Raw genomic sequence first — 57,042 nt, forward strand, 5'->3', positions numbered from 1 at the left:
GGCGGAGTCGTACACGTCGCCGAGCTTTTCGAGCTGGCCGCCGGTCTGGGTCAGGGCGTAGCCGATGATGGGGGAGTCGGCTGCCATGGCGTCGATGCTGCCGTTGACCAGCCGGGTGGTGACGTCCGTCTGCGTCTTGAGCGTGATGATGTCGATGGGCTGCTTGCCGTCCGCGGCACACTTCTTGTTGCGTCCCGACAGGTCCGGATCTTCCTGGACGGTGCCGGTCTGGACGCCGATGGACTTGCCGCAGACGTCATCCAGGGAGAACTTCTTCGGGTTGCCCTTCTTCACGGCCCAGACGGTGCCTGCATTGAAGTAGCTGACCATGTTCACGGCGCCGAGTCGCTCGGGGTTGATCGTGAAGGAGGAGATGCCGAGGTCGTACTTCGGACCCAGGGCGGGCAGGATGCCGGTGAATTCGGCCGTCTGCACCTGGACCTTCAGGCCCAGGGTGGCGCCGATCGCCTTGGCAATGTCGACGTCGTAACCCACCGGGGTCTGGCCGTCCGGACCGAGGAATTCCGCGGGGGCGTAGCTGGTGTCCGATCCAACGGCCAGCGTGCCTTTTGACTTGATAGCCGCGGGAACCAGGGCCGCCAGGGCATCGTCCTTCTGGACCGTGGAGGGGTCAAAGCTGGCACTGGCGCTGCCGGACGGCGAGGCCGCGCCGGGGGTGCCGGACTGGGAGGCATTGGTGCAGGCCGAGAGTGCCAGTGCCCCGATGGCGAGGACGGTGGCGGTCTTGAGCCTGGAGTTGCTCAGCAGCGAGCGGGAAATCTGCATTTTCTTACCTTTTGTTGCAGGAGGGATGCGTAACTAAGTCGGTTTATAGTGTATCGCCGAACAAGAGATGTACGTCACAGAAAACTAAGTTTCACTATTGGATAACAAATGCGGGGTCAAATGCAAGGGCCTTGCGCCCCGCAGTGTCTCTAATCCCGGATGCTAGCTGCTGATGCCGAGGGATTCCAGCATCGGCCGGAACTTCGCCCAGGTCTCCGCGAGCTCGGCTTCGGGCAGGGAACCCTCCACGATGCCGCAGCCGGCGTACAGCCGGGCGGTCTCCGGTGATTCGATGACCGCACCGCGCAGCGCGATGCCCCATTCGCCGTTGCCGGCCGCGTCGAGCCAGCCGACGGGGCCGGCGTAGGGGCCGCGGTCCAGGTGCTCGAGTTTGCGGATGAGGGCGCCGGCCACCGTGGTGGGGGTTCCGCAGACGGCCGCGGTGGGGTGGAGTGCGTTGATCAGGGCGAGGCAGGTGGGCACGTGGCCTTCGACCTCGGTCAGCTCGGCCTTCACATCCGAGGCCAGGTGCCAGACGTTCGGAAGCTCCAGGATGAAGGGCTCGCTGTGCGCGTTCATGGCCTCGGAGAAGGGGGCCAGCGCGGTGGTGAGCGATTCGATGGCGATGTCGTGCTCGTGCCGCTGCTTTTCGGAACCGGCCAGCACGCGCTCCGCGAACTCCAGGGGTGAGCCGGCCATCCCCTCGGCATCGCGGCGGTCCAGGGTCCCGGCCAGGACGCGGGCCTGCGCCGTGCGGCCCTCCACCTGGATCAGCATCTCGGGGGTGGAACCGACCAGGCCGTCCACCCCGTAGGTCCAGCATTCGCGGTAACGGACGGCGAGCTCCCGGAGCACATCAGCCGCGTTGACACCGTCCGGCACGGTGGCCACGATGTCCCGCGCCAGCACCAGCTTTTCCAGCTTTCCGGCCCGGATCTCTTCGACGCCGGCCGCCACGGCGGCCATCCAGTCCGTTTCACTGAGGGAGCCGGTGTGAAGCGTCGCTTCGGCTGCCGGCGCCAATGAATGCCCGACGGCGGTGCTCGCCTCAGCGGGCACGCCGGGTTCGTGGGCATCACCGGAGGGTGCGTCTTGCCAGCGTGCCAGGGCGGCGAGGGCGCCCGCTTCGGTCAGGTCGCCGTCGTCGAACGTTAATTGGGTGAGCCAGGCGCAGCCGTCACGGAGCCCCACCACGATTTCGGGGACGATCAGCCGCGACGCGTGCGCGGAAGCCTTGGAAAAGGCGAAGGAGCCGAAGGCCACGGGTCCGGTGCCGGGGCGTTCCACGGAGTCCGTGATTTCCGCTTCCAGGACCAGGTGGCGCCACCAGATGTCCGCCTCGAGGAAGCGCTCGGGGCCGGTGGCGGTGAACCGTGCGATCTCGCCGAAGCCCACCAGGCCGGCTTCGCGCCGGGTCCAGCAGAGGACGTCGTCTCTGACCAGAAACGACGGCAGCCCCCCGGGAGTAGATTCTCCGTTCAGAGGGACTGTCAAGGTGCGGAACGTGCTGGTCATGATTGGACAACCATACTCCGGTGTGGGGACACTTCCGTTCCCCGCGGGGCAGGGCCGCAGCACCTATGCCCGGGCTGGCCGGCGCGTCCTCCGTTCCGGCTGCGCCGGTGCGGCGAAGAGCTCCGGGCGGGACTCGCGGATGCTGTTGACGTCCTCCAGGATAAAACGCAGGTGGCGGCGCAGGCAGTCCTCGGCAGCACCGAGGTCCCCGTCGACCAGGGCGTCCAGCACCTCGCGGTGGTCTCCGGCATAAGCCGGGATTCCGCGGAATCCGCTCAGGCCAAGGTAGCGTGCCCGGTCCAGATGCCCTTTCGCGTTTGCCACGGTTGCCCAGGCCGTCTCGTGTCCGGCGATGGCCAGCAGCGCCCGGTGGAACTCTTCATCCAGAGGGTAGAACTCATCCCGGGAAGTGCACCGGTCCTGCCGGTCCAGGAGCTCCCGCAGTGCCTCGACGTGATCTGGCGTAAGGTTCTGCGCGCATTCCTTCAGGGACGCTACCTCGACGGCTTCACGGATAAATTGCGCCTGAGCCACGATCTGGGGATCTATATAGGTCACGTAGGTGCCGCTTTGCGGGCGGATCTCCACCAGCCCTTCTTGCGCGATCAGTAACAGTGCCTCGCGGATGGGCTGCCTGCTGGTGCCCAGGATGAGGGCGAGTTCGTTTTCCGAAAGGAGGGCCCCGGGGGCGTCAAGTCCCGTGATGATCCGGTCCCGGATCTGCGCGTACGCCATCATTCGGGCGGACGTGCGGGGGAGGGCAGGGGTGGCGGGCATGCCTCAACCCTAGTGGCGCGTCTTAAAAATTCAATCCGGGAAAACTGTTGACTAACTTGTATGGCAGTGCTTGAATGGCAGTAATTGCCCCAGCGTGTCCGATGATGGATGCGCTGGACACGCCCAATGACGGGCCTAACGAACAGAGGGGTTCATGACGGCAGCAATCCAGATCGGCGCAACGCAGCGCTCGTCCAAAGACCTGATCAGAACAGCAGTATCCGGCTGGCTCGGCACAGCCATGGAGTACATGGACTTCCAGCTCTATTCGCTGGCCGCAGCCATCATCTTCCCCAAAATCTTCTTCCCCAACTTCGACCCCGTAGTCGGCCTGCTGGTCGCGTTCATCACCTACGGCGTCGGCTTCCTGGCCCGCCCCGTGGGTGCCTGGTTCTTCGGACGCATGGGTGACCGCGTGGGCCGCAAGAAGGTCCTGGTCATCACCATCATGATGATGGGCGTGTCCACCATGCTGATCGGGTTCCTCCCCGGTTACGCCCAGATCGGGATCGCGGCGCCGATCCTGCTGGTGGTCCTCCGCCTCGCGCAGGGCTTCGGCGCCGGTGCCGAGCTCTCCGGCGCCTCGGTCATGCTGGCCGAGTACGCCCCGCCCAAGAAGCGCGGCCTGATCGCCTCTTTCGTCTGCCTGGGCACCAACTCCGGCACCCTGCTGGCTTCCGGCCTGTGGGTCCTGCTGACCCTCCTGCCCGAGGAAGCCCTCATGAGCTGGGGCTGGCGCCTGCCGTTCATCGCCAGCATCGGCATCACTCTCTACGCCCTGTGGATGCGCCGGAACCTCAAGGAAAGCCCGGTCTTCGAGGAGACGCGTCAGCAGATGGCCGAGGAAGCCGCTGAAGCCAAGCTCGCCTCCGCAGCATCCGGCCAGCCCGCGATCAAGGCTTCCGTGGCCCGCAAGGGCAAGGCTTTCTTCCTGGCCATGGCCCTGCGGATCGGCGAATCCGGCAACTCGGCCATGATCCAGACCTTCCTCATCGGCTACATCGTCACCGGCCTGAAAATGGACAAGGGCGTGGGTACCTTCGCGCTGCTCATCGGCTCGATCCTCGGCTTCGCCACGGTCCCGCTGGCTGGCTGGCTGTCCGACAAGTTCGGCCGCCGCATTATGTACCGTGCCCTGTCCGGCTTCCAGATGCTCTTCGCTATCCCGACCCTCCTGATGATGCAGTCCCGCGACCCGTTCCTGGTCTCGCTTGCCCTGATCATCGGCCTGTCCGTTTCCGTGCTGGGCATGTTCTCGGTGCAGTCGGCCTACGTCAACGAGCTCTTCGGCTCCCGCAACCGCTACACCCAGCTGGCCATGGCCAAGGAAATCGGCGGCGTGCTCTCCGGCGGACTGGCCCCCATCATCGCCGCAGGCCTGCTGGCACTGTTCACCAACTCCTGGTGGCCGGTTGCCGGAATGATGGTCCTCTACTCCGCCATCGCCTTCGTGGCCACCTTCTTCGCACCCGAAACCAAGGGACGCGACCTGACCCTCGTGGAGGACGCAGTTTGAAAGCCGTAGTTGTCCATTCCGCCGGAGACCTGCGCCTCGAGGACCGTCCGGACCCGGCCTGCCCGGCCGGCTCGGTGATCGTCGACGTCGAATACGGCGGAATCTGCGGCTCGGACCTGCACTACGTCAGCCACGGCGCCTCCGGGCTCAGCATCCTGGCCGACCCCATGGTGCTGGGGCATGAGGTTGCGGGCAGGGTCTCCGTGCTCGGCGAGGGGGTGGAGGGCTTCGCGGTGGGCGACGCCGTGACGGTCCACCCGGCCGTGTACTGCGGCGACTGCGCCGACTGCCTGGCCGGGCGCACCAACCTGTGCCCGCAGGTCACCTACTACGGCAGCGCTGCGCACCGCCCGCACACCGACGGCGCTTTCGCCTCCCGCAAGGCTGTTCCGGCCGGTCAACTGCGGCTTTTGCCTGCCGGGGTCACCACCCGGCAGGCAGCGGTGGCCGAACCGCTCGCCGTCGCGATCCATGCGGTGAACCGCGCGGGCGGGCTGGACGGCAAGACCGTTCTGGTCAACGGTGCCGGGCCGATCGGCGCGCTGCTGGTGGCCGCCGCGCGCCGTGCCGGAGCCCGCTTTATTTATGCCAGCGATCTCTCCGAAACCTCTCTTCAGATCGCGAAGCAGATGGGAGCAGACGAGGTGGTGCTCGTTGGATCCGCACCGCTGCCCGAGGTGGACGTCGCGTTTGAAGCGTCGGGGGCATCCCGGGCTCTGGGCGGCGTGCTTGCCGCTGTGCGCCGCGGCGGGACGGTGGTCCAGGTGGGCAACCTGGCCGCGGGACCCGTCACTGCCGAGCTTGCGGCACTGGTGTTCCGTGAGATCGATTACCGCGGCACCTTCCGCTTCGCCGGGGAGATGACAACGGCGCTGGAGTACCTGGCCGACGGCCTTGATGTGGAACCGCTGCTGACCCACACCTTCGATGCGGGCGACGTTGCGGAGGCGTTTGCTGTGGCGGCGGACCGCAGCACCGGCTCATCGAAAGTGCTTCTCAAATTTGTCTGAGACAATGTCATGGTGAACCGAGCATCCTTGGATAAGCGTCCGGACGAAGTAGCCACGATGTTTGACGACGTCGCGCCTAAATACGACGTCGTCAACGATGTCCTGTCCATGGGACAGACGCGCCGCTGGCGCAGGGTTGTGGTCGATGCCATGGACGTGAAGCCGGGCCAGCGTGTACTCGACCTCGCGGCCGGCACCGGAACCTCCAGCGAACCGTATGCCGACGCCGGCATCGACGTGATCGCCTGCGATTTCTCCCTCGGCATGCTCAAGGTGGGCAAGCGCCGCCGCCCGGACATCGACTTCATCGCCGGCGACGCCACCCGCCTGCCCTTCGCCGATAACACCTTTGACGCGAGCACCATCTCCTTCGGACTGCGCAACGTCAACGAACCGAAGAAGGCCCTGGCCGAGATGCTGCGGGTCACCAAGCCCGGCGGCAAGCTGGTCATCGCCGAATTCTCCCAGCCCGTCGTTCCGCTGTGGCGCACCATGTACACCGAGTACCTCATGCGCGCGCTGCCCGCCATTGCCGTCAAGGTCTCCTCCAACCCGGACGCCTACGTCTACCTCGCCGAGTCCATCCGCGCCTGGCCGGACCAGGACCACCTGGCCGCCTGGCTGCAGGAAGCCGGCTGGGACAACGTCACGTACCGGAACCTCAGCGGCGGCATCGTGGCTGTGCACCGCGCGCAGAAGCCGGCGGGACCGGCAACTGACCCCGCCGCGGCCGCGACTGCACTGGCCGCCCACACCGGCCCCGTGGCGAAGCTGCGCCGCAACGTCACCCGGCCCGCGCGTTAGCTTGCTGCCGCTGTGAATGTACTGATCGTCGGCGCAGGGCCCGCCGGGTCCACCGCCGCCTACTACCTCGCGCAGGCGGGCATTAACGTCACGGTGCTGGAGAAAACCAGCTTCCCCCGCGAAAAGGTCTGCGGCGACGGCCTCACCCCGCGCGCCGTCCGCGAGATCCAGAAACTCGGCCTGCCGCATCCCGAAACCGAGGGCTGGCGCCACAACAAGGGCCTGCGCCTTCGGGCCGGCGGCCGGAGCATCGAACTGCCCTGGCCGGAGGTCTCCGACTTCCCGCAGTACGGCCTGATCCGCACCCGGCTCGGCTTCGACGAGGAACTGGCCCGGCACGCCCAGTCCGCGGGCGCCGTGGTACTGGAACGGCACAGCGTCACCGAGGCGCTGAGCTCCGAAGACGGCCGCGTCACCGGCGTCCGCGCCGCCCTGCTGGATGACACCGGCCGCAAGACCGGCGAAACCCGCGATTTCACCGCCGACGTCGTCCTCGCCGCGGACGGCAACTCCAGCCGCACCGCGGTCTCGCTGGGCATCCGGAAGCGCGACGACCGGCCGCTGGGCGTCGCCGTCCGCACCTACTTCACCAGCCCGCGGCACGACGACGACTGGATGGAAGGCTGGCTGGAACTTCCCGGCCGCGACGGCAAACTGTTGCCCGGCTACGGCTGGGTGTTCGGCGTCGGCGACGGCACCTCCAACGTGGGCCTGGGCATTCTGAACTCCTCGAAGGAATTCGGCAAGCTGGACTACAAGCAGGTGCTCCGCGAATGGACCGCCGGCATGCCCGCCGAGTGGGGCTTCACGCCGGAGAACCAGGTGGGCGAGATCCGCGGCGCCGCGCTGCCGATGGGCTTCAACCGCACCCCGCACTACTCGCCCGGGCTGCTGCTGCTCGGCGATGCGGGCGGCATGGTCTCCCCGTTCAACGGCGAGGGCATCTCCTACGCCATGGAGTCCGCCCGCTTTGCGGCCGAGTTCATCATCGACGCCGCCGCCCGGCAACGCGCCGGCGCCTGGGGCGCCAGTGGTTCCGGCTCGGCCGACGCCGACGCGCACCTCGCCCGGTACGCGGACTATGTCCGGGACCAGTGGGGCTCGCACTTCACGCTGGGCCGGGCCTTCGCCGCCCTGATCGGCAAGCCCGCCGTGATGAAACTCGCCCTCCGGACGGGCATGCCCATTCCTGTGCTGATGCGGTTCGTGGTCCGGTTGCTGGCCAATCTGACGGATCCCGCGGCCAAGGGCTTCGAGGACCGCGCCATCCGTGTGCTGGAATCGCTGGTCCCGGCGACGTCCAACCAGGCTCCGTCCAGCCAAGCTCCGTCCAGCGCGGACGGCTCTTCGCATCCCGGCGCCAACTCCGCGGTTTCCGCAACAAAAGTTAGGGTTAACCCGTGACCAACTCCGCAGACCAAAGCTGGACGCACGCCGGGCACGGCCTGCCGAGCTCTGAACCCGACCTCAACACCACCGCCATCGCCACCGGATTGCAGCTGCCGGCCGGCTTCGCGGCGATTGCGGGGGACCCGGAACTGGGCCCCGCGATCACCACGAACCTGGCGCGCGTGGAGAAGAAACTCCGGGAAGCCATCGCCAACTCGGATCCGCTGGCCGACGCAACGTCGCGTCACCTCGTGGAGGCCGGCGGCAAGCGCATCCGGCCGCTGCTGACGCTGCTCTGCGCCCACCTGGGCGACGCCTCGCGTCCCGCCGTAGTGCAGGCCGCCGTCGTCGTCGAACTGACGCACCTGGCGACCCTCTACCACGACGACGTGATGGACTCCGCGCCGTTCCGCCGCGGAGCACCCACGGCCCACGAGGTCTGGGGCAACTCCGTCGCGGTCCTCACCGGCGACCTGATCTTCGCCCGGGCATCCATCCTGGTCTCCGAGCTCGGCTCCCGCGCACTCGGCATCCAGGCCCGCACATTCGAACGGCTCTGCCTGGGCCAGCTGCACGAGACGGTGGGCCCGCGCCCCGACGAGGACCCGGTGCAGCACTACCTCTCCGTCATTGCGGACAAGACCGGATCGCTCGTGGCCGCCTCCGGCCAGCTCGGCGCGATCTTCGCCGGCGCCGACGAGGCCTACGAGTCCCTGCTGGTGGAATACGGCGAAAAAGTTGGAGTGGCCTTCCAGCTCGCCGACGACGTCATCGATGTCACCGGCATCAAGGTCAAGTCCGGCAAGTCCCCGGGCACCGACCTCCGCGAAGGCGTGCCGACCCTGCCGGTGCTGCTGCTGCGCAAGGCGGCCGAAAACGGCGACCAGTCCGCCGTCGAACTGCTGAAACTGATCGACGGCGACCTCAGCTCGGATGAGGCACTGGCCGCGGCCGTCGCGGGCCTGCGTGAGCACCCGGTCACCGCGGAATCCTGGGTGGTGGCGCGCGCCTGGGCCGATGAGGCCATCGCCGCCCTGGTTCCGCTGCCCGAAGGCGTGGTGAAGGCCTCGCTGACGAGCTTCGCGCGCGCCGTAGTGGACCGCAGCAGCTAACCGCCGGTCGAAACCCGGAGGTCGAAGCCCCGCCGGACCAACTCGCCTGGTCGAATCCGCCGGTCGAATCCCGCAGGGCCGGTTCTGCTTAAACGGAATGGCCCCGGTTCCTCACAACGTCCCAGTCGTCCGTTGTGCCGAGCCGGGGCCATTTCTCCGTTCGCATCAGGTTCTCCGAAGGTCATTCGTGAACCCATGAATGAGCTTATGACGGAAATGTCATATTGTCCACCGACTCTGTAAATCAATGTGTCACAAGGTTTCCTTACCATCCGGGGCCACTTCGAGGCTCGCCAGGACCGCCAACCGTCCGGACGGCGGCGTGTCCGTGTCCAAGTGCCCCTGATAGGGCGAAGCCGGGTGCGGATTGTCCACATGGCTCGGATACGCCCCGCCGATAGCGCCGGATGGCAGGCAGTTTTGGAGGATGAACCTTTCGATCTTCCTGGCCTCGCGGGGCGGTACAGCCTCTGCAGCCGAGCTTGGGCGGGCGGGATTCGGCCGCAAAGCGATCAATGTGGCCCTCGCCGACGGCAGCGTCGCGAGAATCCACCGCCGGCACTACGGATTCCCACAGGACACCGGCGATTACCGCGCGGCCCGCGAGCTACGCGGACTGTTGACCTGTCTTTCGGCCGCGCCAAGCTACGGCCTGTGGACCCTTGCGCCCGCGCGAACCCTGCACCTCTGCGTTGGGCACCGGGCTGCGCCGCGCAGTTCCGTCGCACATGGCCGGTGCCGGTACCCGCGGCATCCCTGGCTGCCCGTGGCCGGGTTGGCGGACGTGCTGGTCCACGCCCTGCATTGCCTTCCCGAAACCGAGGCTCTTGTGATGGTCCAGTGCGCAGTCGGCCGGGGAGAAATCAGCCTCAATTTTCTGCGCGGAAGGCTTCGTGGAAACCGGAACGCCCGCGCCAGATCAGTCTTGGACCTGGTCATTCCGCGGGCTGATTCCTTGCTGGAAGTCCTGGCCAACGTTGCTTTCGTCCGGGCGGGTCTGCACGTCCGAAGGCACGTGGAGATTCCGGGCGTGGGGGAGGTCGACTTCCTGATTGAGGATTGCCTCGTGGTGGAGACCGACGGCGGCACACATTTGGAGCCGCTGCAGGTCAAGAAGGACCGGAGGCGGAACTATGCGAGCGTCGTGGGTGGATACCTTGTGCTCAGATACGGCTACGACGACGTCGTCAATCACCCCTGGCGGATGGTCGCCGAGGTCGTCGCGGTGCTTGAGTTGTGGCGTCGGGGTCACTTCCAGCCGTGATGAGCAGGTTGCGGCCGCCGTCGGGGGGCTACTTTGAAGCCCTGAATCCGGGCATCCAGGCCTGGTGACGGCGTGTCCGTGTCAATGTGCCCCCGGACCGCCCCCGGACCGCCCCCGGACCGCCCCCGGACGGCCGAGGCCCGATTCCGGACGGCGGCCGGGGTGAACCCGCCAAGCGCGGAGGCTCAGTCCTCGTCTTCGTCGTTGAAGGCCCACTCGAACATGTCGAAGACGAATTCGGAAAAGGTTCCTTCTTCGCTCTTCCACTGGCCGCGGGCGTTGTTGCGGCGGTACACAATCGGATCGGGGACGCTGAGGTCACCGACCCGGAAGCCCCAGGTGAACTGCTCCTCCTCGTCCTCGAGGAACATCAGGAAGCCTTCGTCATCGACTTCGAGTTCTTCGGGGTCCCAGAAGTAGTGGTACGCCTCCATGATGTCTTCGCAGCCGCCGACTGCCTGGTAAAACTCCCTCAGGACCATCGGCACCTGGAACTGGTGCTCTGCGAGGGCCGAGTCGAGTTCGTCAGGGGCCAGGCCATCCTCTTCCTGCCATTCGTCTTCGAGATACTTCGGGACAAGCGCGCGGAATTTCTCGAGGAACATGTCAGTCATGCACTTATCCTAGCTAATCCTCAGTGCCGCTCTTCGCCGCGTCCGTGCGGAGGCGGTGCCAGCCGCGGACCGCCAGCGGAACGTACCAGTGGCGCCGCCAGGCCGTGACCCGGAAGGCGAAAACGACGGCGGCCACAGCACTCCCGGTGACTGCGTTGAAGGTGCCGGTGATGGACAGGACCACGGTCATCGCCGCTCCCGCGAACGCCGGCAGCGCGTACAAATCCTTCGGGTCGAAGAGCCGCGGGACCTCGTTGGCGGTGATGTCCCGCAGGAGGCCGCCGCCCACCGCCGTCGTCACCCCGAGGAGGGCCGCCGCCATCGGGTGCATCCCGGCCGAGAGGGCCAGGAGCGTGCCGGTGATGCAGAACAGGGCCAGCCCGACGGCGTCGAACAGAACCAGCAGCGAGGTGAAGCGCTGGACGCTGGAAAACAGGAAGTACACCAGCGCCGCGGCCAGCAGCGGCGGTGCCAGATAGGCCGGGTTGGTGAAGGCCACGGGCGGGCCCGCGTTGATGATGATGTCGCGGATGACGCCGCCGCCCAGGCCGACCACCGAAGCCAGCAGCAGGGAGCCGATGATGTCGAACTGCTTCCGCGCCGCGAGCAGGGACCCGGAGACCGCGAAGAAGAAGACGCCGGCCAGGTCCAGCCAGACCAGGACAATGCTGAAGGAAAAAGTCATGGGGCGTCCCGGGTCGATAGTTAGGGGGGCGGTAGGGCGGTAGGGCGGTTCCAAGGTTACGCTAACGGCTATGAATAGCCCCATCCTGATCGCCTGCGCCCACGGAACCTCCAGCGCCCTGGGTGCTGCCGAGGTCAACGCACTGCGGGACGGGATCGCCGCCCTGCGGTCCGGACTGGACGTCCGTGAAGCCTACGTCGATGTGCAGGCCCCCGGGTTGCCGGCCGTGGTGGCCGGGCTCCCCGCGGGGGAGACCGCCGTCGTCGTCCCCCTGCTGCTGAGCGTCGGCTACCACGTCAAAGTGGATATCGCCCGGGCGGTGAAGAGCCGGCCGGAGACCTTCGCGGCTGCCCCGCTGGGGCCCGATGCGCGGCTGGTGGCCCTGCTGGACCAGCGGCTCAGGGCAGCCGGGGTCACGGACGACGACGCCGTGATCCTCGCCGCCGCCGGTTCCTCCGATGCCACCGCCGCGCAGAACGTCGAGGAGATTGCCGGGCAGTTGCGCGCGCTGCGGCCCAACGAGATCGTTGCCGCCTACGGCGCCTCGGCCAAGCCCTCAGTTCCCGACGCTGTGGCGGCTTTCCGGGAGGCTGTGCATGGCCCACGCAGGGTGGTCATCGCCTCCTATCTCCTCGCCCCGGGCTTCTTCCACGACCAGCTGGCCAAGGCCGGCGCGGACCTCGTCACGGCACCCCTGCTGCCGTCCCCTGTGCTCGCCGAAATCGCCCTGGAGCGCTTCGACGCAGCGCTCGCGGCGCTGGGCTGAGCAGCGTCAGAGAGGTCCCTGTGCGCGGGAAATCATGCACACGTGCCACGCTACTTCAAGGCTCGCCGGGGCTTCGTGACGAAATGTTGCCCTAGGTGACCTCGCGTTTCTGACCCTTTGTGACGGGATTACGGCCGGCCCTACAGTCGATCCATGACTGATACAGCTCTAGCCGGAGCGTCCCCGGACCAGGCTGCCGAAGCCCGCACCAAACGACCCTCCCGTCCCGCCGCCAAGCCGCACGGGCAGTGGAAGGTGGACGGCACGGCGCCGCTGAACGCCAACGAAACCTGGAAGCAGGAAGACAACGGCCTGAACGTGCGCGAGCGGATCGAGTCCGTCTACTCCAAGCACGGCTTCGACTCGATCGACGGCACGGACCTGCATGGCCGCTTCCGCTGGTGGGGGCTTTACACCCAGCGCAAGCCCGGGATCGACGGCGGCAAGACCGCCACGCTCGAGCCGCATGAGCTCGAGGACAAGTACTTCATGCTGCGCGTCAGGATCGACGGCGGCGCCCTCACCACCGAACAGCTGCGCGTCATCGGCCAGATCTCCGTGGACTTCGCCCGCGACTCGGCCGACCTCACCGACCGCCAGAACATCCAGCTGCACTGGATCCGGGTCGAGGACGTGCCGGAAATCTGGCGCCGTCTCGAATCCGTGGACCTGTCCACCACGGAAGCCTGCGGCGACGTTCCGCGCGTCATCCTGGGCTCCCCGGTCGCCGGTATCGCCAAGGACGAGATCATCGACCCCACGCCGCTGATCCGTGAGCTCGCCGAACGCTTCATCGGCGACCCGGAACTGGCCAACCTGCCGCGCAAATTCAAGACCGCCATCACGGGCCACCCCAGCCAGGACGTGGTCCACGAAATCAACGACGTCGCCCTGGTGGGCCTGGTCCACCCGGAACTCGGGATCGGCTACGACCTCTGGGTGGGCGGCGCGCTCTCCACGAACCCGATGCTGGGCAAGCGTCTGGGCGCCTTCGTCCGGCCGGACCAGGCCGCCGACGTCTGGCTGGGCGTGACCAGCATCTTCCGCGACTACGGCTACCGGCGGATGCGCACCAAGGCCCGGCTGAAGTTCCTGCTGGCCGACTGGGGACCGGTGAAGTTCCGCCAGGTCCTCGAGGACGAATACCTCGGATACAAGCTCGCCGACGGCCCGGCGGCCCCGAAGCCCTCTTCCCCGGGCGACCACATCGGCGTGCACGAACAGAAGGACGGCAAGTTCTTCATCGGCGCCACCCCGCTGGCCGGCCGCCTCTCCGGCAGCCAGCTCGTCAAGCTGGCGGCCACGCTGGAAGCCCGCGGCTCGCAGCGGCTGCGCACCACCCCGCACCAGAAGCTCGTGGTCCTCGACGTGCCCCAGGAACAGGTGGAACCGCTCGTTGCAGAGCTCGACGCCCTGGGCCTGTCGGCCAAGCCGTCAGTGTTCCGCCGCGGCACCATCGCCTGCACCGGCATCGAATACTGCAAGCTCGCCATCGTGGAAACCAAGCTCACGGCGGCCACCGCCGTCGCCGAACTGGAACGCCGCCTGGCCGACCTCGCCGAGAGCAAACAGCTCCCGCAGGCACTCTCGCTGCACATCAACGGCTGCCCCAACTCCTGCGCCCGGATCCAGACGGCGGACATCGGCCTCAAGGGCATGATGCTGCCAACGCCCGACGGCGACCCCACCCCCGGCTTCCAGGTCCACCTCGGCGGCGGGCTGGCGTCCACCGACCGTGAAGAAGCGGGCCTGGGACGCACCGTCCGCGGCCTCAAGGTCACCGCCGATGAGCTGCCCGACTACGTCGAACGCGTGGTCCGGAAATTCGTGGCCGACCGGTCCGGGGACCAGACCTTCGCCGAATGGGCCTTCGCCGCCGACGAGGGGGACCTGCAATGAGCACTGACCTCCGCACCCACGAGGAGCTCAAGGTTCTCGCCGAGGCCGGCGCCGCCGAGCTCGGCTGGGATGCCCCGGCCCGCGAGGTCATCGCCTGGGTGGCACGCAACTTCGAGCTGCCCGCGGTGGCCGTCGCCTGCTCCATGGCCGACGCCGTCCTGCCGGCACTCGTCGCGGACCAGCTTCCCGGCGTCGACGTGCTGTTCCTGGAGACCGGCTACCACTTCCCGGAAACCTACGCGACGCGTGACGAAGTCGCCGCGAACCTGCGCGTCAACGTCGTCGACGTGCTGCCGGAGAACACGGTGGAGCAGCAGGACCGGCTCCTCGGCAAGGACCTCTTCGCCCGCGACGCCGCCCAGTGCTGTGCCCTCCGGAAGGTGGCGCCGCTGCGCCGCACCCTCGCCGGCTACGAGCTCTGGTTCACCGGCGTCCGCCGCGACGAGGCCCCCACCCGCACCAACACCCCGCTGGTCACCTGGGACGACACCAACGGCCTGGTCAAGGTCAACCCGGTGGCGGCCTGGAGCTTCGACCAGCTGGTGCAGTACTCCGATGACAACCTCCTTCCCGTCAACCCGCTGCTTTCACAGGGCTACCCGTCCATTGGCTGCCAGCCCTGCACCCGCAAGGTGGCGCCCGGCGACGACCCCCGCGCCGGCCGCTGGGCAGGAACCGACAAGACAGAATGCGGACTTCACGTATGAGCAACTTGAGCACGACGACGACGACGGATGGCTACGCCTCCACAGCAGATGCCGCCCCCTTCACCAACGAGGACCTAGAGCTGTCTGTGCTGGACAACGACGCTGCTGAGACGCCGATTGCCGCCCAGGGAGTGGCATCGGGCCTGTTGGAGCCGCGCGCTGGGCTGATCGGAGATCAGCCGCGCGGCGCAGGGGCGGGGGCGGCAATCGGCGTCTCAGCGCCGGCCCGCCTCTCCAGCCTGGACACCCTCGAGTCCGAGGCGATTCATATCATCCGCGAGGTCGTGGCCGAGTTCGAGAAGCCTGCGCTGCTGTTCTCCGGCGGCAAGGATTCTGTGGTGATGCTGCACCTCGCCACGAAGGCCTTCTGGCCCGGCAAGGTGCCGTTCCCCGTGCTGCACGTGGACACCGGGCACAACTTCCCCGAGGTCATCGAGTTCCGCGACCGGACCGTGGAGCGGCTGGGGCTCAGGCTCGTCGTCGGAAGCGTGCAGGAGTTCATCGACAGCGGCGAGCTGGCCGAGCGTGCCGACGGCACCCGCAACCCGCTGCAGACCGTCCCGCTGCTGGACGCGATCCAGCGCAACAAGTTCGACGCCGTCTTCGGCGGCGGCCGCCGGGACGAGGACAAGGCCCGCGCCAAGGAGCGGATCCTGAGCCTGCGCGACGAATTCGGCCAATGGGACCCGCGCAACCAGCGCCCCGAGCTCTGGAACCTCTACAACGGCCGCCACACCGTGGGCCAGCATGTCCGTGCGTTCCCGATCAGCAACTGGACCGAACTCGACGTCTGGCGCTACATCGAACGCGAAGGCATCGACCTCCCGGGCCTCTACTACGCCCACGACCGCGAGGTCTTTGCCCGGGACGGCATGTGGCGGGCAGTCGGCGAGGTCTCGCTGCCGCGCGAGGACGAACAGGTCATCACCAAGACCGTCCGCTACCGGACGGTCGGTGACATGTCCTGCACCGGCGCCGTCGAATCGGCCGCCGCTACCGTGCGCGACGTCGTCATTGAAGTTGCCGCCTCCACCATCACCGAACGTGGCGCCACCCGGGCAGATGACCGGATCTCCGAGGCCGCCATGGAAGACCGCAAGAAGGACGGCTATTTCTAATGAGCACCGGTATCGACACAGCCCGCGCGGCTGCGCTTCTTGACGAGGCCCCCCTGAAGGACGCCACCCTGTTCCGCTTCGCCACCGCCGGCTCGGTCGACGACGGCAAGTCCACCCTCGTGGGCCGGCTCCTGCATGACTCCAAGGCGATCCTCGCCGACCAGCTCGACGCCGTGGCCCGCACCTCCGCGGACCGCGGCTTCGGCGGAGCCGGCGCAGCCGGTGTCCAGGCGATTGACCTTGCGCTGCTGACCGACGGCCTGCGTGCCGAGCGGGAACAAGGCATCACCATCGACGTCGCGTACCGCTATTTCGCCACGGACCGCCGCAGCTTCATCCTCGCGGATTGCCCCGGCCACGTGCAGTACACCAAGAACACGGTGACCGGCGCGTCCACCGCGGATGCCGTCGTCGTGCTCATCGATGCACGCAAGGGTGTCCTGGAACAGACCCGCCGCCACCTGTCCGTGCTGCAGCTGCTGCGGGTGGCGCACGTGATCGTGGCCGTGAACAAGATCGACCTTGTGGACTTCCGTGAGGACGTGTTCCGCGAGATCGAGGCCGACGTCCAGCAGGTAGGGCGCGAGCTCGGGCTCGGCCGTGATGAATCAAATACGGGTGGCGACGCCGATCTTTTCGTCATCCCGGTGTCCGCGCTCGACGGCGACAACGTCGTGGACCGCTCGGACCGCACTCCCTGGTACGACGGCCCGGCACTGCTCGAAGTCCTGGAGACACTGCCGGCCGCGGACGAACTCGAAAGCCACCTGGAAAGCTTCCGCTTCCCCGTCCAGCTGGTGGTCCGGCCGCAGGGGGCGCTCGCTCCCGACGCCGTCGCCGCCGGACTGGACGAGGAAAAGTACCGGGACTACCGCGCCTACGCCGGCCAGATCACTGAAGGGTCGGTGAAGCTGGGGGACAAGGTCAGCGTCCTCACGCCCGGCCAGGCCCCGCGCACCACCACGGTGACCGGCATCGACTTTGCCGGGCGCGAGCTCACCGAGGCCGTGGCCCCGCAATCGGTGGCCCTGCGCCTCGCGGACGAGTTCGACGTGGCACGTGGGGACACGATCGCGGCCACAGGAACCATCCGGGAGGCGTCGGCCGATCTGTATGCGGCGCTCTGCTGGCTCTCGCCGAAACCGCTCCGCGAGGGCGCCAAGGTGCTGGTCAAGCATGGCACCCGGACTGTCCAGGCCCTGGTCCGGAACGTGACGGGAAAGTTGGACCTCGCCAACTTCCAGCTGGAACCCACCTCCACCCTGGAGCTCAACGACATCGGCCACGCCCAGCTGCGGCTCGCCGCGCCGCTGCCGCTGGAGAACTACCTGCACCACCGCCGCACCGGCGCGTTCCTCGTGATCGACCCGCTGGACGGCAACACCCTCGCCGCAGGCCTGGTCAAGGACCACCCGGGCGACCATGAGGACGAGCGCTACTCGATCTGAGCGCTCAGCCGAACCTGCCCCGCCGGCTATCCGCGGGTTCGCCGGACGCGCGCGGGGTCGCCGTAAACTTGCGGCGACCCCGAGCGTGTCCCGCGAATTCGCCGCTTTTCATCGTCAGGGAGGGGTGCCGTGGAAGTCATCAACAGCCGGCTCATCAGCTGGGCGTCAATCCTGGATGACAAGACCCGCGAGCAGGCGCTGGCCACGGCGCAGCTGCCCATCATCTACCCGCATCTGGCGCTGATGCCGGACGCCCACCTCGGCCTGGGCGCCACCGTGGGATCCGTCATCCCCACCCTTGGTGCCGTTATCCCTGCCGCCGTGGGCGTCGACATCGGCTGCGGCATGATTGCCGTCCGCACGCAGTATGCCCTCAAGGAGCTGCCCAAGGACCGGAAACGCCTGCGGGAGGGCATCGAGCACGCCATTCCGCTGTCCGCGGGCAAGTACAACCGGAGGATCACCGCCACCGCCGAACCGCGGCTGGCCGAGCTGCGGCGAATGGCAGCGGACGCGGGCTTCGACCCCGCCCAGTACGCCGCGAACTGGAAGCTGCAGCTGGGATCGCTGGGCTCGGGCAACCATTTCATCGAGGTGTGCGCGGATGAGACGGACGCCGTGTGGCTGTTCCTGCATTCAGGGTCCCGCGGCGTGGGCAACAAGCTCGCGCAGCGGCACATCGCCGAGGCCCGGAGCGGGGTCCGGATGCGGCACGTCGTCCTGCCGCATCCTGCCCTGGCCTACCTCGAGGAGGGCACCCCCGAATTCGACCGCTACATCAGGGAACTCCGCTGGGCCCAGCACTTCGCACTGCTGAACCGTGAGGAGATGATGGACCGCGTGGTCCGGCAGTTTGAATCATGGACGGGCGGTCGCGTCCGGGAGGCTGAACGGATCAACTGCCACCACAACTTCACCGCGCAGGAGAAGCACTACGGCAAATCCGTCTGGGTCTCGCGCAAGGGGGCGATCAGGGCTGCAGCGGGGGACGCCGGGTTGATCCCCGGCTCCATGGGCACGGCGTCCTACGTCGTCGTCGGGCTGGGGAACCCCGTGTCCCTGAACTCGTCGCCGCACGGCGCCGGGCGGGAATACTCGAGGACCGCCGCGCGGAAGATCTTTTCACTGGCCGAACTGAAGGCCGCCATGCGGGGCATCGAATTCCGTCCCAGCGAGGCATTCATCGACGAGATCCCGGCGGCGTACAAACCGATCGACCAGGTGATGCGCGACTCCGCTGACCTTGTCAAGATACGACACAAGCTCCGGCAGCTCGTCAACGTTAAAGGCGATTGATGAGCTCAAGAGCACGGATGGCGGGCCCGCATATGACGTTGCATGAACTAGCGTGACCCCGGGTTTCCGCACCATTGAACCTCGTTAAGGACACTCCCTATGGTGAATCCATGACAACCACTGAACGCCTCCCCGGCAGACGCAGCCGGACGTTCCGGGGGCGATGTCGCCGGCGCTGACCACCCGCCCGGCCAACCCGCCTTCCCCAGAACAGGAACTCCCCAGAACAGGACTTCACGCATGTCATCCACGCCAGGAAACCCCAGCCCCGCCCGCCAGGACGCCGAAAGGCCTACGCCCGGCACCACCCGGATCGTCGCCGGAGAGTCGGGCAAACCCAAACGCAAGCGCACCCTTGAGATCGGCCTGGCCGCCGGACTCGTCCTCCTGATCGGCGCCGGCGCCGCGGTGGCGTCGACGGTAGCCCGCAACAACGAAGCCGCGCCCGCCGCAGCCGTCGCCGACGCCAATCCGGCGGCCGAACTCAAACTCGGCTATTTCGGCAACATCACCCACGCCCCGGCCCTGGTCGGAGTCAACCGGGGCCTGATCGCCAAGAACCTCGGAAACACCAAACTCAGCACCCAGGTCTTCAACGCCGGCCCGGCCGCGATCGAGGCCCTCAACGCCGGCGCCATCGACGCCACGTACATCGGGCCCAATCCGGCGATCAACTCCTACGTCAAGAGCAAGGGCGAATCGATCAACGTCATCGCCGGCGCCGCGTCCGGCGGCGCGCAGCTGGTGGTCAAGCCGGAGATTTCCTCGGCGGCGGATCTCAAGGGCAAGAAGCTCGCGAGCCCGCAGCTCGGCGGCACCCAGGACGTGGCGCTGCGGGCCTGGCTCGGCAAGCAGGGCTACAAGACCTCCACGGACGGCAGCGGCGACGTCGCCATCAACCCCACCGAGAACGCCCAGACCCTGAAACTCTTCCAGGACGGAAAGCTCGACGGCGCGTGGCTGCCGGAACCGTGGGCGTCCCGTCTGGTGCTCCAGGCCGGCGCGAAGGTCCTGGTCGATGAGAAGGACCTCTGGGACAAGGGCGAGTTCATCACCACCGTCCTGATCGTCAACAAGAAGTTCGCCGCGGAACACCCGGCCACCGTGAAGGCCCTGCTGAAGGGCCACACCGAATCCGTGGACTGGCTCAATGCCGCCCCGGCGGCGGAGAAGACCTCGGTCCTCAACGCCGCGCTCAAGGAATCCGCAGGGTCCGCGCTGCCGGCCGACGTGATCGACCGGTCCCTGAAGAACATTGTCTTCACCGTCGACCCGCTCGCCGGGACGTACAAGAAACTGCTCCAGGACGGCGTCGACGCCGGCACCACCACCCAGGCCGACCTCAACGGCATCTTCGACCTCACGGCACTGAACAGTGTCCTCGGCGAGGGAGCCACCGGGACGAAGATCTCCGCGCAGGGACTCGGCAAAGACTGACCCGTTTTCCCCGCACCCCGCCACAAAAGTAAGGACGTGACCATGCCAGTCGTACTGGAAAACCTGGGCAAGCGCTTCGGCGACGGCGCCCCGGTGCTGGACGACGTCAATGCCACCATCGGGCAGGGCGAGTTCGTCGCCCTGCTCGGTGCGTCCGGCTGCGGCAAGTCCACCCTGCTCAACATCATGGCGGGACTGGAGGCCCCGACGTCGGGAGCCCTGGAAGTGCCCAGCGACGGTGCCGCGTTCATGTTCCAGGACGCGGCGCTCTTCCCCTGGCTGACGGCCCGGGAAAACATCGAGCTGGCCCTGAAGCTGCGCGGCGTCGGGAAAGCCGACCGCCGGGTGAAGTCGGATGAGCTGCTCGACCTCGTGCACCTCGGCGGCGCGGGGGACAAACGCCCGCACGAGCTGTCCGGCGGAATGCGCCAGCGCGTGGCACTGGCCCGCTCGCTGGCCCAGGACCGGCAGCTGCTCCTGATGGACGAGCCCTTCGCGGCCCTGGACGCGATCACCCGTGACCTGCTCCATGACGAGCTGGAACGGATCTGGAAGGAAACCGGGCGCACCATCGTCTTTGTCACGCACAATGTCCGCGAAGCCGTCCGGCTGGGCCAGCGCGTGCTCCTGCTCTCCTCCCGGCCCGGCCGCGTGGTGCAGGAATGGCACGTCAGCGAAGAACACCGCACCGACGCCGGACTGGCCGGCCAGCTCACCGGCGTCATCACCGCCCGGCTACGCGAGGAGATCCGCCGCCATGCCAAGTAAGTTCCTGGCCCACTATGCGCAGGCCGCCGAGCCGGCCGAGACGTCCCTCATCCCGGGCTCGGACCCCGGGACCCGCAAGGTCCACGCCGCCCTGACCCGTTCCTCGACCGGTACGGCCGACCTCCGCGAGCTCGAGTCCGGCCTGGACTCCCTGCAGTCCGACGCCGTCCGCAAGGCCCGCATCGACTGGAGCCGGATCCTGCTCCCGGTGGCCGCGCTTGTGGTCCTGCTGGTCGTCTGGCAGCTCTATGTGTCGCTGGGCATCAAGCGGCGCGACCTGGTCCCCGGCCCGCTGGACGTGCTGGGGCAGTTCGGCAACCTCTGGGCCGAGGGCAAGCTGCAGGAAGCCGTCTGGACCTCGCTGCAGCGCGGACTCGTGGGCTTCCTGATCAGCGTGGCCATCGCGACCCCGGTGGGGCTCCTGCTGGCCCAGGTCGCCCCGCTGCGCCGCGCCTTCGGACCGCTGATTTCCGGGCTCCAGGTGCTGCCCTCCGTGGCCTGGGTGCCCGCGGCCATCATCTGGTTCGGCCTCACCGACGCCACGGTGTACTTCGTGGTGTTCATGGGCGCCATCCCGTCCATCATCAACGGACTGATCTCCGGCGTGGACCAGATCCCGCCGCAGTACCGCAGCGTCGGCACGGTCCTGGGCGCCTCCCGGCTGCAGCTGGCGCTGCAGATCATCCTCCCCGCCGCGTTGCCCGGCTACCTGAGCGGACTCAAGCAGGGCTGGGCCTTCTCCTGGCGCTCCCTCATGGCCGCGGAAATCATCGCCGTCGGCGGCTCCATCGGCTTTGGCCTGGGCTCCATGCTGAACCAGGGCCGCGACCTCTCCGACATGACCATCGTTATGTCCGCGATCCTGCTGATCCTCGCCGTCGGCATCCTGATCGAACTGCTGGTCTTCGCGCCGGTTGAAAAGCGGCTGCTGCGCCGCCGGGGCCTCCTCGCCGGCAGCACCCGCTAGTCGTCCCGCGGCGAAACGCAACAGCAGAGCCCGACGGCGACCACCGCCGTCGGGCTCTGCTGTGTCCTCGCCCCCTCCCTGGGACTCCTTGTCCGGGCCCCGGTACCGGCCTAGACTCACGCATACCGGCCGGTGTGCGGCCGATCCGTCCCAATCCTGAGGAGACAGCCGTGGCACCAAAATTCGGACTGCTGGCACTGGTCGAGGCCAAGCCCGGGAAGGAGCAGGAAGTCTGGGACTTCCTCAACGGCGGCCGGGAGATCGTTCTGAATGAGCCGGGCACACGGACCTGGTACGCGTTCCGGGTCAACGAGAACACCTTCGGCATTTTCGACACCTTCGACACCGAGGAGGACCGGCAAGCCCACCTCAACGGGGCCATCCCGGCAGCACTCGGCGAACACGGCCCGGCGATGCTCGCCAAGGACCCGGACATCAAACTCATCGAGCTCATCGCGGTGAAGTAGGCGCAGGCGTGCGGTCCTGCCGAGTGGGGGCACATTGACACGGACACACCGGCGTGTGAGCCCGGAGTGGCTGCCCCGGCCGCCAAAGTGCCCCCGGACCGCTACCCGGGTGCCCCCAAGCCGCCCCCAAAGTACGCCCGGGGCCGCCCCAAGCTATGTGACGCGGCGTTACCTTTCGTGAACGGGTGTTTCCACACCGTTGTTCCGCGCTGTGGTGCCGCCCTATCGTCGATGCATGGCAATTCAGGACATTTACCCCACGGCGCTGCGCCTCCTCGGCCGCCCCGTGCTCGTCGTAGGCGGCGGCACCGTCGCCGCACGCCGCGCCAAGGGACTGCTCGACGCCGGCGCCCGAGTCACCGTCGTCGCACCACTGGCCAGCCCGGCCCTGGCCGACCTTGCCGACGCCGGCCTCCTCACCTGGGAGCCGCGCACCTACCGCCCGTCCGACGTCGACGGCGTCTGGTTCGTCCAGACCGCCACCGGCGACTCCGCGGTCGATGCCCAGGTTTCCGCTGACTCCGAGTCCCAGCGCATCTGGTGCGTCAACGCCTCCGACCACGAGTCCTCCGCCGCCTGGACCCCCGCCGTCGCGGTGGTGGATGACGTGAAGATCGCCGTGAACGCCGGGGGAGATCCGCGCCGCGCCATGGCCCTGCGCGACGCCGTCGCCACCGCCCTGGAAACCGGCGACCTGCCGCTGCGCAGGCACCGGGCAACCGCGGGATCAGCCACCGGTTCGGTGGCCCTCGTCGGCGGCGGACCCGGTGACACCGGACTCATCACCGTCCGCGGCCGACGGCTCCTGGGCCAGGCCGACGTCGTGGTAGCGGACCGCCTCGGACCGCGTGAACTTCTCAACGAACTTGCCCCCGACGTCCGCGTGATCGAGGTCGGCAAGACCCCCGGCCACCACCCTGTCCCGCAGTCCGAGATCAACCGCATCCTCGTCGACGAAGCACTGCAGGGCCACCGCGTGGTCCGGCTCAAGGGCGGGGACCCGTACGTCCTAGGCCGCGGCGGCGAGGAAGCCGAGTTCTGCCGGCAGAACGGCGTCGAGGTGGAAGTGGTTCCCGGCGTGACCTCGGCCATCTCAGTCCCAGCCGCTGCCGGCATCCCGGTCACGCACCGCGGACTCGCCAAAGGCTTCAGCGTGGTCACCGGCCACGAGGAACTCTCCGAGGTCCCGGCCCGCGCCGACCACACCGTGATCCTGCTCATGGGCGTCGGCCAGCTGCGCGATTCCGCCGCCTCGCTGGCCCGCGCCGGTTTGCCTCCGGAGACTCCTGTTGGCATCGTAGAGAATGGATACCTGCCGAACCAGCGGGTGACCATCGGAACCCTCGGGACCATCGCGGACCAGGCGGAGGCCGCCGGCGTCGCGAATCCCGCGGTGATCGTGATCGGTGACGTGGTCCGCGTCAGCCCGTTCGCGCCGTCGCACTTCAAGACCGCCGACTACAGCACCATCACCCCGAACAGCCCCCGCGTCCTGACCCCGTAGCCCGCCCCACCCCCAGCCCCCCCGGCAAGACCCACACCCACCCACCCACCCCGCCCCCAGCCCCAGCCCCACCAAGACCCACCCACCCAACTAGCTGGCAGTTGTTGTCGTTCTGAGCCCTCAAAACGACAACGATTGCGAGCCAGTTGGGCCGGAACGAACAAAAGGAACACAGCCGTGTCAATCAGCACGCCCGTAGGAACCGCCGCCCGCCCGCTGCGCGTCGCCGTCGTCGGTTCCGGCCCCGCCGGCGTCTACGCCGCGGACATCCTCACCAAGAGCGAGGCCGTCAAGAGCGGCGAGCTCACCGTGAGCATCGACCTCTTCGACCGCTACCCGGCGCCCTACGGCCTGATCCGCTACGGCGTCGCCCCCGACCACCCGCGCATCAAGGGCATCGTTAACGCGCTGCACAAGGTCCTGGACCGCGGCGACATTCGCTTCTTCGGCAACGTCGACTACGGGACAGACCTCTCGCTCGAGGACCTCCGCACCCACTACGACGCCGTCATCTTCGCCACCGGCGCCATCAAGGACGCGGACCTGAACATCCCGGGCATCGAACTCGGGGGCTCCTACGGCGGTGCCGACTTCGTCTCCTGGTACGACGGCCACCCGGACGTCGCCCGGGAATGGCCGCTGGACGCCAAGGAAGTCGCGGTGATCGGCAACGGCAACGTTGCCCTGGACGTGGCCCGCATGCTCTCCAAGCACGCCGACGATCTCCTGGTCTCCGAGATCCCGGACAACGTCTACGCCGGGCTGAAGTCCTCCCCGGTCACGGACGTGCACGTCTTCGGACGCCGCGGCCCGGCCCAGGTGAAGTTCACCCCGCTGGAACTGCGCGAACTCTCCCACTCCAAGGACGTGGACATCATCCTTTACGCGGAGGACTTCGAGTTCGACGCCGAATCGGACCGCCAGATCCAGGGCAACAACCAGACCAAGACCATGGTGGGCACGCTGACCAACTGGATCGCGGAACAGCCCGAGGACCTCTCCGAGCTCACCGCCTCCCGCCGCCTGCACCTGCACTTCCTGCACAGCCCCGTCGCGGTTCTGGGAACAACAGGCGACGCCGAGGCCCCCGGCCGCGTCGCCGGCATCAAGTTCGAGCGCACCGAACTCGACGGCACGGGCAACGCCCGCGGCACCGGCGAGTTTGTTGACTACCCGGTCCAGGCCGTCTACCGCGCCATCGGCTACTTCGGTTCCTCGCTGCCGGAGGTCGAGTTCGACCACAGCAAGGGAGTTGTCCCGAACGACGGCGGCCGCGTCCTGGACGGCGCCGGCGCCCATGTGCCGGGCATCTACGCAACCGGCTGGATCAAGCGCGGCCCGGTGGGCCTGATCGGCCACACCAAGGGCGATGCCCTCGAGACCGTGACCTACCTGCTCGAGGACCGCGCACAGCTGCCGCTCGCGGCGGCGCCCGCCCCGGAGGCAATCGTCGAGCTCCTCGCGGGCCGCGGCGTGCAGTACACCAGCTGGGAAGGCTGGCTGGCCCTGGACGAGCACGAGCGGGCGCTGGGTGAAACGGCGACGGCGGCCGGCGAGTCGCACGGTGTCCCCGTGCAGCGCGAGCGGATCAAGGTGGTCCCGCGCGGGGACATGGTGGAGATCAGCCGCGGCGGGGTGTCGGCCCAGCTCTGAGCGGCCGCCACAAGCACGATGCAACGCGGGGTCACTTCCCGCCCATTCCGCAAGGAATCTTGGGCTCGAAGTGGCCCCGCGTTGCTGGGCGTTTGGGCGCTTGCCCATCCACCGCCGGTAGTCAGTAGGCTTATCGTCATGAGGCTCCGTCACAGCAACGCGTCCGGCCGCGGGTACCGCCGGGTCCCCGCCGGGACCGGGTTCAGCTACAGGGACCTGGGCGGGTCGACGCTGCCTCCGGGTCCGGTGCGGGACCGGCTGGAGAGCATCGACATCCCGCCGGCCTGGACGGACGTCTGGATTCCCCGTACGACAACGGGCACATCCAGGCCACGGGAGTCGACGCGGTGGGCCGGCGGCAGTACATCTACCATCCGAGCTGGCGCGAACGGAAGGACCGGCTGAAGTTCGACCGTTCGCTCCAGCTGGCCGAGACCCTGCCGGCCGCCGCCTGGTGACCGTGGACCTGCGCTCCGAAGGGCTCAGCCGCGAGCGCGTCCTGGCGGCCGCCTTCCGGACGCTCGACAGCGGATCGCTGCGGGTCGGCTCGGAGCGCTACACCAACGAAAACGGCAGCCACGGCCTCGCCACCCTGCTCTGCGCCCGCGTCAAGGTGCGCAAGGACGAGCTCAGGCTCAGTTTCCCCGCCAAGAGCGGCAAGACCTGGGAATCACGGATCGACGACGCCGACCTCGCCGCCGTCGTGCGGCAGCTCAAGCGCCGCGGGGGCAACGCCCGGCTGCTGGCCTACAAGGACGGCCGCAGCTGGCACCCGGTGTCCAGTGCGGACATCAACGAGTACGTCAAGGAGCGCACCGGGGAGGACTTCACCGCCAAGGATTTCCGCACCCCATGCGGGGGACGGCGGCGGCAGCCGTCAGCCTGGCGCTGAGCGGCCCGCAGGCGAAAGTTTCGGTCCGGAAGAGTGCGGTGAGCCGTGCCATGCAGGACGCGGCCGCAGTCCTGGGCAACACGCCGTCGATCGCCCGGAAAAGCTACGTCGATCCGCGGCTGCTGGACCACTTCGCCGCCGGGGAGACGATCGACCCGAAACGGCTGGACTCCGCCGAGTCCGAGATCCGCGCCCTGCTGTACCAGGAAGGCGAAGTGGTTCCGCTGCGGAAGCCCGTGAGCTAGCAAGCCCGTGAGCTGGCAGGCCGTGAGCTAGCAAAGCCGGGACGCCGCTACATCCGGCCGAAACGAGCCCGGATCAGCGCGAAGGCCCCGTAGGCAATAAACCCCGCCCCGATGGCCAGGAGCAGGTACGGGCCGAAGGGGTGCCCCAACAGGGCCTTCAGGCTGCCGTCCAGCCCCGTGGACGAGCCGGGATTGTTGGTCGCCGCCGCGATTACGAACAACAGCCCGGTCAGGATCAGCGCCCCGCCCTTGGCAATGTGGCCGGCCACGCCGAGGGCACTGACCAGGTGTCCGCGGCGCGTCCCCTCGAAGTGGTGCAGCTCCTCCTTGAATTTCTTTCCGACACCCTTGACGATGAAGTACACCCCGATCCCGATGATGGTCAGCCCGAGGCCGATCAGGAGCGGAACCCCGAACGGGCTCTGCACCAGCGCGGTGCTGAAATCCCGGGTCGAGTCACCCGAATCGCTGCGGTTGCCGAGCGAAAGCCGGCGAAACTCAGCCCGACGCTGCCGTACGCGATGCTGAGGAAGCCGGAGGAAACGAGCTTGCCCAGCCGTTCGCCCCGCGGGAGATGGCGGGCCCGCAGGGTCGCTTCGCTCAGCTGCCAGAGCGAGAGCCCGGCGCAGGCCGTGCATCCGGCCCACGTCACGGCCGGACCCCAGGGGTTGGCCGCGAGCTGTTCGATGGCGCCGGTCGGTTCGGCCTGGCCCTGGGCGCCCAGGACCAGGGCGACGGCGATGGCCCCGATCACGATATGAAGCAGCGCCATCACAGCAAAACCGGAACGCGCGACGACGTCGAGCACGGTGCTGTTGGACGCCCCCTCGGCGGCGTCGGCAGCATCTCCGATAGCAGTTTCGTGATCTGACATTCAGCCCGCCGTCCCGCCGCTCAGAATTTCCCCAGCCAGCCGTTCCCTGGTCAGGTACTCCCTGGTCAGCCGTTCATCGGGCCTTCGGCGTGGATGTCGCCCGCGCCGGCACCCACTATCGTCACTGTGCACCGGACAATGAGGCCGCCGGGGGCGGTGTCTACTTCGATCAGGGTCTCGCCCCGGTCGATCACCGCGTACTTTTCCGTCCCGGCTTCCACTTCGAAACCGCGCGAGGCGGCCGCCTGTTTCGCGTTCGCCAGCGCGGACTCCCGCAGGCGGTCCACGTAGCCCGGCTCGTCCGCCCGGGAGCTCTCGCCGAAGGCCCATCCAAAGAGCTGACCGGTTTCTTCCATGGCCCGATTTTACCCGCAGGAACCGCGTTCCTGCGGTCGAGGCGCCCCGACGCCAGGTCTACCAACTTGTTGCTAAGTGTGCTTACTATAGTTGGACCATGCCCGCGCTTTGGACATGCCCCGCGGCACCCGCGTCAGCGGCGGCCGCCGCGATTCCGGATTCGACTACAGACGATAGGAAGCTCAACATGGCAGGTAATCTTGTTGCCCGATCCATTCACGACCTGACGGCAGGCGCCTGGTTCGGCGGTTCGCTGATGGGCGCCATTGGGCTCAACGGTGCGGCGGCGGAAGCCCGGGACTCCGCGGAACGCACCCGGCTCTCGAGCCTGGGCTGGAAGAAGTGGGCCCCGTTCCAGACGGCCGCTTTCGGCGCGCACATCCTCTCCGGCCTCGCCATCGTGTGGGAGAACAAGGACCGCATGGCCAAGCAGGACGGCGTAACCCGGCTGACTGTCTACAAGTCCGTCGTCACCCTCGCCGGTGCCGCCGTGACGCTGTACGCGGGCCTGCAGGGCGCAAAGGTGGACAAGTTGGCCAGCGAAGGTGCCAAGGGTGCAACGGAGCCCAAGCCAGGCGCGTCCGAGGAGCTCCGTTCGGCGCAGGAGCAGTTGAAGATCCTGCAGTGGGCCATCCCGGTGTTTGCCGGCTGGGTGATTGTGCTCGGCGCCAAGCACGGCGAAATGCAGCGCCCCAAGAACGTCTTCAAGGGCCTGGCACGCTGATCTTCTTCGCGCCGCGCTCGCCCCGCCATGAGCGTCGCGCGCCGCTGGTCGGCGGCTGATCGTTGGAGCAAACACAAAGGCCTCCGGACGGAACGTCGGTTCCGGCCCGGAGGCCTTTGTCGTGCCGGGCCCCTGCTGCTGGGCGCAGGAGCCGGCCGTCAAAATTCGGCGCTGACGAGGCCGATAAAACTGCCGTCCGCCAGCAGGTCTGGGTCGGGGGCGAACCGCTGGGACTGAGCATCTTCCGGCGACCTTGCAGAAACCCTATTCAGCTACTCCCGTAGCCAGTCCGCGCAGGAATTCAGGTTCCGGGTGACGCTTTCGACGGCGGCCGCCTCGTCCCGGACCGCGATCGCCTCCACCAGTTCGCCGTGGCCTTCAGGCGGCAGGCCGTTGAAGCCTCCCCGGCGCTGCTGCCGGAGGAGATCATTGTGGAATAAGACGCCGAAGCTGACGTACAGCTCATGCAGCAGGGGATTGGCCGACGCCTGTGCCACCAGCACGTGGAAGTCCCAGTCGGCACGGGCCCACGCGGGGTAGTCTTCGGCCAGCCAGGCAACGCGGCGGGCGGCGAGCAGTTCGCGCATGGCGGTGACGGCGTCGGCCGTCGCATGCCGGGCGGCGAGCCGGGCCGCCTGGGTGTCCAGGCCCACCCGGACCTCGAGGATGTGCCCCTGGGAATGGTCCTGATACAGGCGCTGTGTGGCACCGGCAATCTCGCTGGTGGCCCGGACGTAGGTGCCGTCCCCGCGGCGGACCTCAAGCATGCCGCTGTGGGCGAGAGCCTTGACGGCCTCGCGCAGGGTGCCGCGGGAGACGCCGAAGGCCGCCATCAGCTCCGGTTCCGCCGGGATGCGCTGCTGCAGCGGCCACTCGCCCGAGTGGATCAGCGCCCGCAGCTTGGCGGTGATTTCGTCCACCAGCGGGGGCCGGTGCGAAGCGGTGAGGGTCATCGCGGGGTCCTTTCGGCGGACTGCGGAGTTTTGGGCCCGGCCGTGAGGAGCTGGCCGACGGCGATCTGGCCGAGGGCCACAGCCAGCAGCAGGATCAACGGCAGGGTCCAGGAACCGGTGGCGCTGTGCAGCAGGCCCATGCCGAAGGGCCCGAGGGTCGCCAGCAGATAGCCGGCGGACTGGGCCACGGTGGACAATGCCGTGGTCTCCTCGGTGGTGCGGCCGCCGCGGCTGATCATCACCATGACCAGCGGGAAGATGCCGAGCCCGAAGCCGAGCAGCACCGCCGTCAGGGGCGCCCAGTCGACCGGCAGGACCAGCATCGCCAGGACGCCGAGCGCCATTGTCACGGTGGCCAGATGGAACGCGGCCCGCAGCCTGCGCGGGCGGGATCCGATGGCCACCAGCACCATGCCGGCGGGGACGGAGACGAGCTGCATCAGCCCGAACATGAGCCCGCTCGCGGAAGCGGTCATCCCCATCGTCACCAGCATGTAGGGGAACCAGCTGAGCACCGCGTAGGCCAGGAGTGCCTGGACCGTGAAGCCGAGCGTGATCAGTGCTCCGGTGCGGGTGCGCAGCAGGGGCCAGGGGGAAACCCGGGCGGCCTTGACGGCGGACGCGTTCCTGTGGGCATGCACTGCAATCGGAAGGAAGCCGAGGCAGGCGCACAGGGCCATGAAGCCGATGGATCCGACGCCCGCGGAGGGCGATCCGAGCGCCTGCGCCACGGGGACGATCAGGACGGCGGTGACCGTGGCGCCCGTGGTCATGGTCACTGTGTAAAGGGCGGTCATGAGAGACGTGCGGTCCGCGAAGTGCACCCTGATGAAGGATGGCATCGCCACATTGCAGACGGCCAGCCCCGACATGCCCACCACGGTGCCGGCGAGCAGCATTCCGGTGGACGGGATAGCCCGCAGCAGGAGCCCTGCGGCCAGCAGGATGAGCGAGAGCAGGATGGCCTTCTCGAGTCCGAGTTGCCGGGTCAGCCAGGACGTGGCGGCGCCGGCCACCGCGAAACACAGCGTCGGGATCGACGGGATGACGGCAGCGATCAGCGGTCCGTAGCCCAGGACTGCCTGCAGGTCGTGGAACAGGGCGGCTGCCCCGGTGATGCCGGCGCGCAGGTTGAGCCCGATCAGGACGAGTGCGATGATTCCGGCCACGACGACGCCGCGCGGCCGCCCGCGATCCGGGCCGGGGGAAGATGCTGTCTCGGGGAGGGCGGACGCCGCCGTGCTGCTAGCCATGCTTACCATTTTTAAAGGTTAGACGTTTGATGTTTGGGGAACCAGAGTTAAGTGGCAAATATCTCGCAAAGCGGTAGCCGTTGCACGACGATGGTGCCATAGAGCCATTCGGATCTGACTGGAGTCCGGATGGGGCCGATCTGGCGTTACTCCGGGCGGACTCAGCGCGGGTGGCGTGCGCTCAGCCGCTGCACGGCGAGAGCCAGCCATAGCTGCACTCGGTCCGCCGTCTGGGCCGGGTCATAACCGGTGAGCTCGGTGATCTGGGCCAGCCGGTAGCGGACGGTGTTCCGGTGCAGCGTGAGGTCCTCGGCGACGGCGGCTACCGAGCCGTTGTTGTTGAGGTAGCTTTCCAGCGTGGTCATGAGTTCGGCCCCGTGCGTGGCGTCGAAGCTGCGGAGCGGATTCAGCGACTCGTTCGCCATATCCGCCAGCGGAACATCCTCGCTGGCCAGCAGCAGCGAGGTCAGGCTGAGCCGCTCGGGTTCGTTGACGGGCAGGCCGTGGCTGGCGGCATCGCGGGCCTCGAAATAGCTCCAGCGCAGCCCGTTGGGTTTTGTGTACGCCCCGCCGATCCCGATCGTGGCATGCAGGCCGGCTTCGGCCAGATGGTCGCTGAGGCTGCGGGCCAGCCCGCTGGCGCCGCTGCCGTCGTCGGGGATCACCACGATCAGGTCCTTCCCGACGACGGCGCTCACCGCCTTATCCAGCGGCTGCGGCAGTGCGGAGCTGCCGAGCTGTTTGTGGTGCGCCGCCGACTCGGCGAGCAGCACCACATTCTTGCGGGTGCTGTTGATGCCGATACCGGCGAGCCGGCGGGTGGCTTCGGAAGAATCCAGGGTTCCGTGGATCACGTCCTCGAGGACCTGCCCGGCGAGGGCGCGCTGCGACTGGCGCTGCTTGACCATGTTATTGAGCTCGACGCTGATCAGGTTCTGGGCGTAGCCCACAATGCCGGAGTCCTCGAAGGGCTGTTTGATCCAGAGGGTGCACGCATCGCGGCGGCCGGTCGGGATGGGGTAGGAGGCCCAGCCGTCGGTGCTGGGGGCGGGATGGCCCGCCACACTGTTGTAGAGCTGGGCGGTGAACTGGGTCAGCACAATCTCGGTCCGCAGCATGGAACCGAGGTGCTTCAGCAGTTCGGCGAGGCCGCCGCCGGTGAGGAGGGCCCGGGCCAGGATCTGGTGCCCGGCGATGAGCCGCTCGAGCTTGGAGTAGTGGTCCGCGGACTGGGCGTCGGCCACGAGCTTGCCGATGGCGATGAAGGGCGTCTCGTAGGGGACCTCGACCACCGGCAGGCCCCAGCGGTTGGCCTCGGCGATCAGGGCCGGCGGCACGTCGTCGTGCGTCAGGCCGATTCCGAAGCCGATCCCCACGGCGCCCGCCCGCTGGACCTGACGGACGAAGCGGCGCTGGTCCGGGGCGCTCCGCAGCCGCATGCCGGTGGTGAGGACGAGTTCGCCGCCGTTGAGGAACCGCTGCGGGTCCTCCTGTTCCGTGACGGCCACCCAGAGGATGTCCTGGTGCGAGGTGGTTTCCGCGAGGCCCGCCTTGGTCAGCTTGAGGGACGGGACCCCTAGCAGGGCTGCAAGTGAAATGGCCATGGATTCAGGATAGCCGGGGGCTGGTCAAGCGCACTAAAGTATCGCGGCAACGGTGTGCAGGTGACTATTCCCAGCCCCGCACACCTGGCATAGGCTCGGAGCAGTCTAATCAGGGCCCTTCAGCGCGAAAGAGGTTGTACACCGTGGTTCAAACCTTGCAGAACTTCATCAACGGCGAATTTGTCACGCCCGCCGGCACCGGCATGCTGGACATCGTCAACCCCACGAACGGTGACGTGGTGGCGAAATCACCCATCTCGGTGCAGGCCGACGTCGACGCCGCCATGACCGCCGCGAGGGATGCCTTCAAGAGCTGGAAGCACACCACGCCCGGGCAGCGCCAGCTCATGCTGCTCAAGCTCGCGGATGCCGTCGAGGCGCACAGCGACGAACTCGTCGACGCGCAGCACCGCAACACGGGGCAGGTCCGCTCCCTGATCGCCTCCGAGGAGGTTGCCGCCGGCGCGGACCAGTTGCGCTTCTTTGCCGGCGCCGCACGGATCATGGAAGGCAAGTCCGCCGGGGAGTACTTCGAGGGCCACACCTCCTACGTCCGGCGCGAGCCGATCGGTGTGGTGGCCCAGGTGGCGCCGTGGAACTACCCGTTCCTGATGGCGATCTGGAAGATCGGCCCCGCCCTGGCGGCCGGCAACACCGTGGTGCTCAAGCCCTCGGACACCACCCCCGAGTCCACCCTGGTCCTGGCCCGCCTGGCCGGCGGGATCTTCCCGGCCGGTGTCCTCAACGTCGTCCTCGGCACCGGCGAGACCGGCGCCATGATGGTGGAGCACAAGGTCCCCGGGCTGGTCTCCATCACCGGCTCGGTCCGGGCCGGCATCGCCGTCGCCTCCGGTGCCGCCAAGGGTCTCAAGCGCGCCCACCTGGAGCTCGGCGGCAAGGCCCCCGCCATCGTCTTCAAGGACGCGGACATCAAGAAGAGCGCCGCGGCCATCGCCGAATTCGCCTTCTTCAACGCCGGCCAGGACTGCACCGCAATCACCCGCGTGCTGGTCCAGGACGAGGTGCACGACGACGTCGTGGCAGCCATGGTGGAGCACACCAAGACCCTGCACACGGGATCGCAGAACGACGAGGACAACTACTTCGGGCCGTTGAACAACGTGAACCACTTCAACGCGGTGACCTCGGTTGTGGAGCACCTGCCGGCGAACTGCAAGATCGAGACCGGCGGCCACCGCGCCGGCGATAAAGGATTCTTCTTCGAGCCCACCATCGTCACCGGCGCCAAGCAGAGCGACGACATCGTCCAGAAGGAAACCTTCGGACCGGTCATCACGGTGCAGAAATTCAGCACCGAGGACGAGGCCGTGGAGCTGGCCAACGACGTCGAGTACGCCCTGGCCTCGAGCGTCTGGACCACCGACCACGGCACCGCCATGCGCGTCAGCCGCGACCTGGACTTCGGCGCCGTGTGGATCAACACGCACATCCTGCTCACGGCCGAAATGCCGCACGGAGGCTTCAAGCAGTCCGGCTACGGCAAGGACCTGTCTATGTACGGGGTCGAGGACTACACCCGCATCAAGCACGTCATGTCCGCACTTGATGCATAGCCCAGACGCATAACCCAGTCGCATAGCCCATACGCATAACCCATCCGCATCACGCCACGCGCCTCACCCGCACGCTTAGAAAGGCTTTCCCATGACCACCACCGCACATGACATCACCTACCGTCTTGAGCAGAAACGCCGCGTCCAGGCCGACTTCCCGGGCCCCAAGTCCCTCGCCCTGACCGAACGCCGCAAGGCTGTGGTCGCTGCGGGCGTCGCGTCCAGCGTTCCGGTGTTCGTCGCCGACGCCGACGGCGGCATCATCCACGACGTCGACGGCAACTCCTTCATCGACCTCGGCTCCGGCATCGCCGTGACCAGCGTCGGCGCCTCGGATCCGGCCGTCGTCGGCGCCGTCAAGGAGGCCGTGGAGCACTTCACCCACACCTGTTTCATGGTCACGCCCTACGAAGGCTATGTCGCCGTCGCCGAGCAGCTGAACCGCCTCACCCCCGGCGACCACGAGAAGCGCACGGTGCTCTTCAACTCCGGCGCCGAGGCCGTGGAAAACGCCGTCAAGGTGGCCCGCCTGGCCACCGGCCGGGACGCCGTCGTCGCCTTTGACCACGCCTACCACGGCCGCACCAACCTGACCATGGCCCTGACCGCCAAAGCGATGCCATACAAAACCAACTTCGGCCCGTTCGCGCCCGAGGTCTACCGGATGCCGATGAGCTACCCCTACCGCGAGGAAAACCCGGAGATCACCGGTGCCGAGGCCGCCAAGCGCGCCATCACCATGATCGAGAAGCAGATCGGCGGCGAGTCCGTGGCGGCGATCATCATCGAGCCCATCCAGGGCGAGGGCGGCTTCATCGTCCCTGCCGAGGGCTTCCTGCCGGCACTCGCGGCCTGGGCCAAGGACAAGGGCATCGTCTTCATCGCCGATGAGGTCCAATCCGGCTTCTGCCGCACCGGCGAGTGGTTCGCCGTGAACCACGAAGGCGTGGTTCCGGACATCATCACCATGGCCAAGGGCATCGCCGGCGGCATGCCGCTGTCCGCCATCACCGGCCGCGCCGAGCTGCTCGACGCCGTCCACCCGGGCGGCCTCGGCGGCACCTACGGGGGCAACCCGGTCGCTTGTGCCGCGGCACTGGCCTCGATCGGCTCGATGGAGCAGTACGACCTCAACGGCCGCGCCCGGCACATCGAGGAGATCGCCCTCGACAAGCTGCGCGAACTCGCCGTCGGGCAGTCGGTGATCGGGGACGTCCGCGGCCGCGGCGCCATGCTCGCGATCGAACTGGTCCAGGCCGGCTCGAAGGAACCGAATCCGGAACTGACCAAGGCCGTCGCCGCGGCCTGCCTCAAGGAGGGTGTCATCATCCTCACCTGCGGCACCTACGGCAACGTCGTCCGGCTGCTGCCCCCGCTGGTCATCAGCGACGAGCTGCTGCTGGACGGACTCGAGGTCCTGGCCGCGGCCATCAAGGCCAACGCCTGACAGGCCGCGAGATAACAGCAGAGCCGCGGACCAGCAGGTCCGCGGCTCTGCTGTTATCTCGCGGTGTTATTGCCGCGGTGATATCTCCACTCTGTTATCTAAACTCTGTTATCTAAACTCTGTTATCTAAACTCTGTTATCCCCACCGTGTTATTTCCACTGCGTGGAGTCCAGCTGGATTGCCACGACATACAGGTGCTGCCCTTGTTCGATCTTTTCGACCTCGTATACGCGCACCTTGGTTTGCGGAACGGTTCCCATCGGACGGCCCACACCGATGCCGTAGCTGAGCACGCCTTCGAAGTCGCCGGCCGGGGCGTAGCTGGTGAGGGCCTTGTAGCCGATGTTGGGCGCCGGAGCGCTCTTGACGGTGCTCGCCGTGCCGTCCGCCGTGTGCGCCTGGGCGCCGCGGAACACCACTTTGAGGATGGCCCCGGTGCCCGGCAGCGGAACCGGCAGTCCGCTGCCGTCGGCGAGCAGTTCGGGAACAAACACAACCTCGTAGCTGGGGAAACCGCCGCTAAAACGGAAGCTGAGCTGGTCGAAGGGCGGAGTCTCCGCGGGGTGCTGGCCTGCCCCGATCGCGGCGAGCGTCGGCAGCGGGGCCGCGGGCGGCGGAGAAAGCGGCACCGGGTTCTCATGCGTGGCCTTGAAAATCCGTCCCGGGCCTGGCCAGGACCAGTCGAGGGCGATCTTGGAGGAAATCACCTTGTCGCCGGTCTGCGGCGGCCCGGTTTCGTCGGTGTCGCCCGGCACGCTGGCGGTCGCGGACGGTACGGCGGCAGTCGGTGCGGCGGCAGACGATGCCGAGGCGGAGCCCGTGGCCTGGCTGCTTCCGCCGGGTGGTGGCGTGGACGGGGTACAGGCTGTGAGAGTCAGCAGCAGTGCCAGCAACCCCAGTCCGACGTTCCTTGCTCCGGTTTTCTGTGCTCTGATCGCACCCACGGTGGGCTCCCCTCGACCATTCCAGCCTAGGCGCGGAAGATTCCCCTGCTCAGGGCCAAAAGTCACGAATTATCACGGGCTATTCCGCGCCGCTGGGCTAGAGTCGTTCCTACCACTGCAGGAACGCAGACCGGCCGACGTCGCCCGGAATCCCCGGAGCAATGCTGGCTTCTGCCCAGACCCATAAGGGGTTCATACATGCGATACGTAGTCGGCTATACACCCAACGAACGCGGCGCCGACGCCGTCGCCCTGGCCTCGGCCATGGCCCGTGCCCAGGGGGCGGACCTTGATCTGGTTTATGTGGTGGACCGGAGTGCCCCCTCCCTCGCCCCGAGTCTGGAGAGAAGCCGCGTCGGCGCCGCTGAACAGAAAGTGCTCAGCGTGGAGCGCGAGGGACTGTCCCTGGTACCGGAGGGGCTGGAGGCCCGGTTCCACGACCGTCCGGCGGAGTCGTTTGCGGCGGGCCTGATTGATGCGGCAGTGGAGTACAAGGCAGGCCTGATCGTGGTGGGCGCGGCGAGCAACGGCCTGTTCAAGCGGTACAGCGTGGGAAGTGTGGCCAACGCCCTGCTCCATGCCTCGCCTGTGCCGGTGGCACTGGCGCCGCGCGGCTACCGGCGCACGGAGCCCATCACGCGGCTGACCCTCGCGGTGGGCCAGCGCACCGGCGCGGAGGCTGCCATCGGCGCCGCGATCAAATCCGCAGAACGCCGCGGCGTCCCGCTGCGGCTCGTCTCGCTTGTGGAGCTCGACGCCGAAGGAGACAGCGGCGAGAACATCAACGCTGCCCATATCCACGCCAACACTGTCCTCACCGACGCCTCCCACCGGCTCCCCGCCGGGCACACCGTGAACGTTGAAGTCGCGCACGGCAGGACCATCGAGGAAGCGATCGACGACCTTGAGTGGGACGACGGCGAGATCATGATCGTGGGCTCGTCCCGGCTGGCGGAAAAGAACAAGCTTTTCATCGGCAGCACCGCCAACAAGGTGCTGCGCGCCCTGCCGGTTCCGATGGTGGTAGTCCCGCGGGACTACGAAGGGGTCGATTCCAACCCGGAGCTCTGACCAACCACCCCTGCGCAACCAAGCCCCGCGCGAGCGTTGGGCGGGGTTCAGGCGGCGGCCCGGGCCAGCTTCCGGGTGACGGAATTCTTCCGCGCGGTCCGCAGCATGTCCACGGTGAGCACCAGCAGCGCAAGCCAGACGACGCCGAAACCGATCCAGCGGTCCGTGGTCATGGTTTCCTTGAAAACGGCCAGCGCCACGATGAACTGCAGGACCGGGGCAAAATACTGCAGCAGGCCGATCGTGGTCATCGGCAGGCGGCGGGCGGACGCGCCGAAGAACAGCAGCGGCACGGCCGTGATGATGCCGGACGCCGCCAGCAGCCAGAAGTGTCCGGCGCCGTTGGCACCGAGCGTCGCTGCTCCGCTGACGCCGAGGAAGATCATGGTCACGGCGGCCACCGGAGCCAGCACGATGGTCTCGACGGAGAGGCTGGTGAGCGCGTCCGCCCGCGGCCCGACGCGCTTCTTGACGAAGCCGTAGAGGCCGAAGCTCAGCGCCAGGGTCAGGGCGATCCAGGGCAGCTTCCCGTAGGAGACCGTCAGGACGCCGACGGCTACAAAGCCGATTCCAACGGCGGCCCACTGCAGCCGGCGCAGCTTCTCCTTCAGGACGAAGACGCCCAGCAGCACGGAGACCAGCGGGTTGATGAAGTAGCCCAGTGAGGCTTCCACCGCCTGGCCGGTGGTCACACCGTAGACATAGGTCAGCCAGTTCACCGCGATCAGCACCGCTGCGATGGCGAGCGGAAAGATGACCGTGCGGTTCCGGAAGGCGGCTCCGAGCACGCGCCAGGACCGGGTGATCGTGATGAGCAGGACGCAGAAAAGCAGGGACCAGAGCACGCGGTTGGCCACGATCTCGACCGCGCCGGCCGGCTGAAGCACGAAGAAGTACAGGGGCATCAGCCCCCACAGCCCGTAAGCGCCGATCCCGAACAGGACACCCGCCGTCGTGTCCTTGTCCACGGCCTTGAGCGCCGCCGGCTGCTGCGGCGACGGGCTTCCCGAGGGTGCAGGCGCACCCAAGGCGGTCAGCGTGGCGGGGGAGGAGGATCCGTCGGGTTTAGGCACAAGATCAATAACACCAGCTGCCGTGCCCCTATTCCTGCCTTTTGTTCCCGCGGAGGGCGCGGATCCCTGCGATCTCAGTCACGGCAGGGCCCCACGGGTTCCCGCGGACATTTAGAATAGGGGATTGTGCGCTGCATCAACCGGCGCAGCCGCTAAGATTCAGGAGGGCTCCCGTTGTCCAACCCGGCCGAAACCACGTCCAAACGTCCGCTCCGCGTTGCGATTGTCGGCGCGGGACCGGCCGGCGTCTACGCCGCGGACATCCTGACGAAGTCCAATGAGGTCAAGGACGGCGATTTCGAGGTCAGCATCGACCTCTTCGAGGCGTACCCGGCGCCGTACGGGCTGATCCGCTACGGCGTGGCCCCGGACCATCCCCGGATCAAGGGCATCGTCAACGCCCTGCACAAGGTCCTGGACCGCGGGGACATCCGCTTCCTCGGCAACGTCACCTACGGCCGCGACCTGACCCTGCACGACTTCCGCGCCTTCTACGACGCCGTGATCTTCTCCACCGGGGCCATCAAGGACGCGGAGCTGGAGATCCCCGGCGTCGGGCTCGAGGGCTCCTTCGGCGGGGCTGACTTCGTTTCCTGGTACGACGGACACCCGGATGTGTCCCGCGACTGGCCGCTGGACGCCAGGGAAATCGCGGTGATCGGCAACGGCAACGTGGCACTGGATGTGGCCCGCATGCTGGTCAAGCACGCGGACGAACTGCTCGTCACCGAGATCCCGGACAACGTGTACCAGGCCCTCAAAAATTCCCCGGTCACCGACGTGCACGTGTTCGGCCGGCGCGGGCCGGCCCAGGTGAAGTTCACCCCGCTGGAGCTGCGCGAGCTCAGCCACGCCGGAGATGTGGACATCGTCCTGTACCCGGAGGATTTCGAGTTCGACGAGACCTCCGACGAGGCCATCCGCAGCAACAACCAGATCCGCACCATGGTCAACACGCTGACGAACTGGCTCGTCGAGGAGCACGCCGAGGCCGAGGAGCCGTCCTCCCGCCGGCTGCACCTGCATTTCCTGCACAGCCCGGTGGAGATCTACGACGACGCCGCCAAGCCCGGCAGTGTGGCCGGCATCAAGTTCGAGCGGATGCAGCTGGACGGCACCGGCAACGTCAAGGGCACGGGCGAATTCCTCGACTACCCGGTCCAGGCCGTCTACCGGGCGATCGGCTACCACGGCTCGCCGCTGGACGAACTGGAATACGACGCGCGCCGCGGGGTCATCCCCAACGAGGGCGGGCGCGTGCTCGACGCCGAGGGCAATCCGGTCCCCGGAATCTACGCCACCGGCTGGATCAAGCGCGGACCCGTGGGCCTGATCGGCCACACCAAGGGCGACGCGCTCGAGACCATCGGCTTCCTGCTCGAGGACCGGCTGACACTGCCGCCCGCGCAAAACCCGGACCCGCAGGCCATCATCGATCTCCTGGAGGAGCGGGGCGTCGAGTACACCACCTGGGAAGGCTGGATCAAGCTCGATGCGCACGAGCTTGCGCTCGGCGAGGAATGGTCGGCACAGGAGGACGCCAGCGGCGTCGTGCGGGAACGCATCAAGGTGGTCCCGCGCGAGGACATGGTCGAGATCTCCCGCGGTTAGACGCCAGCGGCGTCGTGCGGGAACGCATCAAGGTGGTCCCGCGCGAGGACATGGTCGAGATCTCCCGCGGTTAGAAGGGGGCGGTTCCCGCGCTCTGGCGGGCACCGGACGCGCCCACTAGACTGGGCCGGACGTGGCTGCCTCCGGCACGCCGTCGCGCCCGTCAGGTGGGAGTTCAATGAGGAATGTGGTCCGTCCGGCGGCCCTGGTCCATCCAGCCGGTAGCGTCACCGCAGAGCTGCGCCAGCAGTATGCCAGTGCCGGCCATGAGCAGCTGGACTCCTGTGGACGCGTGTTCCCCGAGGGGTTGCAGCTGCCGGGCCTCAGCGGCCTGATCCAGGAATCGTGGCGGCGTTCGGCGCAACTGCACGCCAACCCGGACAACCCCGAGGCCCCGCTGGTCATGGACCACGACGAACTCGAAGAGTACCGGCGGCAGCATCCGCTGGCCGCCATCATGCCGGTGATCCACAAACTCCTGGTCCTGCCGAGCCACGACAGCGGCATGCTGGTGGCAGTGGGCGATGAGATGGGCCGGCTGCTCTGGGTCGAGGGGGACGCCGCCATGCAGCGCCGGGCCGAGGGCATGATGTTCGTCCCGGGCGCCGACTGGTCCGAGGCGACCGTCGGCACCAGCGCCCCCGGCACGGCGCTGGCCCTCGGCCGGGGCGTCCAGATCTCCCGGGCCGAACACTACAAGCGCTCCGTCCACCCGTGGAGCTGCACGGCCGTGCCTTTCCATGATCCCGATTCCGGCGCCCTGCTCGGAGTTGTGGACATCACCGGCACGGAGTCCGCCGTCGCGCCGCACACCTTGTCCCTGGTCGAGGCCACCGTCGCCGCGGCGCAGGCTCATCTGCGGGTGGAACGCCTCCAATCGGCCGCAGCGCGGCAGTCCTCGCCGTCCCGACGCCGGAGCCCGGCGTCCGCCGCAAGGGCGGGGCATGCGGGCGCCGCCGCCGCCACCAGCCTCTACCGCAACACTCTCCAGCTCCTCGGCCGGGACCAGGCCCTGCTCAGCATCGATGGCCGCACCGTGGCCCTGTCCGGGCGGCACAGCGAAATCCTGGCACTGCTCAGCACCCACCCCGAAGGGCTCAACGCTGAGGAACTCTGCACCCTGTTGTACCCCGGGGAGGCCTCCACCATGACGCTGCGGGCCGAGATGGTGCGCCTGCGCAAGGTCCTCCAGCAGCTTAACCCGGACGCGGTTCCGGAATCCCGGCCCTACCGGTTGCCGATGGATCTGGTGCCGGACTCCGGACAGGTCCTCAACTGCCTGCAGCGCGGCGCCCACCGGATCGCCCTGGAGATCTACCGCGGTGCCGTGCTGCCGCGTTCGGAAGCGCCCGGTATTGCCGAACTGCGGAACCGGGTGTCCTCCCTGCTGCGGGAGGCTGTGCTGACCGACGGCAGCGCCGAATCGCTGCTGAAATACGCCGGGCTGCCGGAGGCGAGGGACGACGTCGAGGTCCGCAGCGCGGCGCTGAGGCTGCTGCCGCCACGCTCACCCAAGCGGGCCGCCGTCGTCGCCGATCTGGAACGGTTGGACAGCGAACTCAGCGCCTGAGGGTGCTGCGTGACCCGGATCACTTCGGTTGCAACCTGACTGCAACCTCCCGGCTCCTACGCTGGGTGCAACGGCTGCCGCCATGAACTGGCCGCCACCACTCTTGCACAGCAAAGGAGCTAGCAATGACTGTCTACGCACAGCCCGGTACCGAGGGATCGAAGGTCACCTTCAAGGACCGCTACGAGAACTGGATCGGCGGCGAGTGGGTTGCCCCGGTCAAGGGCCAGTACTTCGAAAACATCACCCCCGTGACCGGAAAGGCGTTCTGCGAAGTTGCCCGCGGCACCGCCGAGGACATCGAGCTGGCGCTGGACGCCGCCCACAAGATCGCACCGTCCTGGGGAAAGACCTCCGTCGCCGAGCGCGCCGCGATCCTGAACAAGATCGCCGACCGGATCGACGAGAACACCGAGATGCTCGCCGTCGCCGAGTCCTGGGACAACGGCAAGCCGATCCGCGAGACCCTCAACGCCGACATCCCCCTCGCCGCGGACCACTTCCGCTACTTCGCGTCCGCCGTCCGCGCCCAGGAAGGCCGGTTGTCACAGCTCGACGACGACACAACCGCTTACCACTACCACGAGCCGCTCGGTGTCGTAGGGCAGATCATCCCTTGGAACTTTCCGATCCTGATGGCCGTCTGGAAGCTCGCGCCGGCCCTCGCCGCCGGCAACGCCGTCGTCCTGAAGCCGGCCGAGCAGACGCCGTCCTCGATCCTGGTGCTGATGGAACTCATCGGCGACCTGCTGCCAGCCGGCGTCCTCAACGTCGTCAACGGCTTCGGCGTCGAGGCGGGCAAGCCGCTTGCCTCCAGCCCCCGCATCCGCAAGATCGCCTTCACCGGTGAAACCTCCACGGGCCGCCTGATCAGCCAGTACGCCAGCCAGAACCTGATCCCGGTCACCCTGGAGCTCGGCGGCAAGAGCCCGAACATCTTCTTCAACGACGTCGCGGACACCAATGACGCGTTCTACGACAAGGCCCAGGAGGGCTTCACGCTCTTTGCCTTCAACCAGGGTGAAGTCTGCACCTGCCCGTCCCGCGCCTTGGTCCAGGAGGGCATCTACGATTCCTTCATGGCCGATGCCGTGGCCCGGGTGGAGAAGATCATCCAGGGCAACCCGCTGGACACGGAGACGCAGCTCGGCGCCCAGGCCTCCAACGACCAGCTGGAAAAGATCCTCTCCTACATCGACATCGGAAAGCAGGAGGGCGCCAAGGTACTCACCGGCGGCTCCCGTGCCGAAATGACAGGAGACCTCGCCGGCGGGTACTACGTCCAGCCGACCATCTTCGAGGGCCACAACAAGATGCGGATCTTCCAGGAGGAGATCTTCGGCCCGGTGGTCTCCGTGACCCGCTTCAGCGACTACAACGACGCCATGGGCATCGCCAACGACACCCTCTACGGGCTGGGTGCCGGCGTCTGGTCCCGCAACGGCAACGTCGCCTACCGGGCGGGCCGCGAGATCCAGGCCGGCCGGGTGTGGGTCAACAACTACCACGCCTACCCCGCAGGGGCTGCGTTCGGCGGCTACAAGTCCTCCGGCATCGGACGCGAAAACCACTCCATGATGCTGGACCACTACCAGCAGACCAAGAACCTCCTGGTCAGCTACAACGAGAACAAGCTCGGCTTCTTCTAAGCCGCACCAAACAGGGCGGGGCGGATCAAGGAGTGGTCCGTCCCGCCCGTACCATTTGCACACCAGCGCGGGCGGACGCCGGCTCACTGCACACGCCCTATCGCCACACTCAAGCTTGATGACGCAAGGATTTCGCCATGACGACGACAATGACGACGACGACAATGCAAGCCGCAGTAGTAACCGAATTCGGCAAGGACCTGCAGATCCAGACCCTCCCCATCCCAGTGCCGGGACGCGGCGAGGCACTCGTGAAGGTACTGACCACCGGCGTCTGCCACACAGACCTCCACGCCGCGGAAGGCGACTGGCCGGTGAAGCCGACCCCGCCTTTTATCCCCGGCCACGAAGGAGTCGGCGAGGTCGTAGCCCTCGGTGAGGGTGTCACGGACCTGGCCCTCGGAGACCTCGTAGGCAATGCGTGGCTCTGGTCCGCCTGCGGCGATTGCCAGTACTGCCGCACCGGTTGGGAAACCCTTTGCGAAGCGCAGCAGAACGCCGGCTACAGCGTTAACGGCTCCTTTGGCGAGTACATGCTGGTGGACACGCGCTTCGCGGCCAGGATCCCGGCTGGCTCGGACCCCGTGGAGGTGGCCCCGGTGCTCTGCGCCGGAGTGACCGTCTACAAGGGACTCAAAATGACCGAGGCCCGGCCCGGCCAGTGGGTCACCATCTCGGGCATCGGCGGACTCGGCCACATCGCCGTCCAGTACGCGGTTGCCATGGGCCTCCGAGTTGCTGCGGTGGATATTGCAGATGACAAGCTCGCCCTGGCCAAGAAGCATGGTGCGGAGCTGACCGTCAATGCCCTGCACGCGGATCCCGCCGAAGTCATCCAGCGCGAAACCGGAGGTTGCCATGGAGTCCTGGTCACAGCTGTGCACCCGTCAGCATTCGGCCAGGCGATCGGGATGGCCCGCCGCGGCGGAACGATTGTGTTCAACGGCCTGCCGCCGGGTGACTTCCCGGCGCCGATCTTTGAGATTGTGCTCAAGGGCCTGACAGTCCGCGGTTCCATTGTGGGAACCCGGCAGGACCTGCAGGAAGCCCTGGAATTCTATGCCCAGGGCAAGATCCATCCCACGGTCTCCACGCGGGAACTCCCCGAAGTGAATGCTGTTCTTGACGAAATGAAGCACGCCAAGATCGACGGCCGCGTGGTTATCAAGTACTGATCAAGAAAGGGCACTGATGCCAGAGACAAAGCTCGACGCCGCCGTGACCCGCCCCGGTGAGGACTTCTCCCGGGTGGCGCTCACCCCGGAGGCGGTGGAACTTCTGCTCAAAATGTGGATCCAGCACGGACCGCTGATGTTCCATCAGTCCGGCGGCTGCTGCGACGGTTCCTCGCCGATGTGTTATCCGGCAGGGGAGTTCATTACCGGGGACTCGGACGTACTGCTGGGTCTGTTCGACATTTCGGATGGGCTTCGGCCCCAGCCGGTGGAGTTCTGGATGTCCAAGGAGCAGTTCACCTACTGGAGCCACACGCACCTGACCGTGGACGTGGTCCCGGGCCGGGGGAGCGGTTTCTCGGTGGAGTCGCCCGAAGGTAAGCGGTTCCTGATCCGGTCCACTTTGATGGATTGGCCGGTCTAAACCGGAGGACGGATCCGAAAGGGGTCTGTGCAGGGAGACCTGCACAGACCCCTTTCGTCTCAGTATGTGGGACAAAAATGGCCGTCCAGTGGATGGACACTAATCTGGATAGGTCTGTTTCCAACAAGCTACCGAGATTGTGGACTTTCCAATGAACTTATTCCGGACCAAATCCATCGAGCAGTCGATGTCTGACGCCGATGAACCCGGACGCAAGCTGAAGCGTTCGCTCAGCTCCTGGGACCTGATGATCATGGGTGTCGCCGTTGCCGTCGGCGCCGGTATCTTCTCGGTCGGGGCCAAGGCTGCCGCGAATTTCTCTGGACCGGCGGTGACCATTTCCTTCGCCATCGCCGCCATCACCTGCGCGCTCGCGATCATGTGCTACGCCGAATTCGCCACCGCGATTCCCGTGGCAGGCTCCGCGTATGTGTTCACCTACGCCACCATGGGCGAGTTGCTCGCCTGGATCATCGGCTGGAACCTGATCCTTGAACTGTTCACCGCCGCCGCCGTGATCGCCAAGTACTGGGGCATCTACCTGAGCAAGGTGTTCGCCCTGATGGGCGTCGACATTCCGCCGTCGATCTCCCTGGGCGGGATGGACCTCTACTGGGGCGCCTTCCTGATTGTCGCGGTGTTCACCGTGCTGCTGGTCCTCGGGACCAAGCTGTCGGCCCGGGTCGGCAACGTCTTCACGCTGATCAAGATCGCCGTCGTGCTCTTCGTCATTGTTGTGGGCTTCTCGTACGTGAAGTTCGAGAACTACGTCCCGTTCGTGCCCGCCTCGGAGCCGACCGGGGGTAGCGGAACTGCTGAAGTCCTCAAGCAGTCCTTCTTCGGCTTCCTCACCGGAGCCGCCCCCGCACAGTACGGCACGATGGGCATCTTCGCCGGCGCCGCCCTGGTCTTCTTCGCCTTTATCGGCTTCGACGTCGTCGCCACCTCGGCCGAGGAGGTCAAGAACCCGCAGAAGACGCTGCCCCGGGGCATCTTCGGTGGCCTCGCCGTCGTTACTGTCCTCTACATCCTGGTGTCGCTGGCGTTGACGGGCATGGTGTCCTACACCCAGCTGGCCGAGGCCGAGAACCCGACGCTGACCACCGCCTTCGAAGCGGTGGGGAATACCGACGCCGCCAAGATCATCGCTTTCGGCTCCCTCGTGGGCCTGACCACGGTGATCATGGTGTTGCTCATGGGTCTCTCCCGCGTGGTCCTGGCCATGAGCCGCGACGGCCTGCTGCCGCGCTCCCTGTCCAAGACCAGCACCACCCGCGCGACGCCGGTCCGCCTCCAGATCATCTGCGGGGCCGCGGTGGCTGTGGTCGCCGGGCTGACCAACGTGGACCTGCTCGAAGAAATGATCAACATCGGCACGCTGTCCGCGTTCGTCACCGTCAGCCTGGGCATCCTGGTGCTGCGGAAGAAGCGCCCGGACCTGAAACCGGCATTCCGCGTGCCGTTCGGGAAGGTACTCCCGATTATCTCGGCAGTTCTCTGCCTCTACCTCATGACGAACCTGGCCGTGGAGACCTGGATCTTCTTCGCAATCTGGCTCGTGATCGGCATAGCCATCTACTTCTCCTACGGCCAGCGGCACTCCCGGCTGAACGAGAAGTTCGCGGACGCCAAGGCTTCGGTCAACGGCCCGGCTGGCGACGCCGCCGGCGACGCCTCCGTGCCGGCCGCGGCCGAGGACCAGGACGCGCTCAGCCGCTCCTGATCGGGAGTGGCCGGTCCCGACCGCCGACAAAAACGAATTCGCTGGAGACGTGCAAATTCGCCGGGTGCTCCCGGCGAACTGGGCACGGCTCCGGCGAATTCGGCGTTTGGCCGTCCGGATCGGTTTACCACTTGGCATCAAAAGAGGCTCGCCTCAGGGCGAGGCGTAACGGCCGATCCACTCGACCAGTGGCCGCAGCTCCTCCCAGCGTCGGGCCACCTCTCCGGCTGCGTCCGGTGTGGAGAGCCAGCGGGGCCGTCCCAGATGCATCCCTGCGCTTAGCGACTTGTGCTTCAGCAGTTCCGCGCGGGGATGGTCTTTGTCGAAACCCCTCGGGACAGTTTTGAGGCTCTCGCCCTCTACCGCGAAGCCGACCGACTGAACCCCCTGCACAATCCCCTGCAGGACTCCGCCACTGGCCTCGGCATCCACGGCGTTGCGAAAGCGTGCCAGCTGCGCCGGCGTGTGGGTGTGGCAGCCTCCTCCGATGAGAAGGCCGTCCGCGCTGAGCTGGATGTAGAAGCCCACGCCCTCCGCGGTCGAGGCGAACGCCCCTTGCGCGGTTTTGTAGGGCGATTTGTCCAGGGAGAACCGGATATCCCTGTTGGGGCGGAAAAGCTTGGCTTCGCCGAACTCCGTTTCAAGCGCGGCCAGCAGCCCGGCCAGCGGTTCCTTGACCGCGGAGTCATAGGTGGCCTTATGTTCGAGCCACCATTCCCGGTTGTTGTTGTGTTCCAGCTCCGCATAGAACTCGAAGGCGGCGTCAGGGATGCCTGCAAATGGGGTCATGCATGCATCCTAGGGACATGGCGTGCCTCACCGCGAGGGGCGCAGCCCATATGTGGAAAGACGCAAACACCCTGCCATGGCAATCCTGTGACGGGGTGTTTGAAGTGCGCGGGCGAACCCGGACCAGGCCTAAGGATCAGACCTTGTTGGCAGCCTCGGCGGCGGTAGCTACGTCGGGTGTAGCAATTCGGCCACCGCGAGGAGTCGGTGAACGAGGTGGGTGTCTTCTTCAACAATCTTGACCGGCGGCTCGCCTCCAAAGACCAGCACCTCTGGCGAGCCAGGCAACGGAAGGCCGCAGGGGCGCCGTCTTCGGCCAGTCTCAGAGCTGTAACAATGCTCCCAATGTGGTTGACCTCACATTATGGTTAGATCAGACTTATTTTGAACGTCTGTTCGAACAGCGAACACCTTGGGTGTTGGGGGCACGCAGTTCCCATGCCATGGGCACATAGGAGTGAACATGAAACGTCGTATTATCGCCGTCCTGGCCGCCGCGTCGGTCCTGGGCCTCTCGGCTTGTGGAAGCGGCTCACCCAGTTCCACCGGCGGTGCCACCACCGGCGGAGCCACGGGCAGCACCGCGCTGACCAAGGTCAGCGTAGGCGTCATTCCGATCGTCGACTGCGCGCCGATCTACCTCGGCGACAAGCAGGGCTTCTTCAAGGAAGAAGGCCTGCAGCTGGACATCCAGACGGCCACCGGCGGCGCCGCGATCGTCCCCGGAGTGGTCAGCGGCAGCTTCGACTTCGCCTTCTCCAACCTGATCTCGGTCATGGTCGCCAAGGACAAGGGCCTCGACCTGAAGTTCGTCGCCAACGGAGCTTCCACCACGGGCGAGAAGGGCAAGGACATCGGCGGGGTCGTCGTTCCGGCCGGCTCAAGCATCCAGTCGCCGAAGGACCTAGCCGGCAAGACCGTCTCCGTGAACAACCTCTCCAACATCGGCGACACCACCATCAAGTCGGTTGTCGAAAAGGATGGCGGCGATCCCAAGAGCGTCAAGTTCGTGGAGGTGGCGTTCCCGGACGCCCCGGCGGCCCTGGCCAACAAGCAGGTCGATGCCGCTTGGATCCTGGAGCCATTCCTGTCCAAGGCTGTCGCCGACGGTGGCACCATCGTCTCCTCGAACTTCGTGGACATGAGCCCGGAGCTGGACATCGCCGGTTACTTCACCAAGGCGGACACCATCAAGGGCAAGGCCGAACTGACCCAGAAGTTCACCCGGGCCATGAACAAGTCCCTGGAATACGCCCAGGCGCATCCGCAGGAAGTCCGCGACATCGTCGGCACGTACACGAAGATCGACGAGCCCACCCGCGCCAAGATGGTACTGCCGCACTACCGCGTTGAATTCAACAAGGACGCCTTCAAGACCCTCGGCGACGCCGCCGCCAAGTACGGCACGCTGACCAAGGCCCCGAGCGCCGGCGATCTCCTGCCATGAGTTCAGACGCAATAGCTTCCCGCGGTCCCGCCCCCAGTGTGGGACGGGACCGCGGGCGGGACCGCCGGCAGGTCCGCAAGCTGCCGGTGAAGCAGCTGCTCGGCGCCGTTGGGATCCTCGGGTTCCTGGCCACGTGGGAGCTTATTCCCCGGCTGGGCATCATCGATGAACGCTATCTGCCCCCGGCCAGCGAGGTCATTGTGGCACTGGTCCGGGACTTCGGGCTCACCGCCTTCTGGATCTCGGTGGGCGAAACCATGGTGGCCTGGTTCCTGGGCCTCGTCATCGCCGTCGCCCTGGCCGTGCTGCTGGGCTTCATCATCGGCTCCAGTGACTTCCTGCGGAAGGCGACCAACTCCACCGTGGAGTTCCTGCGCCCGATCCCGTCGGTGGCGCTGATTCCCCTGGCGGTGCTGCTGTTCGGGGTGAAGATTGAATCGTCCCTCATGCTGATCGTCTACGCCGCCTTCTGGCAGGTCCTGATCCAGGTCCTCTATGGGGTGGCCGACGTCGACATGGTCGCCAACAACACCGCGAAGACCTACGGCCTGGGCCGGATGGCGCGGATCCGCTACGTGGTGTTCCCCACCGCCCTGCCTTACCTGATGACCGGCGTCCGGCTCGCCGGCACGGTGGCGCTGGTCCTGGCCATCACGGCGGAACTGGTGATCGGCTCGCCGGGCCTGGGCCGCGAAATCGCCCTCGCGCAGTCCGGCGGCGCCATCTCGGGGATGTATGCCCTGGTGCTGGCCACCGGCCTGATCGGCGTGCTGATTAACATGCTGATGCGCTTCATTGAGAAAAAGACCTTGTCCTGGCACTCCTCCGTCCGTTCCGAGGTGATCGCATGAAAGCCCTGAAGACCCTCGGCTACGTCCTGGCGCTGCCCGTGCTGCTGGTCCTGCTCTGGTGGGCCTCCACCCTGGGGGCGGTTAACTTCTTCGTCCCCACCCCGGCCACCCTGGTCAACAAATTCGGCGAGGTCTGGTTCAGCCCCCGTTTCTTCTCCGACGTGTTGCCCAGCCTCGGCAGGCTCCTGGTCGGCGTCGTCGCGGCGATCGTGATCGGCGTGGTCGGCGGCGTCCTGATCGGTTCGATCAAATGGCTCCGCGCCCTGCTGGAGCCGACGCTGGAGTTCTTCCGCGCCATTCCGCCGCCCGTCCTGGTGCCGGTGCTGATTCTCCTGATGGGCATCACGGATTCCATGAAGGTCGTGGTCATCATCTCCGGCTGCGTCTGGCCGGTGCTGCTGAACACCATCGAGGGCGTCCGGGCCGTGGATCCGGTGCTGTCCGACTCCAGCCACACCTACGGCATCGACGGCTGGGCCAGGGTCCGGTACCTGGTGCTCCCGTCGGCCAGCCCGCAGATCATGGCCGGTGTGCGCCAGTCCATGTCCCTGGGGTTGATCCTGATGGTCATCTCCGAAATGTTTGCCTCGTCCTCGGGACTGGGCTTCACCATCGTCCAGTTCCAGCGGTCCTTCGCCATCCCGGAAATGTGGTCCGGCATCGTAGTGCTCGGCCTGCTGGGCGTGGGCCTGTCATTTATGTTCCAGTGGGCCGAGCGCAATATCCTGCGCTGGTACCACGGCCAGAAAGAGGTAGAAAATGCAGCCTGACTCAACTCACGCGGACCCGGAGCCGATGCTCTCCGTCCGCGGACTGAAGAAGGTGTACCAGACCGACGGCGGCGGCGTCGAAGCGGTCCGGAACCTCACCTTCGATCTTCGCGCGGGGGAGCTGGCCTGCCTGGTGGGCCCCTCGGGGTCCGGCAAGACCACGCTGCTGAAGTGCATTTCCGGGCTGATGGCCCCGACCGAGGGCGAGGTGCTGCTGGACGGCAAGCGCGTGGTGGGCCCGCCGAAGAAGATGGCCGTGGTGTTCCAGGAATACGGCCGCTCGCTCTTCCCCTGGATGCGGGTCCGCGACAACGTGGAGCTGCCGCTGAAGAACCAGGGCGTGCCCAAGGCGGAGCGTGACCGGCTGGTGGACGAGGCCCTCGAGGCTGTGGGCCTGTCCCACGTCCCGCGGTCCTACCCGTGGCAGCTCTCGGGAGGCATGCAGCAGCGCGTGGCGATTGCGCGGGCGATCGCCTACCAGCCCGAGGTCCTGCTGATGGACGAGCCGTTCGCGGCGGTGGACGCCCAGACCCGGGCGGACCTGGAAGACCTGATCCGCACCGTTTGGAAGAAGCTGGGCATCACGGTGCTCTTCGTGACCCACGACATCGATGAGTCCGTCTACCTCGGCGAGCGGGTCATCATCCTCTCCAGCTCCCCGACCGTGGTCCAGGAGGACATCGTGATCGATCTCCCGGAGGACCGCGACCAGTTGGAGACCCGGTCCCTGCCGCGCTTCACCGAACTCCGCCACCACGTCTACGAGCAGATCCAGCTCGCCAAAAAGGGCCACCGCCCGGCGGCAGCAGGATCGGCTGCGGCAGCCGGAGGTTCTGCTGCACCTACCTCTGCGGCGGGCACGACGTCGGCAGTCGCCTCTGGTGCCGACATCGCCTAGCCACTTACAGCACAACAAAGAACACCCCGCCACGGAAGATCCGTGGCGGGGTGTTCTTTTGTCTGGAGCTGGTTAGCCGATCTTATTGGCTGCCTCGGCGTCGGAGGTGACAACGTCTGCCCCTACCGCACCCAGGTTGGCGCGCAGCTTGGCGCCAAATTCGGCGTCGACGTTGGTCCAGTACTGGATGGCGCGTTCCTTGATGCCGGCGTTCTTGACGCCGCTGACGGCACCGGTAACGGTGTCCAGCAGGCGGGCCTTCTCGCCGTCGTTGTAGACCTCGCGGTACAGCGTGCCGGCCTGGCCGAAGTCGCCGTCCTCAGCGTGCAGGGAGTGCGCGGAGAGCGTGAGCTCGCCGTCGTTCTCCCAGCCGCCGGCCGCTACGCCAGGCTCCACGGCAGCCGGGCCGCCGAGGGAGTTCGGAGCGTAGACCGGAACGGTGGGGGCGTTAAAGCTGTAGCGCCCCTGGCCGTCCTGGCTGTAGTTGTTGACCTGGCTCTTGGGCAGGTTCACCGGGAGCTGGGCGTGGTTGGTGCCCACACGGTAGCGGTGTGCGTCCGCGTAGGAGAAGATGCGGGCCTGCAGCATCTTGTCCGGGGAAGCCGCGATGCCCGGCACGAAGTTCGACGGCGCGAAGGTGGCCTGTTCGATCTGCGCGAAGTAGTTCTCCGGGTTCTTGTTCAGCTCCATGGTGCCGACCTTGATCAGCGGGTAGTCCGAGTGCGGCCACACCTTGGTGAGGTCGAACGGGTTGAAGCGGTACGTCTTGGCATCCTCGTACGGCATGACCTGAACGTGCAGGTCCCAGGACGGGAAGTTGCCGGCGGCGATGTTCTCCTGCAGGTCGCGGATGTAGAAGTCCCCGTCCGCGCCGGCCAGAGCCTCGGCCTCGTCGCCCGTCATGGACTTGACGCCCTGGTTGGACTTGAAGTGGTACTTGACCCAGAAGCGCTCGCCCTCGGCGTTGATCCACTGGTAGGTGTGCGAGCCGTAGCCCTGCATTTCGCGCCAGGAGGCGGGCAGGCCGCGGTCACCCATGAGCCAGGTGACCTGGTGGGCGGACTCGGGGGAGAGGGTCCAGAAGTCCCACTGCATGTCGGCGTCGCGCAGGTGCGTGCCCGGGAGTCGCTTCTGCGAGTGGATGAAGTCCGGGAACTTGATGCCATCGCGGATGAAGAACACCGGGGTGTTGTTGCCGACGAGGTCGTAGTTGCCCTCGGTGGTGTAGAACTTCACGGCGAACCCGCGGGGGTCGCGCCAGGTGTCGGGGGAGCCTGCCTCGCCGGCCACCGAGGAGAAGCGGATGAGCATGTCCGTCTCGGTGCCGGGCTGGAAGAGGGCAGCCTTGGTGTACTTCGAGACGTCCTCGGCGGTGGTGAAGGTACCGAACGCGCCACCGCCCTTGGCGTGGACTACGCGCTCCGGGACACGCTCGCGGTTGAACTGCGCGAGCTTCTCGATCAGGTAGTGGTCGGTCAGGATGATGGCGCCGTCGGCGCCGGTCGTCTGGGAGTGGGCATCGGACGCGACCGGTGCGCCCGACTGCGTCGTCGACTGGGCTGGGGCGGATACGGGTGAGATGGGCGCAGAAATGTTCGCAGTCATCTTTCTCCTTCTGGTTGGGTTTCTTAGGTTCGATCGGAGGGAAGTTTTTGGGTGCGCTGGCAGTCCTGGCAGATGCCCTGGTACATCACGTCGGCGATCTGGATGGTCATCGGCTTGGCGCCCTCGTCCCAGTGCGGGGTGAGGCACGGCGCGTGGCCCACGGCGCAGTCCACGTCCTCGACGCGTCCGCAGCCGATGCAGACGGCGTGGTGGTGGTTGTCCCCCACGCGTGTCTCATACAGGGCGGGGGAGTGCGGGGGCTCGAAGCGGCGCAGCATCCGCAGATCCGTCAGGTCACCCAGGACAACGTAGACGGACTGGGCTGTCAACTCGGGCAGTTCCTGGCGGGCGGCGGCAAGGATGCTCTCCGCGCGGGAGTGCGGATGGTGTTCGACGGCGGCGAGCACGGCCAGGCGCTGCTTGGTCACCCGGCGGCCATGGGCACGCAGGGCGGCAGCCCATGCATCGTGGGTGCCCGCTGAATCCGTCATACCCCCATTCAAGCACTTATTATGATTGGATCACAATAAGGCATGGCTTACGGCGGGTCGTGTGACGCCTCTGATGACGCGCGGGCCCCGGGTGGGGGGACATGCTCGCAGGCGGCGGGACTAAACTCTTGACTTAAGGCTCGGTCCTGCTGCTGCCGGGAACATGGCCGGGAGCGCGGCGTGGGAGGAACAGTGCATCAGCATCACAACGGACTGAAAACAGCGGCCCTGTTCGGCGTCCTGTGGGCGGTGCTGCTCGGGCTCGGTGCCGTGATCGGGGCCGGAACCCGGAGTGCCACACCCATCTGGATCATGGCCCTGATCGGCGTGGGCACCACGGCCTACGGGTACTGGAACAGTGACAAGATCGCCATCCGGGCGATGCAGGCCTATCCGGTGACGGAGGCCGAGGCACCGCAGCTCTACCAGATTGTCCGGGAGCTCTCCACCAGCGCCCAGCAGCCGATGCCGAGGATCTACCTCTCGCCCACAATGGCCCCGAACGCATTCGCCACCGGCCGGAACCCGCAGAACGCGGCGGTGTGCTGCACCGAGGGAATCCTGCGGCTGCTCGATGCCCGGGAACTCCGCGGAGTGCTGGGCCACGAGCTGATGCACGTCTACAGCCGGGACATCCTGACCGCCTCGGTGGCGGCCGCCGTCGCCGGCGTCATCACCTCGGTGGGGCAGATGCTGCTGTTCTTCGGCGGAGACCGGCGCAACGGAAACCCGCTCGCGATGATCGCGATGGCGCTGCTGGCCCCGTTTGCCGCGTCGCTGATCCAGATGGCCATCTCCCGCACCCGGGAGTTCGACGCCGATGAGGACGGTTCCGCGCTGACCGGGGACCCGCTGGCGCTCGCCTCCGCCCTGCGCAAGATCGAGCAGGGCGTGCAGCTGGCGCCGCTTCCGCCGGACCAGCGGCTGGTCAACGCCTCGCACCTGATGATCGCCAACCCGTTCCGGGGCGGCGGCATGGCGAAGCTGTTCTCGACGCACCCGCCGATGAGTGAGCGGATCGGACGCCTGGAGCGGATGGCCGGCCAGCAGCGCGGCTAGGCTCCGGGCTATGGGACGCTCGACGGCGGCGTCCGACGACACGGAAAAAGGATGACGGAAACTTGCGCCGCGGACGGGCCGCTAGCTGCGGAAGTTCACGAACTGCAGGTCGGCCTCGTCGAAGCCTTTCAGCAGGTTCATGGTCTCCTGAAGGTCATCCCGGGACTTGGAGGTCACGCGGAGCTCGTCGCCCTGGATCTGGGACTTGACTGACTTGGGCGCTTCGTCGCGGATGAGCTTGTTGATCTTCTTCGCCAGGTCCTGGGCAATGCCCTCCTTGATGGAGGCCTCCAGCCGGAACTCCTTGCCGGATGCGTAGGGCTCGCCGGTATCGAGGGACTTCAGCGAAATGCCGCGGCGGATGAGCTTGGACTGCAGCACGTCCAGGACCGCCAACACGCGCTCCTCGGAGTTGGCCTTCATCAGAATCGTCTCGCCGCTGAAATCGACCTCGGCGCCGACGCCCTTGAAGTCGTAGCGCTGGACGAGTTCCTTCTGGGCCTGGTGCAGCGCGTTGGCGACTTCCTGCTTGTCTACCTTGCTGACGACGTCGAACGTGGATTCGCCTGCCATGACTGTCCTCCTGGTGGTTGCTGGGGTGCCTGCTGAGAGGCGGTGATGCCTGCATTCCAGCCTAGTACGGATGCTCCTGATGTGAAGCTCGGCGGGGCGTTGTCCCTGTTCACAGTCCGCTCAAAGCTGAGTCAGGGCCGGAACGAAGTTTTGGGTGGCAGAGTCACAGGAGTTGGAAGAGTCGCTCGAAAGGTACAGCTCATGCAGAACAAGGCCGTCCACTATGTCATCCGCTCCACCGCAGCCGCCGCAGGCGGTTTCGCCACGGCCGCGACGTCCGTGGCGGCCGCAACGCTGGCGGCGTCGATCATCTTCAGCCCGGCCGCGGATGTGTCAACACGGATGGACGGCGTCCAGGCGGACCTGGCGCGTGCCGTCCAGCTGAACCAGATCACGGCGGAGCAGGCATCCAAATTCGAGTCCAAGATCGCCGCACGCATCCTTGGGGATGCCTGATATTCCGGGCTTTTTGGGGCTGCAGGGCGCCGATTCGATTCTTCGGCGGAAGTTCTGTAAAGTTGTCTTGCCCGCGGTTGCTGGAAGCGGAACGGACTGGAAACAGGCGTTCTGAGGCCGGAAGCCGCGAGTGATCTTCTTTTGAAGTTCGGCAGATTACCCGAGCGGCCAAAGGGGGCTGACTGTAAATCAGCTGGCAACGCCTACGGGGGTTCGAATCCCTCATCTGCCACCCTTGGAAAAGCCTCCGGAACCAACAGGTTCCGGAGGCTTTTTCTTTTGCCTGCTCCAGCCGGGCGGGCTGATGAGTCATCCATCCGGGGGAACTTCTTCATCCTCCAGTTGGAACCCACCCCAAATGCGCTTCAGGGGCGTGTAGGCCCGCTTAGGGTGAAGGCATGTTCAAGACGATCACGCATCTGAGGCTCCTCGCCGCACCGGCCACGGCCATGCTGCTTCTGGGAACCCTCCTTATTCTGGAACAGAGGCATTTCGACCGGAACAGTGCATTGTTGCTGGCGCTCCTGACCGGTGTCGCCGTCGCCGAGATCCTGCCGGTGGCTGCCCTGGGGTTGGTCTTCGTCGCTCTGGTCCTGCAGACCTTCAAGGTCGTCCCACTGGTGCTTCTATCGGGAGTTCTGAGTTACGCAGCTATTCCCGTCGTGATCTTCTTCGCGGTGATCGGCTGGAAATCCCGGCACCGTTGGATCTTCCCTGCAGCGGCTCTCATATTTGCCGGCATCACGACCGTCAACTGGTTTACCGACCAGACCTGGATAAATATCATCTTCGGCAGCCCGATCTATGGCAGGGGACTGCTGCGAACCCTCACGTACGCCTTTCTGATCTTCGGGGCCTTCGCCGCCCTGAACCTCGCCGCCTGGGCCGTTGGTGTGGCCGTCAACAACGTCTCGAGAAGCCGCAAGGCCCAGCTCGCGGCGGAGGCCCGGCTGCGGGAAACGGCGACTGAACTGGCCCTCGAACACGAACGCAACAGAATCGCCATGGAACTGCATGACGTCCTGGCACATTCACTGACAGTCATCGTGGCCCAGGCCGATGGAATTCGCTTCATCCACCGTGCCGAACCGGAGTCCGTCGAGGAAGCCTCCACGGTCATCGCCGAAGCTGCGAGGACCGCATTGGTCGAAACGCGCCGGCTGATCGAAGGATTTTCCGCGGAGATCGGCGACCAGCCGGTTCACGGGATTGACGATCTGGGGACTCTTGCCGAACGGTTGAGCGCCAGCGGCATGCCGGTCCAGATCGAAACGACGGGCCAGCCCCGGCACATGACCCCCATGCAGCACCTGACGGTCTACCGGCTGGCGCAGGAGAGCCTGACGAATGCCTTCAAGCACGCGGACCGGGGCAAGGGCACACGCCTCCACCTGGTGTGGACTGCAGCGTCTCTTGAGCTCCGTGTCCGCTCTGCGC

Annotated in this window: 53 protein-coding genes, 1 tRNA gene and 1 pseudogene (1 of these 55 only partly in view); 39 read left to right on the top strand and 16 right to left on the bottom strand. The window is 66.9% G+C overall.

The genetic code is table 11. The annotated features are described in order from the left end of the window. From ABIB26_RS05785 to ABIB26_RS05795, 3 genes are all read right to left on the bottom strand, one after another. Positions 1–786, bottom strand: a 786-nt coding sequence (locus ABIB26_RS05785) for a transporter substrate-binding domain-containing protein (RefSeq protein ID WP_354240444.1), incomplete at its 3' end; no start/stop codon positions are given. 162 nt (positions 787–948) lie between these two features. Then, positions 949–2,301, bottom strand: coding sequence for an isochorismate synthase (locus ABIB26_RS05790; protein ID WP_354240446.1), 1,353 nt, complete (start codon positions 2,299–2,301; stop codon positions 949–951). A 63-nt stretch (positions 2,302–2,364) separates the two neighbouring features. Further along, a complete protein-coding gene (locus ABIB26_RS05795) occupies positions 2,365–3,078 on the bottom strand; it encodes a GntR family transcriptional regulator (protein WP_354240448.1) in 714 nt (237 codons plus the stop codon). A 154-nt stretch (positions 3,079–3,232) separates the two neighbouring features. Between ABIB26_RS05795 and ABIB26_RS05800 the strand changes: the two genes are divergently transcribed. The 6 genes from ABIB26_RS05800 (at position 3,233) to ABIB26_RS05825 (ending at position 10,173) form a co-directional block, all read left to right on the top strand. Beyond that, positions 3,233–4,594, top strand: a complete 1,362-nt coding sequence (locus ABIB26_RS05800; protein WP_354240450.1) for an MFS transporter — start codon at positions 3,233–3,235, stop codon at positions 4,592–4,594. Next, entirely contained in the window at positions 4,591–5,604 is a 1,014-nt protein-coding gene (locus ABIB26_RS05805) for an L-idonate 5-dehydrogenase (protein ID WP_354240452.1), read from the top strand. Before ABIB26_RS05800 ends, ABIB26_RS05805 begins: the two co-directional genes overlap by 4 nt. Before the next feature lie 12 nt (positions 5,605–5,616). After that, entirely contained in the window at positions 5,617–6,408 is a 792-nt protein-coding gene (locus tag ABIB26_RS05810; protein ID WP_354240932.1) for a demethylmenaquinone methyltransferase, read from the top strand. 12 nt (positions 6,409–6,420) lie between these two features. Next, positions 6,421–7,812, top strand: a complete 1,392-nt coding sequence (locus ABIB26_RS05815; RefSeq protein WP_354240454.1) for a geranylgeranyl reductase family protein — start codon at positions 6,421–6,423, stop codon at positions 7,810–7,812. Continuing rightward, positions 7,809–8,909, top strand: a complete 1,101-nt coding sequence (locus tag ABIB26_RS05820) for a polyprenyl synthetase family protein (RefSeq protein WP_354240456.1) — start codon at positions 7,809–7,811, stop codon at positions 8,907–8,909. Before ABIB26_RS05815 ends, ABIB26_RS05820 begins: the two co-directional genes overlap by 4 nt. Positions 8,910–9,336: 427 nt before the next feature. Next, a complete protein-coding gene (locus ABIB26_RS05825) occupies positions 9,337–10,173 on the top strand; it encodes an endonuclease domain-containing protein (protein WP_354240458.1) in 837 nt (278 codons plus the stop codon). 185 nt (positions 10,174–10,358) lie between these two features. Here the strand turns inward: ABIB26_RS05825 and ABIB26_RS05830 are convergent, their stop codons facing one another. Further along, positions 10,359–10,787, bottom strand: coding sequence for a hypothetical protein (locus tag ABIB26_RS05830; protein WP_354240460.1), 429 nt, complete (start codon positions 10,785–10,787; stop codon positions 10,359–10,361). A 13-nt stretch (positions 10,788–10,800) separates the two neighbouring features. Further along, the gene (locus ABIB26_RS05835; protein WP_354240462.1) at positions 10,801–11,472 is read right to left on the bottom strand and encodes a trimeric intracellular cation channel family protein; all 672 of its coding nucleotides are present in this window, start codon (positions 11,470–11,472) and stop codon (positions 10,801–10,803) included. A 70-nt stretch (positions 11,473–11,542) separates the two neighbouring features. Here ABIB26_RS05835 and ABIB26_RS05840 point away from each other — a divergent pair, with 70 nt between their 5' ends. The 15 genes from ABIB26_RS05840 to ABIB26_RS05910 all read left to right on the top strand — a co-directional run bounded on the left by ABIB26_RS05840 (position 11,543) and on the right by ABIB26_RS05910 (position 26,639). Then, complete coding sequence (locus tag ABIB26_RS05840; protein WP_354240464.1) at positions 11,543–12,238, top strand: sirohydrochlorin chelatase; 696 nt, start codon at positions 11,543–11,545, stop codon at positions 12,236–12,238. Between the two features lie 153 nt (positions 12,239–12,391). Then, positions 12,392–14,137, top strand: a complete 1,746-nt coding sequence (locus ABIB26_RS05845) for a nitrite/sulfite reductase (protein WP_354240466.1) — start codon at positions 12,392–12,394, stop codon at positions 14,135–14,137. Then, positions 14,134–14,844: a phosphoadenylyl-sulfate reductase gene (locus ABIB26_RS05850; protein ID WP_354240468.1), complete on the top strand. Its 711-nt coding sequence runs from the start codon at positions 14,134–14,136 to the stop codon at positions 14,842–14,844. Before ABIB26_RS05845 ends, ABIB26_RS05850 begins: the two co-directional genes overlap by 4 nt. Further along, the gene (gene cysD, locus ABIB26_RS05855; RefSeq protein WP_354240470.1) at positions 14,841–15,962 is read left to right on the top strand and encodes a sulfate adenylyltransferase subunit CysD; all 1,122 of its coding nucleotides are present in this window, start codon (positions 14,841–14,843) and stop codon (positions 15,960–15,962) included. The genes ABIB26_RS05850 and cysD overlap by 4 nt, the downstream gene beginning before the upstream one ends. After that, positions 15,962–17,410, top strand: a complete 1,449-nt coding sequence (locus ABIB26_RS05860) for a sulfate adenylyltransferase subunit 1 (RefSeq protein ID WP_354240472.1) — start codon at positions 15,962–15,964, stop codon at positions 17,408–17,410. The genes cysD and ABIB26_RS05860 overlap by 1 nt, the downstream gene beginning before the upstream one ends. A gap of 129 nt (positions 17,411–17,539) precedes the next feature. Further along, on the top strand, positions 17,540–18,706 hold the full coding sequence (locus ABIB26_RS05865) for an RtcB family protein (RefSeq protein ID WP_354240474.1): 1,167 nt from the start codon (positions 17,540–17,542) through the stop codon (positions 18,704–18,706). A gap of 240 nt (positions 18,707–18,946) precedes the next feature. Next, a complete protein-coding gene (locus ABIB26_RS05870) occupies positions 18,947–20,143 on the top strand; it encodes an ABC transporter substrate-binding protein (protein WP_354240476.1) in 1,197 nt (398 codons plus the stop codon). Between the two features lie 42 nt (positions 20,144–20,185). Continuing rightward, positions 20,186–20,911, top strand: coding sequence for an ABC transporter ATP-binding protein (locus ABIB26_RS05875; RefSeq protein WP_354240478.1), 726 nt, complete (start codon positions 20,186–20,188; stop codon positions 20,909–20,911). Then, positions 20,901–21,878, top strand: a complete 978-nt coding sequence (locus ABIB26_RS05880) for an ABC transporter permease (RefSeq protein WP_354240480.1) — start codon at positions 20,901–20,903, stop codon at positions 21,876–21,878. The genes ABIB26_RS05875 and ABIB26_RS05880 overlap by 11 nt, the downstream gene beginning before the upstream one ends. Before the next feature lie 170 nt (positions 21,879–22,048). Next, positions 22,049–22,345, top strand: a complete 297-nt coding sequence (locus ABIB26_RS05885; protein WP_354240482.1) for a putative quinol monooxygenase — start codon at positions 22,049–22,051, stop codon at positions 22,343–22,345. Between the two features lie 235 nt (positions 22,346–22,580). Beyond that, positions 22,581–23,849 carry a uroporphyrinogen-III C-methyltransferase gene (cobA, locus tag ABIB26_RS05890; protein ID WP_354240484.1) on the top strand — a complete coding sequence of 423 codons (1,269 nt, stop codon included), beginning with the start codon at positions 22,581–22,583 and terminating at the stop codon, positions 23,847–23,849. Between the two features lie 177 nt (positions 23,850–24,026). Next, positions 24,027–25,502, top strand: coding sequence for an FAD-dependent oxidoreductase (locus ABIB26_RS05895; protein WP_354240486.1), 1,476 nt, complete (start codon positions 24,027–24,029; stop codon positions 25,500–25,502). Positions 25,503–25,640: 138 nt separating this feature from the next. Further along, positions 25,641–25,907: a DNA topoisomerase IB-related protein gene (locus ABIB26_RS05900; RefSeq protein WP_354240488.1), complete on the top strand. Its 267-nt coding sequence runs from the start codon at positions 25,641–25,643 to the stop codon at positions 25,905–25,907. Between the two features lie 49 nt (positions 25,908–25,956). Continuing rightward, on the top strand, positions 25,957–26,394 hold the full coding sequence (locus ABIB26_RS05905) for a hypothetical protein (protein WP_354240490.1): 438 nt from the start codon (positions 25,957–25,959) through the stop codon (positions 26,392–26,394). Beyond that, a complete protein-coding gene (locus ABIB26_RS05910) occupies positions 26,355–26,639 on the top strand; it encodes a hypothetical protein (RefSeq protein ID WP_354240492.1) in 285 nt (94 codons plus the stop codon). The genes ABIB26_RS05905 and ABIB26_RS05910 overlap by 40 nt, the downstream gene beginning before the upstream one ends. Before the next feature lie 47 nt (positions 26,640–26,686). On the opposite strand, the pseudogene ABIB26_RS05915 reads toward ABIB26_RS05910, so the two are convergent. Both ABIB26_RS05915 and ABIB26_RS05920 read right to left on the bottom strand, forming a co-directional pair. After that, positions 26,687–27,513, bottom strand: a pseudogene (locus ABIB26_RS05915) (DUF1206 domain-containing protein). Between the two features lie 65 nt (positions 27,514–27,578). After that, the gene (locus ABIB26_RS05920; RefSeq protein WP_354240494.1) at positions 27,579–27,869 is read right to left on the bottom strand and encodes a hypothetical protein; all 291 of its coding nucleotides are present in this window, start codon (positions 27,867–27,869) and stop codon (positions 27,579–27,581) included. A 188-nt stretch (positions 27,870–28,057) separates the two neighbouring features. Here ABIB26_RS05920 and ABIB26_RS05925 point away from each other — a divergent pair, with 188 nt between their 5' ends. Next, positions 28,058–28,594, top strand: a complete 537-nt coding sequence (locus ABIB26_RS05925; protein ID WP_354240496.1) for a hypothetical protein — start codon at positions 28,058–28,060, stop codon at positions 28,592–28,594. A 272-nt stretch (positions 28,595–28,866) separates the two neighbouring features. On the opposite strand, the gene ABIB26_RS05930 is transcribed toward ABIB26_RS05925, so the two are convergent. The 3 genes from ABIB26_RS05930 to ABIB26_RS05940 form a co-directional block, all read right to left on the bottom strand. Continuing rightward, positions 28,867–29,547, bottom strand: coding sequence for a FadR/GntR family transcriptional regulator (locus tag ABIB26_RS05930; RefSeq protein ID WP_354240498.1), 681 nt, complete (start codon positions 29,545–29,547; stop codon positions 28,867–28,869). Then, positions 29,544–30,800, bottom strand: a complete 1,257-nt coding sequence (locus tag ABIB26_RS05935) for an MFS transporter (protein WP_354240500.1) — start codon at positions 30,798–30,800, stop codon at positions 29,544–29,546. The genes ABIB26_RS05930 and ABIB26_RS05935 overlap by 4 nt, the downstream gene beginning before the upstream one ends. 161 nt (positions 30,801–30,961) lie before the next feature. Next, positions 30,962–32,404 carry a PucR family transcriptional regulator gene (locus tag ABIB26_RS05940; protein ID WP_354240501.1) on the bottom strand — a complete coding sequence of 481 codons (1,443 nt, stop codon included), beginning with the start codon at positions 32,402–32,404 and terminating at the stop codon, positions 30,962–30,964. Between the two features lie 143 nt (positions 32,405–32,547). Between ABIB26_RS05940 and ABIB26_RS05945 the strand changes: the two genes are divergently transcribed. Together ABIB26_RS05945 and gabT are read left to right on the top strand one after the other, a co-directional pair. Further along, a complete protein-coding gene (locus tag ABIB26_RS05945) occupies positions 32,548–33,978 on the top strand; it encodes a gamma-aminobutyraldehyde dehydrogenase (RefSeq protein WP_354240503.1) in 1,431 nt (476 codons plus the stop codon). A 91-nt stretch (positions 33,979–34,069) separates the two neighbouring features. Then, complete coding sequence (gene gabT / locus ABIB26_RS05950; RefSeq protein WP_354240504.1) at positions 34,070–35,425, top strand: 4-aminobutyrate--2-oxoglutarate transaminase; 1,356 nt, start codon at positions 34,070–34,072, stop codon at positions 35,423–35,425. Positions 35,426–35,575: 150 nt separating this feature from the next. Here gabT and ABIB26_RS05955 read toward each other — a convergent pair whose 3' ends face one another. Continuing rightward, positions 35,576–36,370: an AMIN-like domain-containing (lipo)protein gene (locus ABIB26_RS05955; RefSeq protein WP_354240506.1), complete on the bottom strand. Its 795-nt coding sequence runs from the start codon at positions 36,368–36,370 to the stop codon at positions 35,576–35,578. Between the two features lie 198 nt (positions 36,371–36,568). Between ABIB26_RS05955 and ABIB26_RS05960 the strand changes: the two genes are divergently transcribed. Then, on the top strand, positions 36,569–37,441 hold the full coding sequence (locus tag ABIB26_RS05960; protein WP_354240508.1) for a universal stress protein: 873 nt from the start codon (positions 36,569–36,571) through the stop codon (positions 37,439–37,441). Between the two features lie 47 nt (positions 37,442–37,488). Here ABIB26_RS05960 and rarD read toward each other — a convergent pair whose 3' ends face one another. Continuing rightward, the gene (rarD, locus tag ABIB26_RS05965) at positions 37,489–38,514 is read right to left on the bottom strand and encodes an EamA family transporter RarD (protein ID WP_354240510.1); all 1,026 of its coding nucleotides are present in this window, start codon (positions 38,512–38,514) and stop codon (positions 37,489–37,491) included. Between the two features lie 174 nt (positions 38,515–38,688). Here rarD and ABIB26_RS05970 point away from each other — a divergent pair, with 174 nt between their 5' ends. From ABIB26_RS05970 to ABIB26_RS05995, 6 genes are all read left to right on the top strand, one after another. Then, positions 38,689–40,125 (top strand): FAD-dependent oxidoreductase, encoded by a 1,437-nt coding sequence (locus tag ABIB26_RS05970; RefSeq protein WP_354240512.1) that lies wholly within the window; start codon positions 38,689–38,691, stop codon positions 40,123–40,125. 178 nt (positions 40,126–40,303) lie between these two features. Then, a complete protein-coding gene (locus tag ABIB26_RS05975) occupies positions 40,304–41,695 on the top strand; it encodes a GAF domain-containing protein (protein ID WP_354240513.1) in 1,392 nt (463 codons plus the stop codon). Positions 41,696–41,820: 125 nt separating this feature from the next. Further along, complete coding sequence (gene exaC / locus ABIB26_RS05980) at positions 41,821–43,344, top strand: acetaldehyde dehydrogenase ExaC (protein WP_354240515.1); 1,524 nt, start codon at positions 41,821–41,823, stop codon at positions 43,342–43,344. Positions 43,345–43,508: 164 nt separating this feature from the next. Then, positions 43,509–44,519, top strand: a complete 1,011-nt coding sequence (gene adhP, locus ABIB26_RS05985) for an alcohol dehydrogenase AdhP (RefSeq protein ID WP_354240933.1) — start codon at positions 43,509–43,511, stop codon at positions 44,517–44,519. Positions 44,520–44,535: 16 nt separating this feature from the next. Next, positions 44,536–44,943, top strand: coding sequence for a DUF779 domain-containing protein (locus ABIB26_RS05990; RefSeq protein WP_354240517.1), 408 nt, complete (start codon positions 44,536–44,538; stop codon positions 44,941–44,943). A gap of 151 nt (positions 44,944–45,094) precedes the next feature. Then, positions 45,095–46,666: an amino acid permease gene (locus ABIB26_RS05995; RefSeq protein ID WP_354240519.1), complete on the top strand. Its 1,572-nt coding sequence runs from the start codon at positions 45,095–45,097 to the stop codon at positions 46,664–46,666. Positions 46,667–46,819: 153 nt separating this feature from the next. Here ABIB26_RS05995 and ABIB26_RS06000 read toward each other — a convergent pair whose 3' ends face one another. Next, positions 46,820–47,455: a DUF2461 domain-containing protein gene (locus tag ABIB26_RS06000; protein ID WP_354240521.1), complete on the bottom strand. Its 636-nt coding sequence runs from the start codon at positions 47,453–47,455 to the stop codon at positions 46,820–46,822. A 463-nt stretch (positions 47,456–47,918) separates the two neighbouring features. Here ABIB26_RS06000 and ABIB26_RS06005 point away from each other — a divergent pair, with 463 nt between their 5' ends. From ABIB26_RS06005 to ABIB26_RS06020, 4 genes are read left to right on the top strand one after another with little or no spacing between them, the layout of a single operon-like run. Further along, positions 47,919–48,902, top strand: a complete 984-nt coding sequence (locus tag ABIB26_RS06005) for an ABC transporter substrate-binding protein (RefSeq protein ID WP_354240523.1) — start codon at positions 47,919–47,921, stop codon at positions 48,900–48,902. Further along, on the top strand, positions 48,899–49,753 hold the full coding sequence (locus ABIB26_RS06010; protein ID WP_354240525.1) for an ABC transporter permease: 855 nt from the start codon (positions 48,899–48,901) through the stop codon (positions 49,751–49,753). Before ABIB26_RS06005 ends, ABIB26_RS06010 begins: the two co-directional genes overlap by 4 nt. Continuing rightward, a complete protein-coding gene (locus ABIB26_RS06015) occupies positions 49,750–50,523 on the top strand; it encodes an ABC transporter permease (RefSeq protein WP_354240527.1) in 774 nt (257 codons plus the stop codon). The genes ABIB26_RS06010 and ABIB26_RS06015 overlap by 4 nt, the downstream gene beginning before the upstream one ends. Continuing rightward, on the top strand, positions 50,513–51,421 hold the full coding sequence (locus ABIB26_RS06020) for an ABC transporter ATP-binding protein (protein WP_354240529.1): 909 nt from the start codon (positions 50,513–50,515) through the stop codon (positions 51,419–51,421). Before ABIB26_RS06015 ends, ABIB26_RS06020 begins: the two co-directional genes overlap by 11 nt. A gap of 72 nt (positions 51,422–51,493) precedes the next feature. On the opposite strand, the gene ABIB26_RS06025 is transcribed toward ABIB26_RS06020, so the two are convergent. Then, positions 51,494–53,026, bottom strand: coding sequence for a catalase (locus tag ABIB26_RS06025; protein WP_354240531.1), 1,533 nt, complete (start codon positions 53,024–53,026; stop codon positions 51,494–51,496). A gap of 23 nt (positions 53,027–53,049) precedes the next feature. After that, positions 53,050–53,517: a Fur family transcriptional regulator gene (locus ABIB26_RS06030; protein ID WP_354240533.1), complete on the bottom strand. Its 468-nt coding sequence runs from the start codon at positions 53,515–53,517 to the stop codon at positions 53,050–53,052. Positions 53,518–53,709: 192 nt separating this feature from the next. Between ABIB26_RS06030 and htpX the strand changes: the two genes are divergently transcribed. After that, complete coding sequence (gene htpX / locus ABIB26_RS06035) at positions 53,710–54,576, top strand: zinc metalloprotease HtpX (RefSeq protein ID WP_354240535.1); 867 nt, start codon at positions 53,710–53,712, stop codon at positions 54,574–54,576. 81 nt (positions 54,577–54,657) lie between these two features. Here the strand turns inward: htpX and ABIB26_RS06040 are convergent, their stop codons facing one another. After that, positions 54,658–55,149: a YajQ family cyclic di-GMP-binding protein gene (locus ABIB26_RS06040; RefSeq protein WP_354240537.1), complete on the bottom strand. Its 492-nt coding sequence runs from the start codon at positions 55,147–55,149 to the stop codon at positions 54,658–54,660. A gap of 201 nt (positions 55,150–55,350) precedes the next feature. Here ABIB26_RS06040 and ABIB26_RS06045 point away from each other — a divergent pair, with 201 nt between their 5' ends. The 3 genes from ABIB26_RS06045 to ABIB26_RS06055 all read left to right on the top strand — a co-directional run. Next, the gene (locus tag ABIB26_RS06045) at positions 55,351–55,605 is read left to right on the top strand and encodes a hypothetical protein (RefSeq protein ID WP_354240539.1); all 255 of its coding nucleotides are present in this window, start codon (positions 55,351–55,353) and stop codon (positions 55,603–55,605) included. 150 nt (positions 55,606–55,755) lie between these two features. Continuing rightward, a tRNA-Tyr gene (locus ABIB26_RS06050) sits at positions 55,756–55,837 on the top strand. Positions 55,838–56,003: 166 nt separating this feature from the next. Then, positions 56,004–57,042, top strand: partial view of a sensor histidine kinase gene (locus ABIB26_RS06055; RefSeq protein WP_354240541.1) — the 5' portion only. The gene runs 233 nt beyond the window's last position; the window shows 1,039 of its 1,272 coding nt (coding positions 1–1,039); its start codon is at positions 56,004–56,006; its stop codon lies off the right edge, out of view.

The sequence above is a fragment of the Arthrobacter sp. UYEF20 genome, from assembly GCF_040546335.1.
Classification (GTDB): domain Bacteria; phylum Actinomycetota; class Actinomycetes; order Actinomycetales; family Micrococcaceae; genus Arthrobacter.

Coding starts and splice junctions, on each gene's coding strand:
- ABIB26_RS05790 (WP_354240446.1), bottom strand. CDS start 2,301: ATGACCAGCACGTTCCGCACCTTGACAGTCCCTCTGAACGGAGAATCT.
- ABIB26_RS05795 (WP_354240448.1), bottom strand. CDS start 3,078: ATGCCCGCCACCCCTGCCCTCCCCCGCACGTCCGCCCGAATGATGGCG.
- ABIB26_RS05800 (WP_354240450.1), top strand. CDS start 3,233: ATGACGGCAGCAATCCAGATCGGCGCAACGCAGCGCTCGTCCAAAGAC.
- ABIB26_RS05825 (WP_354240458.1), top strand. CDS start 9,337: ATGAACCTTTCGATCTTCCTGGCCTCGCGGGGCGGTACAGCCTCTGCA.
- ABIB26_RS05830 (WP_354240460.1), bottom strand. CDS start 10,787: ATGACTGACATGTTCCTCGAGAAATTCCGCGCGCTTGTCCCGAAGTAT.
- ABIB26_RS05835 (WP_354240462.1), bottom strand. CDS start 11,472: ATGACTTTTTCCTTCAGCATTGTCCTGGTCTGGCTGGACCTGGCCGGC.
- ABIB26_RS05840 (WP_354240464.1), top strand. CDS start 11,543: ATGAATAGCCCCATCCTGATCGCCTGCGCCCACGGAACCTCCAGCGCC.
- ABIB26_RS05845 (WP_354240466.1), top strand. CDS start 12,392: ATGACTGATACAGCTCTAGCCGGAGCGTCCCCGGACCAGGCTGCCGAA.
- ABIB26_RS05850 (WP_354240468.1), top strand. CDS start 14,134: ATGAGCACTGACCTCCGCACCCACGAGGAGCTCAAGGTTCTCGCCGAG.
- cysD (WP_354240470.1), top strand. CDS start 14,841: ATGAGCAACTTGAGCACGACGACGACGACGGATGGCTACGCCTCCACA.
- ABIB26_RS05860 (WP_354240472.1), top strand. CDS start 15,962: ATGAGCACCGGTATCGACACAGCCCGCGCGGCTGCGCTTCTTGACGAG.
- ABIB26_RS05870 (WP_354240476.1), top strand. CDS start 18,947: ATGTCATCCACGCCAGGAAACCCCAGCCCCGCCCGCCAGGACGCCGAA.
- ABIB26_RS05875 (WP_354240478.1), top strand. CDS start 20,186: ATGCCAGTCGTACTGGAAAACCTGGGCAAGCGCTTCGGCGACGGCGCC.
- ABIB26_RS05880 (WP_354240480.1), top strand. CDS start 20,901: ATGCCAAGTAAGTTCCTGGCCCACTATGCGCAGGCCGCCGAGCCGGCC.
- cobA (WP_354240484.1), top strand. CDS start 22,581: ATGGCAATTCAGGACATTTACCCCACGGCGCTGCGCCTCCTCGGCCGC.
- ABIB26_RS05900 (WP_354240488.1), top strand. CDS start 25,641: ATGAGGCTCCGTCACAGCAACGCGTCCGGCCGCGGGTACCGCCGGGTC.
- ABIB26_RS05910 (WP_354240492.1), top strand. CDS start 26,355: ATGCGGGGGACGGCGGCGGCAGCCGTCAGCCTGGCGCTGAGCGGCCCG.
- ABIB26_RS05920 (WP_354240494.1), bottom strand. CDS start 27,869: ATGGAAGAAACCGGTCAGCTCTTTGGATGGGCCTTCGGCGAGAGCTCC.
- ABIB26_RS05925 (WP_354240496.1), top strand. CDS start 28,058: ATGGCAGGTAATCTTGTTGCCCGATCCATTCACGACCTGACGGCAGGC.
- ABIB26_RS05930 (WP_354240498.1), bottom strand. CDS start 29,547: ATGACCCTCACCGCTTCGCACCGGCCCCCGCTGGTGGACGAAATCACC.
- ABIB26_RS05935 (WP_354240500.1), bottom strand. CDS start 30,800: ATGGCTAGCAGCACGGCGGCGTCCGCCCTCCCCGAGACAGCATCTTCC.
- ABIB26_RS05940 (WP_354240501.1), bottom strand. CDS start 32,404: ATGGCCATTTCACTTGCAGCCCTGCTAGGGGTCCCGTCCCTCAAGCTG.
- gabT (WP_354240504.1), top strand. CDS start 34,070: ATGACCACCACCGCACATGACATCACCTACCGTCTTGAGCAGAAACGC.
- ABIB26_RS05960 (WP_354240508.1), top strand. CDS start 36,569: ATGCGATACGTAGTCGGCTATACACCCAACGAACGCGGCGCCGACGCC.
- ABIB26_RS05975 (WP_354240513.1), top strand. CDS start 40,304: ATGAGGAATGTGGTCCGTCCGGCGGCCCTGGTCCATCCAGCCGGTAGC.
- exaC (WP_354240515.1), top strand. CDS start 41,821: ATGACTGTCTACGCACAGCCCGGTACCGAGGGATCGAAGGTCACCTTC.
- adhP (WP_354240933.1), top strand. CDS start 43,509: ATGCAAGCCGCAGTAGTAACCGAATTCGGCAAGGACCTGCAGATCCAG.
- ABIB26_RS05990 (WP_354240517.1), top strand. CDS start 44,536: ATGCCAGAGACAAAGCTCGACGCCGCCGTGACCCGCCCCGGTGAGGAC.
- ABIB26_RS05995 (WP_354240519.1), top strand. CDS start 45,095: ATGAACTTATTCCGGACCAAATCCATCGAGCAGTCGATGTCTGACGCC.
- ABIB26_RS06000 (WP_354240521.1), bottom strand. CDS start 47,455: ATGACCCCATTTGCAGGCATCCCTGACGCCGCCTTCGAGTTCTATGCG.
- ABIB26_RS06005 (WP_354240523.1), top strand. CDS start 47,919: ATGAAACGTCGTATTATCGCCGTCCTGGCCGCCGCGTCGGTCCTGGGC.
- ABIB26_RS06010 (WP_354240525.1), top strand. CDS start 48,899: ATGAGTTCAGACGCAATAGCTTCCCGCGGTCCCGCCCCCAGTGTGGGA.
- ABIB26_RS06015 (WP_354240527.1), top strand. CDS start 49,750: ATGAAAGCCCTGAAGACCCTCGGCTACGTCCTGGCGCTGCCCGTGCTG.
- ABIB26_RS06020 (WP_354240529.1), top strand. CDS start 50,513: ATGCAGCCTGACTCAACTCACGCGGACCCGGAGCCGATGCTCTCCGTC.
- ABIB26_RS06025 (WP_354240531.1), bottom strand. CDS start 53,026: ATGACTGCGAACATTTCTGCGCCCATCTCACCCGTATCCGCCCCAGCC.
- ABIB26_RS06030 (WP_354240533.1), bottom strand. CDS start 53,517: ATGACGGATTCAGCGGGCACCCACGATGCATGGGCTGCCGCCCTGCGT.
- ABIB26_RS06040 (WP_354240537.1), bottom strand. CDS start 55,149: ATGGCAGGCGAATCCACGTTCGACGTCGTCAGCAAGGTAGACAAGCAG.
- ABIB26_RS06045 (WP_354240539.1), top strand. CDS start 55,351: ATGCAGAACAAGGCCGTCCACTATGTCATCCGCTCCACCGCAGCCGCC.